Here is a 40,760-nt window from a genome sequence, read left to right as displayed (position 1 = left end):
TACAACCAAAACCGATTTCAGAAAAAACTAAACGACCGTTCCCCGGTAGAATACCGGGAAACGGCCGCAGCTTAAATCTTGTCTTTTTTTGTACTGTCTACTTGACAGGGTTATGACCAGTTTCCCGTGGCTTCACATGATTTCTGCATTTCCCTTATACAGTTCCACTCACCATTTGCCCCTTGTACCATACCGCCTGCCGGGCAGATTTACGGGCAACAGCTTCCGCCGAGCAGCTTGCCTGAACCAGTACAAAGCTCGCCGCATCGCCTACTTTAGGCCAGACTTGATTCCCCTCCGTATCCAGCGGTGTAACTCCACCCGTGATGAAACCAAGAGACTGGGATAACGAACGTTCATCATTGTATCCATACAATTCGGCGAAGCGCCCTGCTTTCTCCAGTTGATCTCCACTGCCAAAAGGTGACCAATGATCGGTCAGGCTGTCTGTGGCCAGCTTCACGTTGACCCCGACGCGATGCAGCATCGGAAGGGGCATAACCATTTTGCCAATGGGTACCGTTGAAGCCACGCTCATGCCAAGAGCGGCCATACGCTTCGCCATATCCTCCGCCTCCTGCGGCTCCGCTTGAGCGAACCAAAATGCATGACTCACCGTGACCTTCCCTTGAAGTCCTGCCTCTTCCGTCAGGTCAACGAGTCGCTGCAGCGTTTGCTTGCCCGGCTCATTGCGATCATGCAGATGGATATCGATCCCCGCCTGATGCTGCACAGCCAGATCTACCATGGCATGCAGCGATTTCTCGATATGCTCATCCACCGTATGAGGATCAAGACCTCCCACGATTGCAGCCCCTTCTTGCATGGCTTGATGCATGAACTCCACCGAATTGGAGCGAAGCAGCCCATGCTGTGGAAACGCCACAATCTCCGAGGAGAGCTTGCCCGAGAAAGTTTCCAGTGCCTGTCTGGTGGCCTCAAGCCGTTTTAACCCGCTGACGGGCTCAATGTTGCAATGGCTGCGTACATGAGTGGACCCATAACCCTGAATCAGATGCAGGATACTCTCCGCTTGACGTTTCGCATCCGGCAGCAGCTTGGGCAGCAGCACCTTCTCTTCTTCAATCCGTTCGAAAATGCTGGATATGCGCCTTACGGCTTGCCAAGGTCCATCGTAATACGTTTTATCCAGATGGATATGAGCTTCTTCGAACGAAGGCAGCAGCAGCTGCCCTTTAGCATTATATTGAGGCAGATCCGTCTGAAGTTCTACTCCCTCATCCTTCATCTCAGTAATGATTCCGTTCTCCACCCGAAGCTGGGCCTTCTTTGTCTGTGTTCCCGTTACCTGGCCCTCTTCCGTAACATAACCCTGCTCCAACGTTACGTTAGTCAACCAATATGCCTGATTTAACATGTCATCCCTCTTTCCACGAAGTGTGCCGTGCATGGTATCGATCATCTGTGCTCTATGGTACCATAGGGTTGAACGAGGCAAAAATATGTAAAACGTTGGTGTTCCATACGAGGATCGTTTGGATCTGACTAGCGGAAAGGTGTGCCCTCAACATGAATAAATGGCTTCATATCTTCGTAAGCGCAATCGCAATTACACTTTTCATGATGCTGTACTATACGGTAACCGGGACGTCCCTTTCAGAAGTACGTTGGGGTTCGTACACGGTGATCCTCCTACTTGTTCTCGTTATTCCACAGACGCTCGGAACGATAATCAGAGAATGCAAAAACAGGCACAACTAAGTGCCTGCACCCTATCCCCCTAAACCACCGCTCTTCAAAAATGAAACCGCTCATGCCCGCCATCCGTCACGCCTTCAATCCGCTCTAAGTCCAGCAGTCTGCGCTTCAACTCCAGGCCTCCGCGAAATCCGGTCAGCTTGCGGTTGGCACCGATGATGCGGTGACATGGTAACAGAAGGGGAATGGGATTCGCTCCGTTCGCAGCCCCAACTGCACGAACCGCCGTAGGTCTGCCGATTGCAGCTGCAATGTCGCCGTATGTGCGAACTTCACCATAAGGGACACGTCCCAGCTCCTTCCACACCTGCTGCTGGAATGCTGTGCCAATCAGATCAAGTGGAATCTCATCCGTATAACGAGTCTGCTCCCCTGCAAAGTAAGCTTGCAGCCAGTCCACCATGCCTGTCCCCTTTATGGCTTGTTCATCTTCTGCCAGCTCTGCTCCCGGGGCAATCCGGGCAATCCAGCTGCTCCAGTCCTCCAACGTTTCATTCGGCATGACAATACGGCAGATCCCTAGTTCCGTAGCGGTCAACACCCACGGACGTCCGTCCAGCTCCAAGGCAGACCATATGATCTTTTTTCGCATGTGTCCACGCTCCTCCCTATTGAGTATTTCATTTCGTTTCTTTCTATATAAAGAAGGTTCCGCTGCTAAACACGAACAGATCTCTTGGTCTTCCGCTTCATGCTGCGAATCATCTGCTTGGTCTCCGGATCCACGCGATAGGACTCCGTTATTTTCTGCAGAGCTTTATTGTAGGTGAAATCATCAAGCGTATTGTTTTTCAAATAGTGCATCGTCACTTCCGGCTGCTTCACATAGGCCATCGATATTGCCCATGCTACCGCCATTTTGACGTAGTACGCTTCATGTTTAATCTGATCCAATGAGACCAGAACCCGATCAATGTATGTCTCATCCAGATAAAAGTTCAATAGCATGACCACGCCAAAACGTATCTCGTACTCCTGATCCGACTTCAGATAAGGCTGCAGGAAATTCCACACGGATTCTGCATGTACCCTCGTATATTTCAATCCAGCGCAGAAGCTGTCACATATCGACCAGTTATCAATCTTGGGAACAAAAGCGGCGACATGCTCCAGCCATTCATCCAGATCCGCCTGGACATGACCAATAACCATGGCCTGCAGCATCACTTCTTCGAAATAGTCATCGTCAGCCGTCTTCAGGTACGCACGCCAGTCCCCTGCAGCGATCTTTTTCGCCATCTTTCGTATCGCAGGCAATCGAACACCCATCAGATTCGTAATATTGGGAATCAATGCAGCCGAGAATTTTTGGTACTCCGGTTCGGCCAGACTGAGCAGCTGTGTTCTAATCTCTGTTTCCACTCGTGCAAGTCCTCCTCATCAGTTACTTGTACAACCAGTATATCTCCGCAGCGCCTATTTGTAAGCCCGTTCCGAATGGTTGAGCAAGATTTCAATAGCGTAGTCCACGCTTCACTCATCCCATTTGCTGTTTACCTCGCTTACATTGCGTTTAAAAATACGGAGCCCCGCCTCTAGAAAGGAGTCTTGATATGAACAAGAACGGACCTCAATCGCCTAAGAATAATTCAATCGAAGAAATCACCGAGCTGCTGGTTCAATATGTACAAACCCAAGACCTCCCCGAATTTTATAAAGCGATAAAAGAGCTTCATCCCTACGATCTTACGCTCATCTACAAAAAGTTTCCCGAACAGGAAACGAAGCGGCTGCTGCTGCTGTTCAAGCCTGATGTTCTCGCCGACATGGCGGAATCGCTCAAGCTTCATGACCAGATTAAGCTGTTCGAACAGCTAGGGCCGGAACGTACGCTTGAGGTCATGCAGCAGATGGACAAGAGTGATCTGATCAAGTTCCTGCATGATTTGCCTGCCAAACGCAGGGAACACCTGTTGTCGAACATGCATCTCGACCATTCTGCCATTATCCGCTCCGTGCTGAACTATCCGCCGGAGACAGCCGGCCGGATCATGACCGACCGTTACCGCACTCTTCTGGCACATGAGACTGCGAAGGAAGCGATAAGGGAATCCCAGGGCACGCCGCCTATAGCGTCAACGAGCTATCTGTATGTAACGGATGATGAAGGCAAACTCGTTGGAGTGGTCAGTCACCGTTCCCTGCTTCAGGCGGGTGACAAGACCCGGGTAGAGGAGCTGATGACCAAGCGTGTCATCTATGCGACTGTGGACATGGACCAGGAAGAAGCTGCGCAGCTGCTGCAGCGTTATGAATTTATCGCCTTACCCGTCGTTGATGAGAACCACAGACTCTGTGGTGTCATTCAGATGGATGATGTCATTGATATCATCATGCATGAAGCCAGTGAAGACCTTGCGAAGATGGGTGGCGGCGGCAAGGATATTGATTTTGATACCAAGCCACTCGTGGCGGTCAAACGCAGGCTCCCCTGGCTCATCCTGTTACTATTCATCGGACTCATCTCAGGCAGCATTGTGGACTTCTTCGAGGATACGCTGAATCAGGTCGTTGCTCTCGCATTTTTCATGCCCATGATCGCCGGTATGACCGGAAATACGGGAACACAGTCTCTGGCTGTCGTCGTTCGTGGTCTCATTGGTCGCAAGCTCGACAAATCCACCGTACTGGCGTTGATTGGCCGGGAAATCAAGGTAGGTACCCTGATTGGACTTGTATGCGGAGTCATGATTACAGTTATCGCCTACTTCTGGCAAGGGGACTGGCTGCTCGGCACCATTATTGGCGTGTCCCTCTTCTTCACACTCGTGATCGGTACACTGACAGGTACATGTATCCCCTTATTGCTAAGTCGCTTCAAGGTTGATCCCGCCGTTGCCTCCGGGCCCTTGATCACTACGCTGAACGATATATTGTCGCTGTTTATTTACTTCGGGATCGCAACCCGGTTTCTGGATGCACTCATGTAAAACCGGCTGTGCCTGACATACGGAAAACAGACCCACTATGAAGGATAGCGGGTCTGTTTATGACTTTCCAAATGAATGAACATTTTGCATCTAATCCTAAGTGAAATCCAAGCTATAAGTTATCGATGAGATGAAATGATCTATTTTTCTATCACTCTAAGCCGATCTTTTATTTTTATTGTAGATATCGAAGGCTACGGCAAGCAGAAGCACCAGACCTTTAATTCCCTGCTGCCAGTCAATGCCCAATCCAATGAGGGACATCCCGTTATTCAGTACCCCCATAACCAAGCCGCCGATGATGGCTCCAAACACGGTTCCAATACCCCCGGAAGCTGAAGCTCCACCGATAAAGCAGGCAGCAATCGCATCCAGTTCGAAGTTGGTACCCGCTCTTGGGGTAGCCGCATTCAGACGAGCAGCGAAGATCAGACCGGATACAGCAGCGAGTACACCCATGTTTACAAATACCCAGAACGTTACCTTTTTGGTTTTGACTCCGGATAATCCTGCTGCCTTTTCATTTCCACCAAGTGCGTACACATGACGTCCCATTACAGTGCGGTTCATGACGAAGGAGTACACGACGATCAGCACAAACAGCAGGATCAGGATATTCGGAATGCCAGCGTAACTTGCAAGTACGAAGGTGAACAGGTTCGTTACCGCCGCCACAACAATCAGCTTGAGCAGGAAAAGTCCCTGTGACACCACCGCGAATCCGTATTTCCGCTGGGAGCGGCGTTCCCGCAGTTCATTTACGATATACCAGATTGTAAGTGCAATCCCTACAAGAATCGAGATGAGACCGAAACCTGAGAATTGGATATCAGGCAGGAATCCGGAGCTTATCTTTTGGAATCCCCCCGGAAAAGGAGAGATGGACTGGCCCTCCAGCACAATCATCGTCAAGCCGCGGAAGAGCAGCATGCCCGCAAGAGTTACGATAAAGGCAGGAATCCGCACATACGCGATCCAGAAGCCCTGCCAGGCTCCGATTAACGCCCCTACCAGCAAAGAAGCAATTACCGCCAGCCAGGCGGGAAGCTGCCAGTCAACCATCATAATTGCCGCCACTGCACCGACAAAGGCTGCAACAGATCCGACCGACAGATCAATATGTCCGGTAATGATGACCAGTACCATCCCGATGGCGAGCACCAGGATATAGCTGTTCTGCAGAATCAGATTCGTAATATTGATTGGCTTCAGCAAGAGCCCGCCAGTCAGCACCTCGAACAAGATCATAATGACAACCAGTGCGATAATCATGCCGTATTGGCGTATATTGTTTTTGAACAGTTTAGTTAGCATTTCCATGCTTCTCGCCTCCAGACTTCGTCATATATCTCATCAACGTTTCCTGCGTCGCTTCCTCGCGGCTGACTTCACCCGTGATGCGCCCGGCATTCATGACATAAATTCGGTCACACAGGCCCAGAACCTCCGGGAGCTCGGATGAGATGACCAGCACGCCTTTGCCCTCAGCAGCAAGCCGGTGAATAATGGTATAGATCTCGAATTTTGCGCCCACATCGATTCCGCGGGTCGGTTCATCCAGAATGAGAATATCCGGTCCGGCAAATATCCATTTGCTCAGCACCACTTTCTGCTGGTTACCCCCGCTCAGATTGCCGGTTTTCTGAAGGATGCTTGGGGCTTTGATATTCATGCTTTTCTTCATCTCTTCGGCAACCAGCACTTCTTCACGTTCATTCACAACGGCGTTTTTGGTCAGCTTGCCCAGGCCGGTCAGTGAAATATTGCGTTTGATATCATCCATAAGAATGAGCCCGTATTCCTTCCGATCCTCTGTCACGTAGGCAAAACCGTTCTGAATTGCTTCCGTTACACTGTTGTTCTGAATCGGTTGGCCATCCTTGATGAGCTGACCCGATATGTTGCGACCATAGGATTTGCCAAATATGCTCATGGCCAGTTCCGTGCGTCCCGCACCCATCAGACCGGCTATGCCGACGATTTCACCACGCCGAATGTTCATGTTGACCCGGTCCAGCACTTTGCGATCAGCATGATGCTCGTGGTAAACCGTCCAATCCTTCACTTCCAAAATGACGTTACCAATATCGGCATGACGCTCCGGATAGCGGCTTGTCAGATCACGGCCAACCATTCCACTGATAATCCGGTCCTCGGTGACGTTATCCTTCCTCATGTCCAGCGTCTCGATGGTCTTGCCATCCCTCAATATCGTGACGGAATCCGATACCTTGGACACCTCGTTCAGCTTATGGGAAATCAGGATACACGCAATTCCCTGCTTCTTGAACTCCAGCATTAATTGGAGCAGGTTCTCACTATCGTCCTCATTCAGCGCTGCCGTCGGTTCATCCAGGATGAGCAGACGAACCTTTTTGGAGAGTGCTTTTGCAATTTCAACCAGCTGCTGCTTCCCTACACCGATGTTGGATACAAGGGTGTTCGGATTTTCGCTCAAACCCACTTTGGAGAGCAATTCACGTGTGCCGACCAATGTTTCTTTCCAGTCAATGATGCCTTTGCTGGCACGCTCGTTGCCCAGGTAAATGTTCTCGGCAATGGACAGGTAAGGGATCAGTGCAAGCTCCTGATGGATAATGACGATTCCCAGATCCTCGCTCTGCTTGATGCTTTTGAACTCACATGTTTTCCCCTGGAACAAAATATCCCCTTCGTACGTTCCATGTGGATATACACCGCTAAGCACTTTCATCAGTGTGGATTTACCTGCGCCGTTCTCACCGCACAGGGAATGGATTTCACCTTCCCGGATCTTGAGATTGACGTTTTCCAGTGCTTTGACACCAGGAAAGGTTTTGGTGATGCCCTTCATTTCCAATATGATTCCGGTCATGGGACTTGCTCCTTTCCATTATTATTTCAGTCCGATTTCCTCTTTGGTGTAATAATTGGAGCCGACAATGTCCTTCTCCACATTGGTCCGGTCCACGGAGATCGGGTCCAGCAAATAGGCCGGGATTATTTTAATACCGTTGTTATATGATTTTTCGTCATTCACTTCTGCTTGTTTTCCTTGTAAAATGCTATTGGCCATCTCTACCGTCTGCTCCGCGAGCTTGCGTGTATCCTTGAATACCGTCTGTGTCTGCTCTCCGGCAACAATGGATTTGATGGAAGCCAGCTCCGCGTCCTGTCCAGTAATAACAGGCAGAGGCTTACTTTCTGATCCGTATCCAACGCCTTTCAGTGACGAGATGATGCCTATGCTGATTCCATCGTACGGGGACAACACGGCATCCAGGTTATCTCCGGAGTAATAGGCACTTAGCAAGTTATCCATCCTCGACTGGGCAAGTGCTCCATCCCAGCGTAAGGTCGCAATCTGTGCCATTGTGGTTTGGTTGCTCCGTACCACAAGCTTGCCGGAATCGATATAGGGTTTCAGTACAGACATTGCACCGTCGAAGAAGAAATACGCATTGTTGTCATCGGGTGAGCCGCCAAACAGCTCGATGTTGAATGGTCCTTTGCCTTCCTTGAGGCCAAGCTTCTGCTCAATGTAGGAAGCCTGCAGTACCCCAACCTTGAAGTTGTCGAACGTCGCATAATACGTGAGATAAGGCGTGTTCCGGATCAGGCGGTCGTATGATATGACTTGGATGCCCTCATCGTGGGCCTTCTTGATTACATCCGTCAGTGTATTGCCGTCCACGGATGCAATGACCATCACATCCACTCCCTTGGTGATCATGTTCTCAATCTGTGAAATCTGATTTTCGACCACGTCCTCAGCGTACTGCAGATCTGTCTTATATCCTTGTTCCTGAAATAGTCGGACCATGTTCTCTCCGTCACCGACCCAGCGCTCGGACGATTTCGTTGGCATGGAGATGCCAACATATCCTTTTTCCTTGCTGCCTGTTCCGCTCTCAGCCAGATTGCAGGCCGATAACATCAAGGTCATCACCAGAAGCCAGATCATCACTGCTCCTTTTTTCATATCAAGTTCCCCTTTCCTCGAATCATGCGGATCTGATTGTGTTTCACAAGATAACGCTTACAATCCAGAAATGAACTTCAATTGCCTTCTGTTTCTGCCTGATCCCATCGTAGCATTGTCAGGTTTAAACAGTCTTTGCAGCTTTTGAACCTTTTTTATAAAAATTTAACTTTTGTATTCTCAGAAGGAGTACCTCATCCCTATCATTGAATACAGTTCCAAATCCATCCCCAGGCACGAAAAAAAGAGCTGATCCGCTTCGCAGAAGCAGATCAACTCTGTTGTCTTCGCCATATCTTATGATGCTACACTCGGTCTGCGGAGGCACTCTGCCCTGTGCCCCCATCCTTCCGGTACTGTGCGGGTGAAATGCCCATCACTTTCTTGAACGCCGTGCTGAAATAGTGCTGGGTATCGTAACCGACCCGTTCTGCAATGCTGTGGATAGGCAGTGACGTTGAATCCAGCAGCTGTACTGCTTTGCGGATGCGGGCATGGGTAACCAGGGTTACGAATGTATCGTTTAACTCTTTCTTGAGCACCCGGCTGAGATATACCGAGGAGACTTGCAGACGCGAAGCGAGCGATTCCAGTGTCAGTTCCCGATCCGCGTACCCTTCATGAATGATCTGCCGAGCTCTGCGCACCAGCGGAGACAAGCGGGCTTCCCCATAGATAAGCTCACGGCATAACTGGTAAGCACTCGGGACGTCCTCCAATGCACCTGTATTCTGCTCCACATGAGCATGAACAGCAATGTTGAGACAGGCACTGATTTGCTGTTCAATCGTGCAATCCAGTTCTTCCGGAGCTGCCTGCCAGAGACAGAAGCCAATTAATCCATTCGGGTCCCGGAACAGGACATGGGGAAGATCTCCCAGCAGTTCACCGATAATATTCTCCACGGCAAACAGAAACAATTGACGATCATTCTCCCGCATAAGGGACTGCCGTGCTTCCGCAGCAGGCCAGCGGACGACCCCGATCTGCACAGGCGGATCCGATGGCAGGCGCAAGAACGTAAGCTGCTCTGTCAGATCTTTTCCTTCCGCCCGTCCTTCCAGCCACTCCAGACAAAAACGCTGACGGAGCAGCGGAATATTGCGCTCGATCTGGTCGGCAGCCTGCTTGACGTAGGCCGTACGTCTATGTTCTTCATCCATGCGCTGTTTCAGTCGCATAAGCGCAGCGTGCAGCCGCTCTGCATCTACTGGCTTAAGAATGTAATCCTCCACGCCAAGTCGCACAGCCTCCTGGGCATAAGCAAACTCATCATGCCCGGAGATGATGAGGCAGCGGCAATCCGGACACTCATCCTGGAGGCGACGGATCAGATCAATGCCGTTCAGAAATGGCATGTTCATATCGACTAGAAGGATATCAATACCGAACTGGACAGCCAGCTCCAGCGCTTCCTCTCCGTCCTCCGCTTCACAGGCAACCTCCATGCCAAGCGCCTCCCAGTCAATGGCATCCCGAATGCCTTCGCGAATAATCGGTTCATCATCTGCAATCAGCACTTGGTAACGCCGGGCCGACTGCAATGTCTGGGCTGCAGCCACCGATGCTGCCGTATTCTCCATCTCTGCTTCTGTCCAAGCTGCTTGGATCATTGCTTCCTTCATTGACTATCCCGCCTTCCCTCAGTATCGAATTGCCACGCTTGTGGAAGTTCTTTCATCAACGGCTGAGTGATGGTTACACAAGTCCCTTCACCTTCCCGACTATTCAAACTAATCCCATAATCTTCTCCAAAAGAAAGCCGAAGGCGTGCCTGTACATTCAGCATGCCATAGCTTTTGCCGCCCTGACCAGCTTCCTGTGTTTCCATGCTTTCCAAGGGTGTACCAAGCAGCTGCGCCATCTCGTGCAGCCGCTCGCTGGACATCCCGGCGCCATCATCCTGTACCGTCAGAACCAGCTTATGATCTTGTACTTTGGACTCAATTCGAATCTTACCCGGACCTCGTCTGCCCTTAATCCCGTGATAGATGGCATTTTCCACAATAGGCTGCAGCACCAGCTTAAGCACAAACAGCTCCTTCAGCTCCTCCGGAATCACCAGCTCACATTGAAGTCGATTCCGGTACCGGGTCTGCTGAATTTGCAGATAACTGGATATATGTTCAACCTCGGATTGCAAGGGAATGAAATCATTGCCTTTGCTGAGCCCGATACGAAATAGTCTGGACAGGGCGCCCACCATCTCGGATACATCGTCCACACCTTTCCTTTGTGCCATCCAATGGATCGTATCCAGGGTGTTATATAAAAAATGAGGTTTGATATGCTCCTGCAGGCTTCGCATTTCAGCATCCCGTTTTTGCCGCTCCCGTAATTCGTTAAGGGACATGAGCTGCCGGATCTGTGCCAGCATTCGGTTAAAACTTCTACCCAGCATGCCGATTTCATCAGCCCGATCGCTCCAGCGGCCGGATCTGAGATTTCCCGTTTCCGCCCTGCGCATATAAGACATTAACCGGAAAATAGGCTGAGCGATGGAACTGGAGAACCGAAGGGAAGCACTCAGACCAAAGAGACAGACCACGAACACAAAACTGACAACGTAAAACTGGATCTGGCGCACTTCCGCTATCGATTCCCTCGCCGGAAATACGCCTACAGTTCTCCATCCTGTAAACGAAGAAGACTGGTACATGAATAACAACTCCTTCCCATCCGCTTCAGCGTTGAATATTCCGCTATCCCCGGAAGGGAACCACGCGGATGGAATCTGCTCAACAAGGGGGTTGTCGGGCATATAGACACTTCGCCCTTCTGCATCGGTCACCATCACATATCCGGATTTCCCCAGCGTCACATCTCTGGCGGCCTGAGATACGGTACGCAGTTTCAGGTCAATCATAATGACACCGAGCACACGTCCTGATGTTTCATCCGTGATGGAACGTGCAACAGACACAATTTCACTATCCTTATACCGAACATGTGTCGTGATGTTGCGCTGTCTCGGTTGACCCAGCACAGTAAAAATGCCGGCATTCCGGGACGCACCTTGGTACCACTGCTCCTGGACCAGGCTCTGATTGGTTTTCGGGTACATCTCGTTGCTAATGTAATCTCCATTTCCATTCACAAGGACAATTCCTGCAATCTCCGGATACAATGTCGTGAATCCCTGCAAAAACTGCTTGATCCCATACAGTTGATCCTGATCTGTGGACTGGTTCGAATCGCCACCGGATACCGCTGCTCCAGTATGACCGTCAAACTCCGTTTTCCCTTCCATGAACGCACGGATATCCGGGTCAAACGCGATCAGATAGGTCATGTTTTGCAAATTCTCCATCTTGCTGTCGAGTGCTTCATTGACTTTGCCGATCAGCTGCATCGTGTGTCCCTCGACCTGCCTTTCAACAATCCGTTCCACAGTCCAGTTCACCAGCAGTCCGAGTCCCATTGAAGGAACGATGGCAAAAAGCAAAAAGAGCAGCATCAGCTGATAACGCAGCGGCATATTACGCAAACGCAGCCTCTGCAATCCGCTCTTCATCCGAAAACGAATTTTCTTCCAGCCGAGGGGCATTCGAGAACGATGTTCTGTTTTATTTGGCATAGTAATCATCTACATTCGATCGTGTCACGACAGAGATTCCAGTATCCACCCTAACCGGCAGCGGTGCATTTTCATCGGAAGAAGACGGTGCAGGTACGGTCAGTTGGTGGTGCAAATGAAACAGGTATTGAAGGGACCAGTAACCCATGTTCCAGGTCCCCTGTGCGATCGTTGCAGAGATTGTGCCGCTCTTGATCATGTCAAGTGTTGCTTTATTGGTATCAAAGGATATGATCTGCAGCGGATAACCTGCATCCCCATTCTGAACCGCTTCACCAACGCCAGCTGCTCCTGTCGCTTCGGTTACAAAAATACCGCCGAGATCCGGATATGTTTTCATCATTCTAAGAGCTTCATCTCTTGATTTCATTGCATCTCCGTGCCCGTCCGCGACTTCAACAACCTTCATGGAAGGGTATCGATCACGGATAGTATCGCGGAAGCCTTCCGTTCGTTCCTCATGATTTTGCTGACCCGGCATGGTCAGAACGGCGACTTCTCCCTCCCGGCCCAGAAGCTCGGCCATTTTGTCCGCAGCAGTCACCCCTGCTTGATAATTGTCCGTGCCGAGAAAAGAATATGCCCTGCTGTCCGGGGCATCCGCATCAAACAAAACCACCGGAATACCTGCATCCAATGCTTTGTTAATCACAGGAATAAGCGATTGCGGGTCAATGGCGGAGATGGCGATGCCTGCCGGTTTCCGTGCAATCGCTTGCTCAATGATCGTCGTCTGTTCCTTCGGGTCATATCGGGTAGCTCCCCGATACTCCACGGTTACTCCGAGCGCATCACCCGCATCCTCGAAGCCTTTGAGCACACTTTTCCAATATTCCAAGCCGGACTGAAATGTGATCATGATGTATGTTTCACCAATATCTCCACGCAGTCCCTTGGCTTCCCAAGAGCCATTCGCTTCGCTTGCGTATTCATACCTGAGTACGTACAGTGCAAAAGCCGAGATAAGCAAAATGTAGACCAGCAATGTCTTTTTCATATTCGTTTTCACATCCTTGAGATCTGTCCACTTGTGTTTCGCTTAAATTGTAAACGCAAACACGCAAAAAAGAAACCGCTTTCCCCTCTAACCAAAGTATCTTCATACTTTCGCTCTCAGGTTGTGCTGCTGCAATAATGTACTATCGGTTCAACCATCCCCGCAGTATGATCATGAAACTACAACCCGGGGAGGCATTATGAAACGATGAATCTTACCTCTTTTTTAATTTATTGCATTGTGGTTACCTTTACGCCAGGACCCAGCAATATTGTCATTTTATCTTCAGTTCAGCACGCGGGTGCACGCAAAACCATGCATTATGTGTGGGGAGCCACCGTGGCGTTTGGGATGCTGCTTGCCGCCTCGGCTTTCCTCAATCATCTTCTGGCGGGCATCCTGCCCAGTATTCTTCATGTGATGCAGATCGTTGGCAGCCTGTATATGCTGTACCTCGCCTATCAGATCTACAAGATGGGATCTTCCGAGGAGGCACCGAAGCAGGCAACCGGATTTGTGAGCGGTTTAATCATGCAGTTTCTAAATCCGAAAGTAATTCTGTTCACGTTCACCGTAATCCCCAGCTATGTGCTGCCCTATTATGACACCTCGCTGTCAACGGTGCTGTTTGTCTGTCTCATCACATTGATTGGATTTTTGGCCTTTACCAGCTGGGTTGTTTTCGGTTCTGTGTTCAGGCAATTTTTGCATGATCATCAAAAAGCTTTTAGTATCGTGTTGGCTCTCTTTTTGGTATACTCAGCCATTATGGTATCGGGACTCATCTAGATTGGAGGTAGGCATGGAGTGGAGCTGTTCAATTATAAGAAATCGTCTGATGTCCTGGCCCTTTCGGCCAGTTTTACAGATTTTACGTATAAGAAGCACTGTCACGAGGAATATGCGGTTGGTGTGACGCTGCGCGGTATTCAGCAGTACCATCTGGACGGTCATTATCAGGCTTCCCACCAGAACGGTGTCATGCTGTTTAATCGGGAGCAGTCCCATGATGGCAGTTCTTACGACAAGGCTGGTATTGACTACGTCATGTTGTATCTGAAGCCGGAGGTGGTAGAAGACATTCTGGGGAAAAAGGAATTGCGTTTCTCCACTCCCATTGTCTATGATCCTCAGCTGGCACGAAGTATTCTCATGCTGAACCGTGCCGTTCAGAGCGGGCAGGATGAAGCCAAATGCAGTGAACTTCTCTTCAGCCTCGTACATCAGCTGTCCCGGTCGGAGATCGATACTCACATTCCCGGACCTGGTGACGGGCTTGTCCGAAAGGCCAAAGAAATGATGTTCAGCAGGTTCGATGATGTGCTGAAACTGGATGATCTCTATACCGAGTTTAATATGTCCAAGTTTCAGTTTATCCGGGAATTCAAGTCACATGCCGGCATATCACCCTACCAGTTCTTCCTGAACTGCAAGGTTGAACATGCCCGGCAGGCCATAGAGAAGCATAAGGATGTCTACTCCGCGGTAGCCGAATGCGGATTCGTCGATCTTACGCATTTGAACAGACATTTTAAGCGTGTCTTCGGTGTTACCGCCTATGAATATATGCTTCAACTGAACTGAGTCGCTAACCTTTTTGTTCAAGCAATATTTAAGGCGAAATGATAGCATAATATCCATATCGTATGGCTGGCGGCCCAACATATGAAATTCAAACATCCTGGAGGAACATGACATTTGAACCAGCAAGGAAAAAAGGCCTTCTCTATCCCGCTGCTCCTTGCAGCATTGAGCCTTACCGTATTTGCACTGATTGCCCTGTCTATCAGTGATAACCAGATCCACCGGTTTGATGATAACCTGATTGGATGGATACAAGGGATGGAAGCTCCCGGAATGACCAACTGGATGCAGGTCTTCACCTGGATTGGCAGCGGATTGCCTGTGATCATCATAATGATCATCTCCATGGTGGTCTTATATCTTTTCCTGGGACACCGACGGGAACTTCTGTTTTTGGCAGCAGTCATCGCAGGCTCCACGTTGCTGAACACCCTGTTGAAACTGGCGTTTCAGCGTGCCAGGCCCACTATTCACCGCATCATCGAAGCGAGCGGTTACAGCTTCCCAAGTGGACACTCCATGGCAGCGTTCAGCCTATATAGTGGACTTGCCTTTCTGATCTGGAAGCATATCCCGACAGCAGCAGGCCGGGTTATCATGATCATCGTGAGTGCAGCCTTTATTCTGACCATTGGCATGAGCCGAATTTATCTGGGGGTTCATTATCCCAGTGATGTCATCGGAGGTTACTTTCTGAGCGGCAGCTGGCTGGCCATTTGCATTTGGTTTTATCAGCGTTATGCAGAGCGGCTCTCCCTGCTTCATTCCAAACCTCTGACATAGAACATCAAAATTAGAACATAGGTAAGACCCGCTATCCTCAAAGCTGAGGTCAGAGCGGGTTTTCCCGTTTTTATTCCTGAATACCATCCTGGACGAGCGTCAGCTCCACGTGGGCCCGAATATCCATCGAGCCATAATCCTTATAGAACGTTTCATTGTCCCAGTGGTGCGTACAACTTCTCACATACTCTCCAAACCCGAACGGGTCCACATTCTCTCTCTGGCACTTGCGGATCAGTTGATTGATTTTGGCTTCCATATGCCTTTTCATTTCTGATTCCAGTTCCTTCATCTCCTTGCCGGATAACAGAAAATCATTCCGTGAAGCCTTAATCACAGATGCACTGATGTGAATCTTTGAATCCAGCGCTGCTGCTGGGGTGTCTGAACGCATCCGATGCTTCACGGAGGAAGATAAAATTTTGATTAGGGCATCATTGTCTGTTGTATTAGCCGTTTGCCTCTGTGCCCCCTCAACCTCATTGATCTGTGCAAGAAACTTGCCATTCTTGGCATCCTCCGTAAGCAGCTTCAAACCAAGCCCCTCTTCATCACTCAGCTGAAGTACAGCTTTTTCCCCTTTGAAAACCACGAGACCATCAAGCATAATTTTATCCTGATCGTTCAAGCGAAGCCGAGGGAGATAAATATCCTGTCCTTTGCTGAAATATTGGAACAACGTCTGATGCAGACTGAAGTGAGGCAGATTGGCAAAATTGCCGTTTTGCTCGATTAACTTCATCAGATACAGCGGATCATGAGCGGGAATGGATGCCTTAATGATATCCAGCGCCCTTCCTTCCGCTACGGCAAACTGCATACGTCTGGACACCCGGGTATTATGGGATAACACGCGCAGAATATCGCCTATCCCGTGTTTCGCATAGTCCTCCCCCAGCACCATCATTCTTAATTGGCCATACTCAATAGGTTCTTTCGCCTGCATATTCATTCTTGGCATGACATCGAAGCTGTTGGTTGAGTCGATCTCCAGCAGTTCGACATCACTCTTGTCCTTCTCGGTATACTCACCGATGAGCACGCTGTTGTGAATTTGTTTATCTTGCAAATCGTAAGCGGAAGTTAGGACGAGGCTGATCTCATTCACAATGCTCGTATCCTGGCAGGAGCTGAGCAGCAGCATCCCCATTACCCACATTACGGCAAGGAACCATTGGGATAGACGTTTCATACGCTCACTCCTCATCCAGTTGATTCGTTTGGTGAACCCTTCCCGGCTTGTAGCGGATGAAGGAGAGCGGCCTTAAATAGCTCGGCCTCTTATCCGTCTGTTGATAGGAAGCACGAATCAGACTGTCTTTCAGATCCCTGAACCGCATTGGATAGAAAGGAGCCATATAAGGTGACCCCAGAGACTTTAATCGCGACAGATGGACGAGGAGGAAGCACAGTCCGATCGCAATCCCGAATGCGCCCCAGATGGCAGCCAGTATAATGATCGGAAATCGCAGAAAACGAATGGCATTGGACATTTTATAGATCGGTGTCACAAACGAAGCCAGTGCAGACAAGGACACGATGATGATCAGTACGTTGCTCGTAAGTGCGGCCTCCACGGCAGCCTGTCCAAGAATGATCCCGCCAACAATACCCAGTGTTTGTCCGATCCGGTTCGGCAGTCTGGCTCCTGCTTCACGCAAGAATTCAATTGTCGTCTCCAGAAATATGGCTTCCACAAAAGGGGGAAACGGTACATTTTGTCTGGATGAGATCAACTTGCCAAGCAGCTCCTTGGGTATGACTTCATAGTGAAAGGTCATTAATGCCACATAGAGGGCTGAGGCAAACAGCGAGAAAATGACGCCAAAAATGCGAATCAACCGAAAAAAAGATCCAAGCGCCCACGGCAGATAATAATCTTCCGGCGAGACAAAAAAATCAAACAACGTGGATGGCCCTGTAATAAAACTTGGCGAGCCTTCACTGATGACCGCTACTTGCCCGGTGATCAGGGCATAGATGACTCTGTCCCTCCGTTCGGTCGTCGTAAACAAGGGGAACGGCGTAAGTGAGTTATCTGCGATCAGTTGATCCAACTGTGACGTATCCAAGACAGCATCAAAGTCGATTCCCTTCAATCTGTCCTCCATCCTGCTGACGTTCTCGGGATCAGCAATACCATCCATATACAGAATGGCCACTTGGGATTGGGACAAGGAGCCCAGTGTCATTTCCTTGATGATCAGATTAGGTGTTCGCAGCTGTGTACGGATCAGATGCAGGTTAACCGGCATTGCCTCGACGAATCCAACCTTGGGTCCGATCACGCTAAATTCATTTTCCGTGTCGTTATCACTTCGTATCCCTTCCTTGCCTGGCATGGGAACCACAATGCACTCATGGGTCTGTCCGCACTGCCGGATAAGCAGGCTGCCTTGAAGAAGGGATTGGACCATTTCCTCGTCTTGATTAGTAAGGTTCGTTTCCTCTATGGGAATATGCAAGAGCACATCATGCAAATTCACTTCTTCGCTTGAAGGGATGCGTTCCTGCAGGGAGTGGATGGCTACTTCAAGGAGATGACTGTCCACGAGTGTTTTATAGTAGCAAACTTCAAGGGCCAGTCCGGAGACGGTCATCGTACTTACGATAAAATCATCAGAGCGACGGCATGGATCGAGCGGGTCATGAGATGTACTGGACATCTGTTGGTTGTCACTGGCAGGTGAACTCATGCTTCCTCTCCTTTGGGCTGGTCGGGCATATCCTGATGTCCGGTAGATCCCCCCAGATTCTTGCGGAACAGCGAGATGATAAACAGAAGCGGGACATATAACATAATCAATATTTCCCCCGTTCTGGTGTATATCTCGTTGACCATATCAATATCCACGGTGTCTTTAACTACAAACAAAAGAATGGCAAAAAGGACGATGGCGAGTTTCAGTCCGAGACTGGGCTTGATCGATCTCTCCAGCTTCAAACAATGACATGCTGCCCAAAGCCCCAACGTGATGATGGATAGAATTTTTAGCAGCCAAAAGGATAACACCAGATACTCCATCCGCTGGATCAATGGCATTTCAATAATGCTGATCAGGCTCAGGGTAGGCCATAAATGTTCCTTCATCTGTCCATGATTGAAGTACATAAAGGAATAGATAAAGAAAACCAGATACACTATGGTTGCAGTAACCAAGGCGAGATAAGCCCATTTGATCGAGCGACCTGGCGTCTTGATGTATGGATATACGACCAGCAAAATGCCGCAGCCGATAAATTCATGAAGCATATCCCTTGTGGACAACCATATGGATGTGACATCATGATCCAGCACAGGAAGAAGGTTTCGTGGATGAAGATAGGAAGAGACCAGGAATATCTGCGGGAAGACAAATACTAGGATGAAGAGGGTGCCCCAAAGGCACATCCCGGTGACCGACTGTATGCCGCCCGACACACAGTAATAGACAAGCAGCAGAACCACGATGCCCAGCAGCCAGTTATTTTGTGTGGGAAGAATCCACAGCTGGATGATATGAATATAGGAGCTATAGGCTACAAAAGCACCCAGCAGAAAATATAAAATAAAGATCCAATTCAGAACTGAACCCGCGATTCGGCCCCAATACCGTCGATTGATGTGAACGAGAGAGGAATGGCCGGGGGATTGGCGTGACAGCAGGACAAACATCATTTTAAGGATGATAGAGATCATGACAGCGGCGGCCAAAATGCTGATCCATCCATCTTTCTCCGCGCCGCGCAGCATTTTATATTGAAAATTCATTAAACCTACGCCAACCAAGCTTACATAGAGCACAAAATACAGATGAATGGGTGACATGCTGTAGCGATTCCCGGAAGTGTTCACAGAGATCTCCCCTTTTCTGAACGATCATATGAATCTGCTGAAAAATTCACATCTAGCGTTGTACCTTCACTTATGCTCAGTCTCTGAGTTAAGTATGTAAATTATTCGAGATTTTATTCAAAAGCAAATACCCGCCTATTCCCATAGAGGGAACAAGCGGGTACGACATCTCTTTTTTTATCAGCAATCGATTATAGTTCTTCGCCATTGGATTCAATGACTTTTTTGTACCAGTGGAAGCTCTTCTTCGGCGTTCTGCTCAGATCACCATTTCCATCATTATCCTTGTTGACATGAATGAAGCCGTAACGCTTCTTCATCTCTCCGGTTGATGCGCTGACGAGGTCAATACATCCCCACATTGTGTAGGCAATGAGCTCCACTCCATCCGCGACTGCTTCTTTCATTTGCTCAATGTGACCTCTCAAATAATCAATGCGATAGTCATCCTGAATGGTGCCATCTGCTTCTACCACATCGACTGCACCCAGACCATTCTCAACGACCATCAATGGCACCTGATAGCGATCATAGAGATGATTCAGCGTGTATCGCAATCCTTTCGGGTCAATCTGCCAGCCCCAGTCGGAAGCTTCCAGGTACGGATTTTTGATCCCGCCCAGCAGGTTGCCCCCGGCTCTCTCCAAGGACTCGTCCGCACTTTCAACCAAGGACATATAATAGCTGAAGGAGTAGAAGTCCACGCAGCCCTCACGCAGGGTTTGCTCATCTTCAGGCTGCATTTCGATCTGAATGCCCTGCTCTGCGAAGAAACGTTTGGCGAAACCAGGGTATGCTCCTCTCACTTGCACGTCCCCACAGATCATATTGGAGAGCTGATCCTTCTTCTGCGCAAGCAAAATGTCGTCCGGATTACACGTGTTCGGATAAGTTGTCATGAACGCAACCATGCAGCCGATTTGGAAATCGGGGTTAATCTCATGTCCAAGCTTGACGGCCTTCGCACTCGCCACGAACTGATGATGCAGGGCCTGGAATCGGGTTTGCGGATCGTCGATGCCGTCCGTCAATGTTTCTTTTCCTTCAAACAGAATTCCTGCCGCCATATATGCGCCCATCGGCATGGTCAGACAGTTGATCTCATTGAATGTCAGCCAATACTTCACCTGATCCTTATAACGGTTGAACAGAGTTTTACAATAACGGAGGTAACAATCGATCACTTCGCGCGAAGCCCATCCGTTGTATTTTTGCGTCAGACCAAATGGGGTCTCATAGTGAGAAATGGTTACCAACGGTTCGATGTTATATTTCTTCAATTCGGCAAAAACTTGATCATAGAACTGCAATCCCTCTTCGTTGGGCTCCAGATCGTAACCGTTCGGATAGATCCGGGACCAGTTGATGGACATGCGGAACATTTTGAAGCCCATCTCTGCCATCAAGGCAATATCTTCTTTGTAATGTCCGTAAAAGTCTACAGCCTCATGGCTCGGGTAATACGTGCCCTCTTCAAGTACTGGCGTAATCCGCCGCGGAGTCGTATGGGTTCCGCCTGTCATCATATCGGATGTGCTCGGGCCTTTGCCGCCCTGATTCCATCCGCCTTCGAATTGATTGGCAGCTGTTGCGCCGCCCCAGTAAAATCCATCTTTCATCTTCATGACAAGTCCTCCTATGAATGAGCTGCTTAACACTGTAATACCAGTGTAGCATCCATACCCTGACACCTATTGTCATGGTATAATCATAGCATGGAAAATAACCGATTATTTCGAATGCTGCTGCTGTTACTCGAGAAGAAAAAAGCCACCGCGCCCGAACTCGCCCGCTTGTTTGAAATCTCGGTACGCACGGTTTACCGTGACATCGACCGGCTGAGCGCAGCGGGAATTCCCTTCTACACCACCACTGGCAAGCACGGTGGCATCCATCTGATGGACAATTATGTGATGGACAAGTCCCTGCTGTCTGAAGAAGATCAGAACGAAATTTTGCTTGGCCTGTACAGTATCAGTGCCATTCCACACCTGAACAGTGTTCATATGCTCAAACGGCTGACTGCCTTGTTTGATCACAAACTGGATTGGATTGAATTCGATTTCTCCCCGTGGGGCAATATCCCTGTGCAGGAAAGAGATATGTTCAACTTAGTGAAGCAGGCCATACTGACCAAGCAGGGGATGACATTCAACTATATCGACTCTGATGGAGAAGCAAGTGTGGAGACCATTGCACCCGTCAAACTCATTTTTAAAAATAGTACATGGTATATCGAAGGACAGGACGAAAGCCTGCCGTATTCTACCGAGAAAAAGACATTCAAGATGAAACGGATCTCCGAGCTCCGTTTGCTTCCAAGGCTGCAAGAGCATGGATCAGCTTCGTCCACAGCCGATGTGGAAAAGACACCTGTGAACGCACCCTTATCCCTGGATCTCTTATTTTCAAGTTCCATTGCTTATCGGGCGCTTGATTTCTTCGAACCTTCCCGGATGAAAAAACAGTCGGATGGTAGCCTTCGTGTGACGTTGGAAATTCATGAAGGTGAGCGGCTGTATTCGTTTCTAATGTCATTTGGTGCTGAACTGACCGTTCTCGAACCCCCACATGTCAGACATGAACTGCTCCGCCGATATCAACAGGCTGTCAAACACCTGCAAGCATTCAATCCTGACGGCTTCCAGCCCGATGAATGATATAATGGAATCGCCAAGAACTTGAATTCATCAATTCATTGTAAATCGCCCATTTTGTAGAGGAGGTTTATCCATGCAAGACATCAGACGCAACAATGTGGAACGTTTCAAAGGCTTCGGTACGTTATATGACCAGAATCGCCCGGCTGCACCCACCGAAGTCGTGGAAATTCTGAACACCTATCTCGGCACCAAACCAAGATTGGTTGCAGATGTGGGCTGCGGCACCGGGTTATCCTCATGGATCTGGCTGAATGAAGCTGAACGCATTATTGGTGTAGAACCCAGCGATGACATGAGAGCCGTGGCGGAGGCCAAATGGGAGGCTGCGGGCAAACCGGATCATCTGCGATTTGTATCAGGCTTATCTCATGAACTGGGATTGCCAGACGGCAGTGTGGATATTGTGACCTGCTCCCAATCGTTCCACTGGATGGAGCCTGAATCCACACTTCGTGAATTCGCACGTGTACTGCGACCAGGAGGCATATTTGCCGCTTATGATTGTGACTGGCCTCCTATCCTCGATTGGCAGCTGGAGCAGGCATATCAGCAGTTGATCTCGGAAGCCGATCTGCAAGCCTCCAGTCTGGAAGCACAGGAAAACCAGGCTCATAAATGGAGTAAGGACGGCCATCTGCAGCAAATAAGCCAATCAGGCCTGTTCCGCTATGCCCGTGAGATCGTATTCCATCACCATGAGACGTTTGATGCGGATCGTTACGTCAATCTGGCCCTCAGTCAGGGCGGCTTGCAGACAGCGCTGAAGCTTGGAGCAGACGAACTATTAACGGCCGCGGATGAATTCAGAGCGCTCGCAACCCGGATATTTGACGGACAAACGAGAACGGTCTTGTTTTCTTACCGCATGCGTCTGGGTATCATCTGACTGATCATTTCAACATTCCAATCGTATAGATCCATCCCGGAAGAAAGGCAGTGAATCGCTTTGAGTCATTCGAACATCTTGCTGCAAGATCGGACGTATATTCAACAATGCTTGGATAACTATTCCAATACCCCTCATCAAGACATCCTGATGACCCTTCCAGCCAAAACAGAGGATCAGGATTACGGCGTGCCTATGGATATGCAGGATGGTACAGTAGATGACGAAGGCTGGGTTCGTTGGAGAATGCTCGCTTCTATGGTGACGGAGGATCAGATAAGCGAGCTGGAGCAGTCCTGTGGATTGCCCGTTCCCGTCCCGCCGCTCTATCGTGCATATCTGAGCACAAGATACGTCATGAATGTCTATCTGCGTTACGATGATTTTGTCATAGGTCTACCTGATTTACCCTCCGATCGTCCATTACGTCGCTTACAAGAGTTATGGGTAGCCTGGAAACCATTAATCGCCGAAGGGTACATTCCACTCGCTACATACGAAGATGACGCCGGACCGGTATGCTGGGACATTCGCAAACCGGGTGGTGACCATGATTATGCTGTCGTTTGGTTCGATCATGAACTGCTGGTGCACGATGAATGGCCTAGTCGCGAACAGCTTGAAGGCTGGGCTGTATCTCTATTCCCATCATTCCGGGATATGCTCAGCCCACTTGCGTCCAGCCACGATTCATAACTTACAGCTATTCAAAAAAGACGGTTCCTCCTCTGCGGAGAGAACCGTCTTAGGCATATGGATCACGATGAGAACAGATGGCTTAACTGCTCTTCCTGTACATTCAATGCCAGTACCAGCTTGGATGGATCCTGCTTGGAATAGATGACGTTAATGATGTGACCCTGCTGAACCTGAGAGAGGGCGGAAGGCAAAATATCCTTTTGCGTTGTCACTTGAAACGTCTCCCCATTCGGCGGGGTCACACTGAGCGTAAGCTGAAGCTTGATCTTGCCTGTTCCCGAATTCCCCAGCGGGGTGACGTCGAGAATTTTGGCCATTGCTTTCTCCCCCGTACGGGCAATATCCATCATATCTGGAGAAACGCCCTCCTGGATCATCTTTTCGTTAAGCAGTTCCTGCAGGTCCGCTTGCGATAGCTGTCCTTTCAGATCAATCCCCACCTTACGCTCATCCTTCTCGGAAACGACCAGCGGAACAAAACTTCCTGGCTGAAACTGTGCCAGCGCTGTAAGGGGGACGACCGTCTTCAATTCAGTGTCATATTTCTCCCGTCCTTTGCGCGATACAGTCAAGCTGAGACGCACTTCTGGCTGTTCATTAATATACGTGCCAGTCTGCTGAACACTTCGAATGACGCCCACAGCAGGAAGTCCTGACTTCACCCGACCCACGCCGAAGATGTTACTTAGAATGGTCGGAATGAAAATTAGTCCAAAGCCTGCAAAGATCGCCGGTTTATACCACCAGGCCTGCATGATGATAAAGGGATCATTCCAGAGCTGCTGTGCCAGAAATGGCGAAAACCCCACCCCGAATACGGTCAACACACCAATCATTCTCAATATACCTGTCATATCCCCCACTCCTTCATCTCTATAATTCGTTGTTATATGAATAAATGTAACCTTTTCTCTTTCCATACTGCTTAATCCTTGGGGTGAACACTTAACCTGTCAACAATCCCATATAAATCAGTTCCGACGGATTCGCAGGATTCTGACCTAATCCAACCCGGTCTCCCACCCGGGGAATCTGCATCTTGGATACTAGCGTTTCCAGCGTTCGCTGATACTGTCTTCCACTCGTCTCCGTTACATCCAATACGAGTACCACAATGGGATCGAAGTTGATCAGCTTTCCTGTATCGGTAATCGTGAGGACCGTAGCCGTGGCTGTTAAGGGAAGTGAACCCGTCGCTGCCAGTTGTGCCTGTTTCGCCGAATCCAGACTCTGATTGATTGCTTCCCGGTGCTGCTTGGGTACAAAGCCTTTCATCATCAGGCCGGTAAGTCCTTTGTTCATCACTCGATCTGCTTTTGCAATGGCGTCTTCCTGTTTGTTCTTTTTGCTAAACCATCCCATCCGAAACACCTCATTTGTTTGTTTTTTGTTATATATTCATTATAAACAGGAGGGCTTCGCCTTGAATATACTTCTGACTGCATACAAAATAAACGCCAAATCCGTAAATTCAATCGCGATATGATGGCTGATTTTTATGTTTATATCATTTAATTCGCAAAAAAAGAGCCGAGTATCGGCCCTTTAATTGGTCTGGGAATCTTTTGTTTTGTAGAAAATGGACCACCGCTGGACAAAAAACGTGATCAAAGCATGCGTTTTAAGCCGATGTACTCCCTTATTTTTTGCGCAGCAGATAAACCAGCTTCTTATAATACATCGCTGCCTCTTTATACCTGCGCTGATCCTCGGATACCACCGCGAGTCCCTCATATAACGGCTCCAGTCTCATGGCATGCTGTGTCGATTCGAAATAGGGAAGGCATGCGAGAGCCTGTTCCATAAACGCTTCACGATTCCCATGTGCCAGGGCCAGATGACTCTGATAAAACGTTCCACTCATCTGTTGATCCTCTGTTATTGCACATTTCAGCAGTTGATCCACACTTTGCGCAAGCATGCCCCAATGTTTACGGCCAAGTGCCACCTCACAGCGATACACACAGATGAGCGGCTTCATCGCCTGCTGTGTTTCTTCCGGTTCCTGCATGAGCAGCGTCTCAAATCGCTCAATCTCCGTCTGAGCCTTGTCTAACTCACCCGTCATGGTCAGCATGACAATCCGATTGTTTGCAATTGCAGTAACGAGATCTCCCTGATTCCCGGCATATACCAGGTTGGCTTCCGCCATCGTAAGAGCCGAGAGGGCTTCCTGTACAAGCCCCATGGCGAAGCAATAACCGCTATATGCTACATATAAACCCGACAAACGGTGGAATAGACGCTGATCATACACATGCCGCATCGTCTGCTCAAAGACCTGTTTGGCCTCTTCATATTGTTTGACCTGAATATAGGCTTCCATTTTGATATTTTGTACGGACAGCCAAAATTCACTACCAGGGAGAGCCAGCTCACTGAGCCTTGTTGCATGAGTCAACACATCGACGTATGCAAGCTTGGAACGATAATACTGCACCTTGTAATACAAGAGGGCTTTTGCCAGCGGACGGGGCAGATCCACATCATCCGGACGACCGTATTTCTCCAAATAAAAATTCAAATAGGAAGTATGGATGTATTCATGAGCGGCTGCGTCGTTCAACTGCTGGTAATACACTGCTTTCATAAGAGCGGTCGTCAGTTCAACCGTCAGTGCATCATCCCGATCTTCCAGCGCATGCACGGTGTCTTCCGGTATGGCCGAAGCCGGCATGGACAGCTGTGCAAAAATAGCCTCTGCCCGTTCCATCGTCTCCTCGCTCTGATCCGCTGCGTGCAATAGGTAAGACGGCTTGACTGCCAGGCGTGAAGCAATGGCTTCAGCCAAGTCCTCGGGGAGCGGATAACGATCCGCCAGTATGTTCGCAAAATGAGCCTGTGTCACCAGACCCTCAACCAGATCCTTGCGGGAAATTTGCTTTCTTTTACTCAGAAATTCAATCCGTTCCTTCAGCATGGGCGTGTGTTCCTTTCGATTCATTGCTGTAAATGCTATGAACTATCATCGCAAAATCAGGGAATCAATGCCACCCTTTTAACGAATTCAAATGAAACGGTTTCCGTTTCGGTGACAATTGTTTTACAATAAGGAGGTATGCAATGGAGAATATAGACTAACTATTAACACATGAGTTGATAATGAAAGGATGCCAATGAATGATTATTAAACCAAGAACGCGTGGTTTTATTTGTACGACTTCCCATCCTGTAGGTTGTGCCGCACAGGTGCAAGAACAGATTGAATACGTGAAATCCCAGCCGGCGCTGAAGGGGCCACGTAATGTGCTCGTTATCGGTGCTTCTACCGGATACGGACTCGCATCACGTATTGTCTCTGCATTTGGTGCAGGAGCGAATACCATTGGTATTTACCGCCCAAGCAGCTCAACGGACAAGCGCACCGCTTCGGCTGGATGGTACAATTCGGCTGCATTTGAGAAGGCCGCGGAAGAAGCAGGCCTGAAATCGTACAGCATCACTGGGGATGCATTTGCTAATGAAACGAGAGAAAGAACAGTTGAGCTGATTCGCAGCGAATTCGGCCAAGTTGACCTTGTGGTCTACAGTGTAGCATCCGCACGGCGCACCGATCCGAACACAGGCGAAGTTTCCAACTCCGTCCTGAAACCGATTGGACAATCGTACACGAACAAAACGGTTAATTTCCATACGGGCGAAATTACTTCCGTTACCCTGGAGCCAGCAACCGAAGAAGAGATTCGCCAAACGGTAACGGTAATGGGCGGCGAAGACTGGGAACTGTGGATGGATGCACTGCAGCAAGGCGGCGTGCTGGCTGACGACGCAACGACGATTGCTTTCTCCTATATCGGTCCTGAACTGACACAGGCCATCTATCGTGAAGGCTCCATTGGTCAGGCGAAGGATCATCTGGAGGCGACAGCACACAAGCTGAATGATCGCATGAGTGCGACGGGTGGACGTGCATATGTGACTGTAGCGAAAGCTCTTGTCACCCAGTCCAGTTCCGCGATTCCTGTTGTACCGTTGTACATCTCTGCCCTATACAAGGTCATGAAGGAAAAAGGACTACACGAAGGCTGTATCGAGCAATTGCAGCGTCTGTTCGCTGATCGCCTGTATGCCGGAGGGGACGTTCCAACAGACGAACAAGGACGCATTCGTATTGACGATTGGGAGATGAGAGAAGATGTGCAGGATGAAGTCGCGAAGCTCTGGAATGAGCTGACTACCGACAACATCTACGATCTGTCGGATCTCGAAGGGTACCGTCGCGAGTTCTTCCAGCTGTTCGGTTTTGAAACCGATGGCGTGGACTACGAAGCTGACGTGGATCCCAATGTGGAAGTACCGCATCTGCGCTAATCGCTTTTCAGAGATAACGCAGCGCGGGTACGTACATCAAACGAAGTGATATAACATCAAAGGAGAGCCTTGGGACTCTCCTTTTGTTATGTTCAGATGTATAGAGTGAATGATTTATCTTTTTCCAAAAGCCTCATATACCCTTCATGCATCAGAGGATCAGAGGGACTTCAATCCTTTTTTTAGAGCTGCAGGTACCGTCTTTTCCACCTTGATGGACTGGGCTCCATGCATGGTTGCGAAGAAGGCAAGTCCATCCCGAAAATCAGACATCCATTCTTCCACGGGAGGAGCATTCTCCTCCATGGATAACAAACGGACCGTGAGTGTTCCCGTTTTACGATCCAGTCTGGGATCCATCCGTCCGATCAGCCGATCCCCGTGAAGAATGGGCATGGCGTAATAACCATACGTCCGTTTCGCTTCAGGCGTGTAAATCTCCCACTTATAATGATAATCAAACAAATCCACAATCCGTTCCCTTCTCCAGAGCAGGTTATCCAATGGGGGTAAGAAACGGACCGGACCTGATGCCTCATAATGTGTCTCGTCCTGCTGCATTCTCAGCAGCAGCTCTTCATCCTCTGTCCGGATGTAGTAGGGTGTCACGACACCCTCAATCTCCAGTTGGATCATTCGTCCATCGGCCACACGTGCAGCCATTTGCGCACGCCGCTCAGCTGCGGACCATTTAAGCCATCCGAGTCTGGCATCACGGGTATCCACCACCCGATAGGCATGAATGTATTTATCCAGAAGTGCCTGCTGCTGCATATGCGTCTCCTGTTCGACACTAAGGCCAGGCCTCTGTTGAACCAAATTCGGTTCAGTGATCTGGAAGTATCGTTCATTGCCCTGCCTTGCAACGACCCGGATGGCCGCAGTATCCAGCAGCAGGTTCAGCGCGAGACTTGTATCCTTAGTCTTTGGTGCATCCGGACGATCCCAATAACCACTGACTCGTTCAACCGCACGAAATGCTTTGGAGGGCAGCGGTCCTTCCTCAGCAAGACGCTGCAGGACATGCTGTACAGTTATCTCCAGACGCTGCAGGGATGGATTAAGCCGTTCTCTTAATCTCGCACGCACAGGTTCGAAATACGCGTAGTCCTCCATCGGGATGACACATGCGGCATTGGCAAAATACTCGAATACCTTGTGCTCACGAAGCAATGTATGTAAATGGGCAGGATCGTACCCCGGATCGCGGGCTCCCAGAACCAAATGCTGATTGCCAGTCACTGCTGCAACCGGATCGATCTGCACGCAGCCTAGCGTACGAATCAGACGCATAACCTGATCCGGTCCGGACGTTCCCGGTTCTGCTGGCCAGCGTTCCAGCAGCAATTGTGTATGCAGCAAAAAGCGCCGAACAGCTGCCTTTGTCGTGCGCAGGGTTGTCGTCATGATGGATCATTCGTCCTTTCTCACAGGATTCATGGTTTCCTTTTACAATTTTACAGTTTGTCCTATTTTTCCATTTTATCAGTCTTTAACGAAGCAATCCAACCAAAGCATTAAGTAAAACATTCATTAAGCGCCCTTGCCGCACGTCCCGTGGACAAAATAAAAAGAAGCACCACCATCCTGGATGATCCGCTTCTTGTGTTTGACCTTTTGCAGTTTTTCTTGTTTGGTTGGCATGAGTCGAACATGTTGGGATAATGCACCATAATTTTCGTTTACTCTTCGGCTCTGTTCGGGACAGTATTGTCCTGAGCGCTCTGCTCTGCGTAATGCTTTTTGTGTTTGGGTACGTGCCATAATGGATATCCACTCTCCTTTGGTTGAATACACTCAATATATCATGTGCAGGCCTGCAAGTGAAGGTGAACCCTGCCTAATGTCTTCGTAAAAAGGCCCCATCGGGGCCTGATAAATGCATTTCTATTCTAGGCTTTAGCGTGTAGTTCGTTTTCGTCTCGATTGCCACGTTTCTACCGGTTCCTGATCATCTTCTTCAATGAGCTCCATGGCTTCTTCCACTCTTCTCGACTTGAACAGGACAATCAGATCCATCAGATCTTCCCGGTCCAGCAGCTTCACACCGTTGACCGCAGCCAGGGTTCGGCAGGCTTCCGTGTACCTCGCTGAAGTCAGGACGATTGAGCGGTCTGCCTCATAATAACGCATCGAGGTGTAAATCTCCTGCACGGCACTCAAACCAACCGGATGATTCGCTCCATATCGTTTGGCCTGAATCACATTCCGTCTGCCCAGCCGGTCCGTAAACACAAGATCCGCTCCGAAGTCACGGCTGCTGGTCGTCTTGTGAACTTCTTCGTATCCGAGCTGTTGAAACAAATGAAAGAGATATAACTCAAACTCCGAACCATCTTCCATTTTATCGATGTCCTTGATTGAAATCTTGCGAGGGTTGGCTTCACTGCGTATACGCTGTCCCCGCCGGATGATTCGCCGAATTACCCAAGCCAGCAGCAGCAATACAGCGATCAATCCAATGACCCAAGGGGTTAAGTTGTCATTCCAATTCATGTCTGTTCTCCTTGTACATTCCTCTGTCAGAATCGTGCCTATGTTAGAATTAACCATGATTACCGACTTAATATAACAAACTTCTACCTCGTTCGAAAGAAGATGAATTCCCTGTAACCGTTACACTTCAGCAAACATAGATAATGGGATACATGGGGGATAAAAGGTTACAGTCTCTCAGGTTGAATTCGAACTGGCTTAAATGGTAGAATTCAACAATCGGTTCTATTTTGAACCGAAGAAAGGTGGTTTATAACTTGCTTACATTAAACAAACGCAATACCAAAACATGGGCAGCCCTGCTACTCAGCGGCGTGCTCCTCTTCAGTATGAATACAACGGGTTATGCGGCAGTACAGAGTGAGCCGCTTCCGAAACCTGCTTGGACTTCGCCTTCACTGATGCAAACCCAAGTCAACACGGAAAAAGACGTCCTGGTCAAGGAGATCAACGCTGTCCCTGCCAAAAACCTGGTATACGTACATTCCTCCCAGCCTGTGACCAAGACAAGCAGTGCCACAACGCTGGCCTGGCAGCTGGATACACTTCAGGCCCTGGATGCAACAACTGGTAAAGTGAAATGGAATTATATTTTTCATGAGAAAAGCGGGCCGTATACGACCTACTCCGATTCAATATACACCAGTTACGGCACAGCCTATGTATATATGGAATATTCGGATGGAACCAAGAAAGTATACTCATTTAACACATCCGGCAAAACGAATTGGGTCAGAACGGTAAATGCTCCTTCCGATCTGTATCTGCTTGATGACGAAACCTTGCTAGTCGCTTCCAGTCAGGGTGCACAGTCCAACGGTTCGGTTCGAACAGCAATCTCGCTCTATGACAAGAAGGGCAAGCTGATTACCGAGAAGACGATTAATGGTGCTGTGCTTCAGGCAGGCAGTGACCGCATTGTGGTAGATGCAAGCAAACGAATCAAAGTCGGCAGTTACTGGCAGCCTGCAGCGAATCCCAAAGTGGAGATCTATGATCGTTCGCTCACCCGCCTGTCCTTCTATCAATTCCCAAGCAATGCAAACACGCAGGGAGACGGCGGTGGTGAGTCACTTGCCATACTGAACGATGGCTCCGTCATCATGCGTGCCAACTTCGAGAACACGGGCAACAAACTCATGGGCTTCGGAGCAGATGGCAAGCTCGCTTGGGGACGCAGCATTCCAGGTAATGCCTTCATTCAGACCGCAGGCGACGGATATACCCTGTTTACAGGTTCCAAGCTGGAGCTGTACAACATGAAAGGCAAAGTAACCGAGCGCACGTTCAAGGATCAACAGCCTGTATTGATGCAAGTGAAGCGAACTCAAGATGGGCAGTATCAGCTTGATTTTGCCAAAACCGGTTATATCGTGGACCCCAAAACCCTGGAAGACGTGCATGTGTACACAGCAAGCGCTTCGGTTCCTTCTATTATAAGTCCTTCAACGTATGTTAATGGTGTCCTCTACACCATTCAGGAGGATGCATTGTCCAAACATGTGCTTAAGTCCATGTCCGCAAAATAATTCATCAGCCTTGATTTAAAAAAAGCCGGGTCGACTCCAAAAGGAGCCTGCCCGGCTTTTGTAATATGATCTTCCCTTGTCTTACTTCCAGTTTGCTTCAATAAATTCATCCCGTCCGGATTGGGCACGGTCTTCCTTGTAATGCTTCTCATTTTTCTTATGGTAATCCTGATGATAGTCCTCGGCCGGGTAGAACACAACCGCATCCCGAATTTCTGTCACAATGGGCTGGTTAAATCGTCCACTTGCGGCCAGATCCTGCTTGGACTGCTCAGCCAGTTCGCGCTGTCGCTCATTGTGTACAAAGATCGCTGTACGATACTGGGTTCCGCGATCCTGGAACTGACCTCCGTCATCGGTAGGATCAATCTGCGGCCAGTAAAGCTCCAGGAGCCGTTCATAGGGAAACAGCTCCGGATCAAATGTGATTTCAACCACCTCAACGTGTCCGGTTTCCCCTGTTTTGACCTGCTCATATGTGGGATGTTCAACGTGACCGCCTGTATACCCGGATACAATTCCGTGAATGCCTGGCTGTTCTTCAAATGGTGTAACCATACACCAGAAACATCCTCCGGCAAATGTCGCTTTTTCCATGGTCTCTCTCTCCTTCGTGCACTCATCTATTATTAGGAAACCTTGCCTGTCACCCAAACCAAGGTTTCGTTATGAACCGCTGCCTATATATCTTAAAACAAAAAGAGGTTGATGGAAAGCCATCCCTATGGCTTCTCATCAACCTCTTCATTATAAACGGGAAACATCATTTATTTCCCATGGATTCGTAGTGCAATAACGTCGTTACCCGCGACTACGACCCATTGAACGGAAGATCAAGCTTACGATTGCTACAAGTACGATGGCACCAATTAATGCCGGTACGATGTAGAATCCGCCCATTTCAGGACCCATCTCTCCGAAGATCACGCCGCCTAACCATCCACCGATGAAACCAGCGATAATGTTACCAATAACACCACCTGGGATGTCACGACCAACGATCAGACCTGCCAACCATCCAATAATACCACCGATAATTAATGACCATAACCAACCCATACTACTCACCTCAATTAAAAGTTTTTGTTGTTGTCTGTCTACTATTAACCGCTACAGAAGCATTTAAACAACTGAATTAAAAATTGTTGTATATTACCTTTTATTCATATGCTTCATATCCGCACGACAAGCCCGTCTCAGCAAGGAAACAACTCATTTTTGCTTTCCGTTCAACCTTTATTAGCTTCAACGGCTTAATTGTACCTCCCGAAGGTCATTGTATGTAGGAGCAGACAACCGTAGTATATCCAATTGAGATGTATAATATTTGATGGTGTATGGTATTAATAAAAACCGGCTCGTCCCTTTCCTGGCTGAGTCAGCCAGTTATGCTTATGGCTCTTGTCCAGCTCTCCCCGCATGGACTGAATAACTTGTACAATGTCTGTCTGGCCATTCTGATGCCATTCGAGTGCAGCACTGACATATAACTCACCGAGCTGTGCAAGGGAGAATGTATCCGTGAGCCGAGCCGCTTCCTGCGTTCCTTCTTCGCCGGCAAAGACCGAAAATCCCCGCTGCTGCAAGTATTGCAGTCGCAGTGCTTCGTCTGGCAGCGGAATTTCATAAGCCCGATCAAACCGTCCGGCACGGTTCATGAGACCTGGATCTATTTTCTCCGGATAATTCGTTGTACCGATCAGAAAAATACCCTCTTTGGATGTAGCTCCATCCAGTGTATTTAGGAAGAAGGAGCGCACTTCGTCCGGCATCGAATCAATATCTTCAATGATCAGCACCATAGGAGCCAGGCGTTTGGCTGCCTCGAATACTTCCCGAACGGACTCACTGTTGGTATACTCGGTAATTTGCCAGTATGCAGCTGGACCCGGGATGCTGCCCGCAATGGATTTGACCAAGGTTGTTTTCCCGTTGCCCGGGTGACCATACAGCAGAATCCCCCGTTTGTAGGGAATATCATATTCCCGGTAAAAGGAGCGATCCGCTTCGAAGAACTGATCCAGCGAGCGGAAAATATCCTGCTTAATTTGGGGCGAAAGAACCACATCGTCTCTTCCCACCGAGCGGGTGATGGATTCGACATGGCGTTCGCTGCCATTGCGGGCATCGGTATACACCGTAACCTTTTTCATATTTTGCTGACGCTCCCGTTCACGCACACTGCCCAGAAACTGCTTGAGTTCTTCCTCACCTACCGCGAATACAAAGTCCTCATTGTAGATGCCATTATCCCGGAAAAAGGGAATACGGACGAGTGCAACCCCCCATTTGGGATATGCAAACACGTTGTTCCGAATGGAATAATGCACCCCATATGTAGGCACATCACCATCATCTTCATAATGAAGGGTACGGAGCTCCAGATCCTCGAAAATACGGGCAACCAGCTCCACTTCGTTACTGTCGCTCAGCAAATCCTCCTTCAGCAGCTCCCAGTATTCGTTGTTCGGATCATCACTGGCAAACAGTTCATAACGAACCCCGTACTTGCTGCTTAACGCTTCAATAATGCCCCGGATCAGGCGTGCATATGTCGCATAGCCCTGGATTCGGATCTGGTCGTCCTGCGTGTGGTCGTAAGCATAGATAGCTTGGGTGTGATTTACTTTTTCATTGGGTATAATCATTATTTTGCTCCTTTCACAGCTGCAAGCGGTTTGCATTTGGCTACAACCTGAGCCAGGCCTGCACCGGTAACACTATCAATAATTTCATCAACATTTTTATATGCCTGTGGCGATTCATCTATAATCGATTCGAGTGATCGCTGATTCACCACAATTTCATCTTCTGTACCCACGCCGAGTGCGGATGCAAAATCTTCTACCGTAACCAGACGCTTGGTAGCAGTACGTGAACGAATGCGCCCTGCACCGTGGCAGATCGAATAATAGTTATCTTCGCCCTGAGGCTGACCTACCATGATATACGAGGCTGTCCCCATCGATCCTGGAATAAGCGCAGGATGACCTGTAGCCATATAAGGTTTCGGATTATCCGGGTGCCCGGCAGGCAGGGCACGCGTTGCCCCTTTGCGATGGACAAATACGCTGCCTTCTTTGGCATGAGATTCCTCCCAGGCATAGTTGTGCATCAGGTCATACAATGTACGGAATTCACATTTGGGTCCGAACACTTCCCGGAACGCCTCCCGAATAGCGAAAGCGATCAGATGCCGGTTAACCACAGCATAATTCAACGCGGAATACATCATGTTGACGTAATGACGGCCTTCGGCGTGTTCCAACGGAGCAAAAACCAGTCTCGGATCCGATGTACCAAGCCCGTTTCGCTGCATCATTTTGGCAATGGCAGACGAGCTGGTCTGGCTCACATGTCCGCCCCATGCACGGGAACCTGAATGAATCATGACGACGATTTGACCATCAACCAATCCCCAGGCTTCCGCGATCTCACGATTTTCCTCTGCAATTTCAATAGACTGGATTTCGGCAAAATGATTGCCCCCGCCCAAGGTGCCCAGCTGACGGTGTGCACGATGCCAGGTCATATCCGGAACAAGATTGAGCACGTCCTCATCGTAGGCAAATTTGCTGCTTTCCACATGGGTGATGGATGTCGACTTCTTCGGCGTGTAACTGTCCGGAATATATTTTTTGGGCAAGCCATGCAAGCCTTTGCGAACAATGTGTTCAAGTCGGATATCCGAGAAATGCCCTCGCTGACTAGCCTCCATTGGCAATACCTTTTCAATGGCCTTGACCAGCTTGCGGCGCAATTTTACATCTTTCAGATCATCCCTATGCAGATTCGTCATATGCACCCGCATCCCGCAGCCGATATCACTGCCAACAATGGATGGAGACACGTAACCCGTCTTTGCGTCCCATACGGCCGTCGTGCCGATGCAGGTTCCCACACCTACGTGAACATCCGGGGTATAACTCATATAGGAAATGCCAGGAATTTGCAAATTGTTGTTCGCCATTTCAAACACTTTATAGTCCAGTGAGGAAAACAATTGCTGTGCGGCATATACCGTCAAGTCTCCTGCTGGCAATTTCACTTCATGCCGATATCCGCCAGGGAATTCGTTTTGACTCGTAAATAAATTAGGTTCTGTATTCATAAATGCTTATTTTTCCTTCCTGTTTATCATATTGTGGTTGTTTTTCAAAATAAGGAATGTTTGTATCGCATGGTTCATTTCCGCTTCAGTCGATACAACAAAAAAAAGAAGCCATGGACGCATCCGCCCATGACTTCTTCATGACATAACAGAGAACAGGACGGCATGAAGATGCCATACCTCTGTTCTCCATCGCTATATAAGCCGAGAATGACATATCGATACCTGCATTAAGAACAGTGAAAAGATATGCCGATCCTCCTATGTCGCCCGTAAGAGGCCAAAGAGACGATGAGCTGGATATGCAGTTGTAACTATGCGACTTGTTGTATGTGTCAATCGAACATCATAACCAACCATCATGTCTTTCGGCCTCCCTTCGTAAATGATAAGTCTTATATTAATAGGACTCGTTTCGATATGTCAACCCTTTTCTTGGAAAATAAACCGTTTGACATGAATATGCATATACTAAAAAATCAGGGGTCTGTTTGAATACAGCCCCTGATTTTTACGACGACATATGCTGTTTGTGTTAAGCTTATACGCTTAGTTTCCTGCTTGTTTTTCCAACTCTTCAATCGGATTTTCATCCTCTTTGGCTGGTACCTTGGAAGACAGGAACCAACCGCATACCGCAATGGTAATCAATACGATATAGAATCCGAATTTCCAAATTTTATTTTCCGGGAAATGTTCATCCAGAACACCAAGTGAAGGATGTGCCAGCGTAATGACTGCGAGCTTAACCCCTACCCAACCTACGATAACGAAGGCTGCCACTTCAAGTCCCGGACGGGAATGAAGCAATTTAACGAAGAAGGAAGCTGCAAAACGCATAATGACGAGACCAATAAATCCGCCCAGGAAGATGACGATAAACTGTCCACCATCCAACCCGCCAATTGGAGGTAATCCACTTGGTGGCAGCGCCACAGCCAGTGCTACGGCTGCAAGAATGGAGTCGACTGCAAAAGCAATATCCGCTACCTCGACCTTGAAAACAGTCATCCAGAAACCGGATTGTTTCTTGGGTTTCTTCGGTGCATCATCGGCTGCTTCGTCTGTCTTGTTTCGGCTGCCCATAACTTTCTTGGCAATGTGGTTAATCGAGATGTAAAGAAGATACAGTGCCCCGATCGCCTGAACCTGCCACACATCGACGAGGAACGAGATCAGGAACAAGGAACCTAACCTGAAGATAAAGGCTCCGAGCAAACCGTAGAATAGCGCCTTTTTGCGCTTCTCATCCGGTAAATGCTTAACCATAATCGCAAGCACCAAAGCATTATCTGCTGCCAGCAATCCTTCCAGGACTACCAGGACGATTAGTACCCATCCATACTCCAATAATAATGACAAATCCAAATTTGACTCCTCCTTAGTATCCTTATGATGTACAAAAAAAGGACCTTTACCATCGCTGGTAAAGATCCTTTTATATCCATAAAAAGAGACCTTTACCCAGCGTGAAAACTTGGTAAAGGTCTCGCTAACAACAAATTGCTGCCAATAAAGCCGGGGATGTGATCCCGAATTGACGACTTTACTGTGAAAGCTACTCCCCTTTAACATCAGGAATATGCAGTTGTAGTTGGTGCATTTCTTACAGTTCAAATAACCTGTTCTCATCATATTCACAACACTACACAAAGTCAAGCTTTATTTAACAGTACCTTGACCCTGCTCCATTTTGCGAAAAACGAAAAAATCATAAACGAAATTGCCCAGAGGGATAAACGATATGAAAAATAACGCGATCGGACGGCGTAAACGCCACTTTTGCGTCGTATACAGACTAACCATAAACAACATATACATCAAAAACAGAAAACCGTACAGATTGCCAAACCAGGTGACCGATTGAGGCAAAATCCCTGCATTTTTCAAGGGGAATGCAACAAACAGCAATAATACATATGAAAGTCCCTGCAGCCACAGCAGTAATCGGAAGCGGCCCAGTGTTGAATGTAACATCATGTTCCTCCTGTTTCTATCCACGTAACGAGTAATTTGCAGCCTGTTCATTATATCACAAGTACCTATTTCTTCGGTACTGCCGAGGCGCCAAACGCTTCATAAAAGCATAAGATGTGACAAAGATTCGATACGCGCATGGGACAAGGAGGAGCCGCCCAATGAAAATAGCAATGGTCGCACCGGAGAAACTACCTGTGCCTGGAAACGGTTCAGTTGAAATAAGCATTCTGGGTATCGCTCGCGAACTTGCAATGCGTCATGAAGTGACCATTATTAGCCGCGAAATGCCTGGTCTTCCAGCCAAAGAGCAGCTTGAAGGCATTACGATCCGCCGTGTTCCATCCAGCAGTCCTGATCGATATATTCAGGCGGTCATTCGGCTCTTAAAGGAGAATTCGTTTGATCTGATCCAGGTGGATAACAGGCCGCGCTGCTTGGCCCGAATCAAACGAAGCCTGCCTGACACCCCTGTAGTCCTGTTCCTTCACTCCCTGACCTTCGCTCAGCCTGGACCAGCAAGATTAGCGTTGTTACAACAAGCCGACTGCATCGCCGTCAACAGTTTGTCGCTCAGAGACAGATTAGGGCGCAGGTTCCCTTCGGTGAAACATCTGATGAATGTTATTCCTCTGGGTGCCGATCTCACTCGCTTCGTTCCAGCACTAAGCGATGGAACAAACTTCACGCTGTCAGAGCGTTCACAACCCTTTTCCGTGCTGTATGTCGGCAGACTGATTCCAGGCAAAGGTGTGGACATTCTGATTCGCGCAGTAGCACTTGTGCAGCAGAAGGTTGATGTACAGCTGATTATTGCAGGCAAGGGACCACAGGTCTATGTGCGCAAGCTGCGTCTGCTAGCCCGAAAACTCGGGATACGATCCTCTTTTCTCGGACAGATTGCCCATGAACAAATACACCACTTGTACCGGGCCGCTGATTGCCTGGTCTGCCCGTCTCAAATGCACGAAGCCTTCGGGTTAGTTAACGTTGAAGCCATGGCTTCCGGTCTGCCTGTGATCGCTTCAGACAATGGTGGCATTCGAGAAATTATTGAGTCTGGCAGCAGCGGTTATCTGGTTTCTCCATATGACAAACCTCAGCCATTTGCGGCTTGCCTTCAGAAGCTTGCCCGGGATCCGAAGCTAGCCGAAACTCTTGGCAAGGCTGGGCGGGCAATTGCCGTGAACCAGTTTGGCTGGTCCCGAACGGCCATGCATCTCGAAGCAGCTTATACAAGACTAATCCGCCAATGAGCATAATTTGAACAGAAATCATAACAAAGCTGCCCCAATTGCTGCGAGGGACTGGTTAGGCTTTTTCCCGTGACTGCCAGCTTGTGATCCATGACTCCATTTGGGGGATGGGGACATGTACCATTTCAATCAGCTCAACAATAATCATATCTTTCATGGCAAACCGGACCTTCGCACAGGTCTGCTGGTGAAAAACATCATAAAATCCAGAGCCTGCCCAGCACCCGTGAGGAACAACGACTGGGTCGTTTACGATATATCCCACGGTACCTATAGGTGGAATTACCACCTTGATCGCCTGATGATCTGTACGATTATTGGGATCCTTAACCAAAAATACGGTATCATCTACATTTAATGCCTGGATACCATAATAATGCTCCATTCGATCCATGGCTGCAAATAAGTTGCTGCTCATAACATGTTCTTCTCCTTTTCCTTCATTCCACGTTTCAAAGTTAAAATAACCAATCATCAAACTATTCATCTCCCTCATAGTGCTTCAACCATTGAGTCAGTTGTTTGCGAATCTCTGTTCGAAATTCTCGGGGCTCAAGAACCTCCGCTTGAGGGCCAAATTGATATAACCACATCAGGAACTCACGACTGCTGTTTAGCGTGACTTCGAATAACAATCCGCCATCGGGCAGATCCGTCATGCGTGGACGAACAAACATTTCTTCTTCTTTTATGTAGGGTGCCATTCTTTCCGTAAATCTCACCTTGAAATGAATATGTTCGTCCCCTCGATCAACAGACCACGTATTTTTCATATACTGCGCTATGTTGAAATCCGCTTTGTCAAAGTGGGTACCTGTCTGATTCACGTCCATAAATCGACTCATGCGAAACAATCGCACCTTTTGCACCAGATGGCAGTACCCGACGAGATAAAAGCGCTGATCGCGTGGAATTAGATAATAGGGATCGATGTCACGGACCGTAATATCATTGTTGGTCAGTGTTCGGTACCGGGTACGTATGGTTTCCTGATTAAGAATAGCTTCAATAATCGGGATAAGCAGATTGGGGTCTTTTCCTTCCTCCCGGTATGCAGGCGTGCCCATGCGTATGATACCTGCAATGTTCTCCACGATATCACTGTTTCTTGATTTTAGCTTGGTATGGACCGACATCACTTTGTCAAAAGCCGCATCGAATTCAGCCGGCAATTGGGAAGTATCCAGAACAGACGGAAGCATGGAGAAGACCATAGCCTCCTGCTCCGTGAAATCGAGTGGATACAAGGCGAAATTCCCAATAAACCGATAACCCTTGCCGTAGCCTTCGTTCATGATAGGGGCAACCCTGTCCAAAATCCGGAGATCGCGATAGATCGTGCGTACAGTTGTATCACATTTCGCAGCCAACTCCTTGGCTGAGATTCCGGGATAGGCTTGTATAGCCTGAAGTATACGCAGCAGACGAATTAATTTCTCTGTCATG

At 48.7% G+C, this 40,760-nt stretch carries 38 protein-coding genes; 11 read left to right on the top strand and 27 right to left on the bottom strand.

Translation table 11 applies throughout. The features are described 5' to 3' along the window. Positions 1 to 154 precede the first annotated feature (154 nt). Entirely contained in the window at positions 155 to 1,378 is a 1,224-nt protein-coding gene (locus GUA98_RS24580) for an amidohydrolase family protein (RefSeq protein ID WP_153979661.1), read from the bottom strand. A 152-nt stretch (positions 1,379 to 1,530) separates the two neighbouring features. Here GUA98_RS24580 and GUA98_RS24575 point away from each other — a divergent pair, with 152 nt between their 5' ends. Then, positions 1,531 to 1,722 (top strand): hypothetical protein, encoded by a 192-nt coding sequence (locus GUA98_RS24575; RefSeq protein WP_153979662.1) that lies wholly within the window; start codon positions 1,531 to 1,533, stop codon positions 1,720 to 1,722. Between the two features lie 34 nt (positions 1,723 to 1,756). Here the strand turns inward: GUA98_RS24575 and GUA98_RS24570 are convergent, their stop codons facing one another. After that, positions 1,757 to 2,311, bottom strand: coding sequence for a methylated-DNA--[protein]-cysteine S-methyltransferase (locus tag GUA98_RS24570; RefSeq protein WP_193724681.1), 555 nt, complete (start codon positions 2,309 to 2,311; stop codon positions 1,757 to 1,759). A gap of 65 nt (positions 2,312 to 2,376) precedes the next feature. Further along, positions 2,377 to 3,081: a DNA alkylation repair protein gene (locus tag GUA98_RS24565; protein WP_193724680.1), complete on the bottom strand. Its 705-nt coding sequence runs from the start codon at positions 3,079 to 3,081 to the stop codon at positions 2,377 to 2,379. A 191-nt stretch (positions 3,082 to 3,272) separates the two neighbouring features. Here GUA98_RS24565 and mgtE point away from each other — a divergent pair, with 191 nt between their 5' ends. Beyond that, the gene (mgtE, locus tag GUA98_RS24560) at positions 3,273 to 4,649 is read left to right on the top strand and encodes a magnesium transporter (RefSeq protein ID WP_193724679.1); all 1,377 of its coding nucleotides are present in this window, start codon (positions 3,273 to 3,275) and stop codon (positions 4,647 to 4,649) included. 156 nt (positions 4,650 to 4,805) lie between these two features. Here the strand turns inward: mgtE and mmsB are convergent, their stop codons facing one another. From mmsB to GUA98_RS24530, 6 genes are all read right to left on the bottom strand, one after another. Then, positions 4,806 to 5,969 (bottom strand): multiple monosaccharide ABC transporter permease, encoded by a 1,164-nt coding sequence (gene mmsB / locus GUA98_RS24555; RefSeq protein ID WP_095359718.1) that lies wholly within the window; start codon positions 5,967 to 5,969, stop codon positions 4,806 to 4,808. Continuing rightward, entirely contained in the window at positions 5,953 to 7,503 is a 1,551-nt protein-coding gene (mmsA, locus tag GUA98_RS24550) for a multiple monosaccharide ABC transporter ATP-binding protein (protein WP_095359719.1), read from the bottom strand. The genes mmsB and mmsA overlap by 17 nt, the downstream gene beginning before the upstream one ends. 21 nt (positions 7,504 to 7,524) lie before the next feature. Further along, positions 7,525 to 8,610, bottom strand: a complete 1,086-nt coding sequence (gene chvE / locus GUA98_RS24545; protein ID WP_095289592.1) for a multiple monosaccharide ABC transporter substrate-binding protein — start codon at positions 8,608 to 8,610, stop codon at positions 7,525 to 7,527. A gap of 305 nt (positions 8,611 to 8,915) precedes the next feature. Beyond that, the gene (locus tag GUA98_RS24540) at positions 8,916 to 10,193 is read right to left on the bottom strand and encodes a response regulator (RefSeq protein ID WP_227780086.1); all 1,278 of its coding nucleotides are present in this window, start codon (positions 10,191 to 10,193) and stop codon (positions 8,916 to 8,918) included. 38 nt (positions 10,194 to 10,231) lie between these two features. Then, positions 10,232 to 12,088 (bottom strand): sensor histidine kinase, encoded by a 1,857-nt coding sequence (locus tag GUA98_RS24535; RefSeq protein WP_153980814.1) that lies wholly within the window; start codon positions 12,086 to 12,088, stop codon positions 10,232 to 10,234. Between the two features lie 88 nt (positions 12,089 to 12,176). Further along, a complete protein-coding gene (locus tag GUA98_RS24530; RefSeq protein ID WP_153979667.1) occupies positions 12,177 to 13,184 on the bottom strand; it encodes a substrate-binding domain-containing protein in 1,008 nt (335 codons plus the stop codon). Between the two features lie 207 nt (positions 13,185 to 13,391). On the opposite strand from GUA98_RS24530, the gene GUA98_RS24525 reads away from it, so the two are divergent. From GUA98_RS24525 to GUA98_RS24515, 3 genes are all read left to right on the top strand, one after another. Continuing rightward, positions 13,392 to 13,973, top strand: coding sequence for a LysE family translocator (locus tag GUA98_RS24525; protein ID WP_193724678.1), 582 nt, complete (start codon positions 13,392 to 13,394; stop codon positions 13,971 to 13,973). 18 nt (positions 13,974 to 13,991) lie between these two features. Continuing rightward, entirely contained in the window at positions 13,992 to 14,768 is a 777-nt protein-coding gene (locus GUA98_RS24520) for an AraC family ligand binding domain-containing protein (protein WP_153979669.1), read from the top strand. A 114-nt stretch (positions 14,769 to 14,882) separates the two neighbouring features. Continuing rightward, complete coding sequence (locus GUA98_RS24515) at positions 14,883 to 15,551, top strand: phosphatase PAP2 family protein (RefSeq protein WP_153979670.1); 669 nt, start codon at positions 14,883 to 14,885, stop codon at positions 15,549 to 15,551. A 70-nt stretch (positions 15,552 to 15,621) separates the two neighbouring features. Here the strand turns inward: GUA98_RS24515 and GUA98_RS24510 are convergent, their stop codons facing one another. The 4 genes from GUA98_RS24510 to GUA98_RS24495 form a co-directional block, all read right to left on the bottom strand. Next, positions 15,622 to 16,743, bottom strand: a complete 1,122-nt coding sequence (locus GUA98_RS24510; protein ID WP_162009973.1) for a Ger(x)C family spore germination protein — start codon at positions 16,741 to 16,743, stop codon at positions 15,622 to 15,624. A 4-nt stretch (positions 16,744 to 16,747) separates the two neighbouring features. After that, on the bottom strand, positions 16,748 to 18,247 hold the full coding sequence (locus GUA98_RS24505; protein ID WP_227780068.1) for a spore germination protein: 1,500 nt from the start codon (positions 18,245 to 18,247) through the stop codon (positions 16,748 to 16,750). Beyond that, positions 18,244 to 19,386, bottom strand: coding sequence for a GerAB/ArcD/ProY family transporter (locus GUA98_RS24500; RefSeq protein ID WP_193724677.1), 1,143 nt, complete (start codon positions 19,384 to 19,386; stop codon positions 18,244 to 18,246). The genes GUA98_RS24505 and GUA98_RS24500 overlap by 4 nt, the downstream gene beginning before the upstream one ends. Positions 19,387 to 19,577: 191 nt before the next feature. Continuing rightward, positions 19,578 to 21,011 (bottom strand): glycoside hydrolase family 1 protein, encoded by a 1,434-nt coding sequence (locus GUA98_RS24495; protein ID WP_193724676.1) that lies wholly within the window; start codon positions 21,009 to 21,011, stop codon positions 19,578 to 19,580. 90 nt (positions 21,012 to 21,101) lie between these two features. Here GUA98_RS24495 and GUA98_RS24490 point away from each other — a divergent pair, with 90 nt between their 5' ends. From GUA98_RS24490 to GUA98_RS24480, 3 genes are all read left to right on the top strand, one after another. After that, positions 21,102 to 22,046: a helix-turn-helix transcriptional regulator gene (locus GUA98_RS24490; RefSeq protein WP_227780067.1), complete on the top strand. Its 945-nt coding sequence runs from the start codon at positions 21,102 to 21,104 to the stop codon at positions 22,044 to 22,046. A gap of 73 nt (positions 22,047 to 22,119) precedes the next feature. Further along, complete coding sequence (locus tag GUA98_RS24485; RefSeq protein WP_193724675.1) at positions 22,120 to 22,935, top strand: class I SAM-dependent methyltransferase; 816 nt, start codon at positions 22,120 to 22,122, stop codon at positions 22,933 to 22,935. A gap of 78 nt (positions 22,936 to 23,013) precedes the next feature. Then, complete coding sequence (locus tag GUA98_RS24480) at positions 23,014 to 23,631, top strand: SMI1/KNR4 family protein (protein WP_227780065.1); 618 nt, start codon at positions 23,014 to 23,016, stop codon at positions 23,629 to 23,631. A 62-nt stretch (positions 23,632 to 23,693) separates the two neighbouring features. On the opposite strand, the gene GUA98_RS24475 is transcribed toward GUA98_RS24480, so the two are convergent. From GUA98_RS24475 to GUA98_RS24465, 3 genes are all read right to left on the bottom strand, one after another. Continuing rightward, positions 23,694 to 24,488: a hypothetical protein gene (locus GUA98_RS24475; protein WP_153979676.1), complete on the bottom strand. Its 795-nt coding sequence runs from the start codon at positions 24,486 to 24,488 to the stop codon at positions 23,694 to 23,696. Positions 24,489 to 24,579: 91 nt separating this feature from the next. Then, entirely contained in the window at positions 24,580 to 24,996 is a 417-nt protein-coding gene (locus GUA98_RS24470; protein WP_095289580.1) for a hypothetical protein, read from the bottom strand. A 277-nt stretch (positions 24,997 to 25,273) separates the two neighbouring features. Continuing rightward, on the bottom strand, positions 25,274 to 26,554 hold the full coding sequence (locus tag GUA98_RS24465) for an XRE family transcriptional regulator (RefSeq protein ID WP_193724690.1): 1,281 nt from the start codon (positions 26,552 to 26,554) through the stop codon (positions 25,274 to 25,276). Positions 26,555 to 26,754: 200 nt separating this feature from the next. Here GUA98_RS24465 and fabV point away from each other — a divergent pair, with 200 nt between their 5' ends. Next, the gene (fabV, locus tag GUA98_RS24460) at positions 26,755 to 27,945 is read left to right on the top strand and encodes an enoyl-ACP reductase FabV (protein ID WP_193724673.1); all 1,191 of its coding nucleotides are present in this window, start codon (positions 26,755 to 26,757) and stop codon (positions 27,943 to 27,945) included. A 159-nt stretch (positions 27,946 to 28,104) separates the two neighbouring features. On the opposite strand, the gene GUA98_RS24455 is transcribed toward fabV, so the two are convergent. The 3 genes from GUA98_RS24455 to GUA98_RS24445 all read right to left on the bottom strand — a co-directional run bounded on the left by GUA98_RS24455 (position 28,105) and on the right by GUA98_RS24445 (position 30,441). Further along, positions 28,105 to 29,352, bottom strand: a complete 1,248-nt coding sequence (locus GUA98_RS24455; RefSeq protein ID WP_153979678.1) for a winged helix-turn-helix domain-containing protein — start codon at positions 29,350 to 29,352, stop codon at positions 28,105 to 28,107. Between the two features lie 126 nt (positions 29,353 to 29,478). Next, positions 29,479 to 29,709, bottom strand: coding sequence for a hypothetical protein (locus tag GUA98_RS24450; protein WP_127538689.1), 231 nt, complete (start codon positions 29,707 to 29,709; stop codon positions 29,479 to 29,481). 135 nt (positions 29,710 to 29,844) lie between these two features. Beyond that, complete coding sequence (locus tag GUA98_RS24445) at positions 29,845 to 30,441, bottom strand: restriction endonuclease (protein WP_153979679.1); 597 nt, start codon at positions 30,439 to 30,441, stop codon at positions 29,845 to 29,847. A 257-nt stretch (positions 30,442 to 30,698) separates the two neighbouring features. On the opposite strand from GUA98_RS24445, the gene GUA98_RS24440 reads away from it, so the two are divergent. Then, positions 30,699 to 31,970, top strand: coding sequence for a hypothetical protein (locus tag GUA98_RS24440; protein ID WP_193724672.1), 1,272 nt, complete (start codon positions 30,699 to 30,701; stop codon positions 31,968 to 31,970). Positions 31,971 to 32,051: 81 nt separating this feature from the next. Here the strand turns inward: GUA98_RS24440 and msrA are convergent, their stop codons facing one another. The 6 genes from msrA to GUA98_RS24410 form a co-directional block, all read right to left on the bottom strand. Then, positions 32,052 to 32,567 (bottom strand): peptide-methionine (S)-S-oxide reductase MsrA, encoded by a 516-nt coding sequence (msrA, locus tag GUA98_RS24435; protein WP_153979681.1) that lies wholly within the window; start codon positions 32,565 to 32,567, stop codon positions 32,052 to 32,054. Between the two features lie 204 nt (positions 32,568 to 32,771). Then, a complete protein-coding gene (locus GUA98_RS24430) occupies positions 32,772 to 33,029 on the bottom strand; it encodes a GlsB/YeaQ/YmgE family stress response membrane protein (RefSeq protein ID WP_095289572.1) in 258 nt (85 codons plus the stop codon). A gap of 284 nt (positions 33,030 to 33,313) precedes the next feature. Continuing rightward, positions 33,314 to 34,618: an AAA family ATPase gene (locus GUA98_RS24425; RefSeq protein ID WP_153979682.1), complete on the bottom strand. Its 1,305-nt coding sequence runs from the start codon at positions 34,616 to 34,618 to the stop codon at positions 33,314 to 33,316. After that, positions 34,618 to 36,081, bottom strand: coding sequence for an RtcB family protein (locus GUA98_RS24420; protein WP_227780061.1), 1,464 nt, complete (start codon positions 36,079 to 36,081; stop codon positions 34,618 to 34,620). The genes GUA98_RS24425 and GUA98_RS24420 overlap by 1 nt, the downstream gene beginning before the upstream one ends. Before the next feature lie 549 nt (positions 36,082 to 36,630). After that, positions 36,631 to 37,449, bottom strand: a complete 819-nt coding sequence (locus GUA98_RS24415; RefSeq protein ID WP_193724671.1) for a TerC family protein — start codon at positions 37,447 to 37,449, stop codon at positions 36,631 to 36,633. A gap of 294 nt (positions 37,450 to 37,743) precedes the next feature. Beyond that, the gene (locus GUA98_RS24410; RefSeq protein ID WP_193724670.1) at positions 37,744 to 38,058 is read right to left on the bottom strand and encodes a DUF3817 domain-containing protein; all 315 of its coding nucleotides are present in this window, start codon (positions 38,056 to 38,058) and stop codon (positions 37,744 to 37,746) included. A gap of 161 nt (positions 38,059 to 38,219) precedes the next feature. Between GUA98_RS24410 and GUA98_RS24405 the strand changes: the two genes are divergently transcribed. Then, complete coding sequence (locus GUA98_RS24405; RefSeq protein ID WP_193724669.1) at positions 38,220 to 39,314, top strand: glycosyltransferase family 4 protein; 1,095 nt, start codon at positions 38,220 to 38,222, stop codon at positions 39,312 to 39,314. Positions 39,315 to 39,369: 55 nt separating this feature from the next. On the opposite strand, the gene GUA98_RS24400 is transcribed toward GUA98_RS24405, so the two are convergent. Both GUA98_RS24400 and GUA98_RS24395 read right to left on the bottom strand, forming a co-directional pair. After that, positions 39,370 to 39,732 carry a DNA-binding protein gene (locus GUA98_RS24400; protein WP_193724668.1) on the bottom strand — a complete coding sequence of 121 codons (363 nt, stop codon included), beginning with the start codon at positions 39,730 to 39,732 and terminating at the stop codon, positions 39,370 to 39,372. 61 nt (positions 39,733 to 39,793) lie between these two features. Beyond that, positions 39,794 to 40,759: a helix-turn-helix transcriptional regulator gene (locus tag GUA98_RS24395; protein WP_153979686.1), complete on the bottom strand. Its 966-nt coding sequence runs from the start codon at positions 40,757 to 40,759 to the stop codon at positions 39,794 to 39,796. Between the last annotated feature and the right edge of the window lies 1 nt (position 40,760).

Source organism: Paenibacillus sp. P13VS (genome assembly GCF_015143645.1).
In the GTDB taxonomy this organism is placed as follows: domain Bacteria; phylum Bacillota; class Bacilli; order Paenibacillales; family Paenibacillaceae; genus Paenibacillus; species Paenibacillus xylanilyticus_A.
This window is presented reverse-complemented; position numbering and strand designations above follow the sequence as displayed.

Excerpts from the sequence above, each read along its gene's own strand:
- GUA98_RS24580 (WP_153979661.1), bottom strand. The coding sequence starts at position 1,378 with ATGTTAAATCAGGCATATTGGTTGACTAACGTAACGTTGGAGCAGGGT.
- GUA98_RS24575 (WP_153979662.1), top strand. The coding sequence starts at position 1,531 with ATGAATAAATGGCTTCATATCTTCGTAAGCGCAATCGCAATTACACTT.
- GUA98_RS24570 (WP_193724681.1), bottom strand. The coding sequence starts at position 2,311 with ATGCGAAAAAAGATCATATGGTCTGCCTTGGAGCTGGACGGACGTCCG.
- mgtE (WP_193724679.1), top strand. The coding sequence starts at position 3,273 with ATGAACAAGAACGGACCTCAATCGCCTAAGAATAATTCAATCGAAGAA.
- mmsB (WP_095359718.1), bottom strand. The coding sequence starts at position 5,969 with ATGGAAATGCTAACTAAACTGTTCAAAAACAATATACGCCAATACGGC.
- mmsA (WP_095359719.1), bottom strand. The coding sequence starts at position 7,503 with ATGACCGGAATCATATTGGAAATGAAGGGCATCACCAAAACCTTTCCT.
- chvE (WP_095289592.1), bottom strand. The coding sequence starts at position 8,610 with ATGAAAAAAGGAGCAGTGATGATCTGGCTTCTGGTGATGACCTTGATG.
- GUA98_RS24540 (WP_227780086.1), bottom strand. The coding sequence starts at position 10,193 with ATGGAGAATACGGCAGCATCGGTGGCTGCAGCCCAGACATTGCAGTCG.
- GUA98_RS24535 (WP_153980814.1), bottom strand. The coding sequence starts at position 12,088 with ATGCCGCTGCGTTATCAGCTGATGCTGCTCTTTTTGCTTTTTGCCATC.
- GUA98_RS24530 (WP_153979667.1), bottom strand. The coding sequence starts at position 13,184 with ATGAAAAAGACATTGCTGGTCTACATTTTGCTTATCTCGGCTTTTGCA.
- GUA98_RS24525 (WP_193724678.1), top strand. The coding sequence starts at position 13,392 with ATGAATCTTACCTCTTTTTTAATTTATTGCATTGTGGTTACCTTTACG.
- GUA98_RS24510 (WP_162009973.1), bottom strand. The coding sequence starts at position 16,743 with ATGAAACGTCTATCCCAATGGTTCCTTGCCGTAATGTGGGTAATGGGG.
- GUA98_RS24505 (WP_227780068.1), bottom strand. The coding sequence starts at position 18,247 with ATGAGTTCACCTGCCAGTGACAACCAACAGATGTCCAGTACATCTCAT.
- GUA98_RS24495 (WP_193724676.1), bottom strand. The coding sequence starts at position 21,011 with ATGAAGATGAAAGATGGATTTTACTGGGGCGGCGCAACAGCTGCCAAT.
- GUA98_RS24490 (WP_227780067.1), top strand. The coding sequence starts at position 21,102 with ATGGAAAATAACCGATTATTTCGAATGCTGCTGCTGTTACTCGAGAAG.
- GUA98_RS24485 (WP_193724675.1), top strand. The coding sequence starts at position 22,120 with ATGCAAGACATCAGACGCAACAATGTGGAACGTTTCAAAGGCTTCGGT.
- GUA98_RS24475 (WP_153979676.1), bottom strand. The coding sequence starts at position 24,488 with ATGACAGGTATATTGAGAATGATTGGTGTGTTGACCGTATTCGGGGTG.
- GUA98_RS24470 (WP_095289580.1), bottom strand. The coding sequence starts at position 24,996 with ATGGGATGGTTTAGCAAAAAGAACAAACAGGAAGACGCCATTGCAAAA.
- GUA98_RS24465 (WP_193724690.1), bottom strand. The coding sequence starts at position 26,554 with ATGCTGAAGGAACGGATTGAATTTCTGAGTAAAAGAAAGCAAATTTCC.
- fabV (WP_193724673.1), top strand. The coding sequence starts at position 26,755 with ATGATTATTAAACCAAGAACGCGTGGTTTTATTTGTACGACTTCCCAT.
- GUA98_RS24455 (WP_153979678.1), bottom strand. The coding sequence starts at position 29,352 with ATGACGACAACCCTGCGCACGACAAAGGCAGCTGTTCGGCGCTTTTTG.
- GUA98_RS24450 (WP_127538689.1), bottom strand. The coding sequence starts at position 29,709 with ATGGCACGTACCCAAACACAAAAAGCATTACGCAGAGCAGAGCGCTCA.
- GUA98_RS24445 (WP_153979679.1), bottom strand. The coding sequence starts at position 30,441 with ATGAATTGGAATGACAACTTAACCCCTTGGGTCATTGGATTGATCGCT.
- msrA (WP_153979681.1), bottom strand. The coding sequence starts at position 32,567 with ATGGAAAAAGCGACATTTGCCGGAGGATGTTTCTGGTGTATGGTTACA.
- GUA98_RS24430 (WP_095289572.1), bottom strand. The coding sequence starts at position 33,029 with ATGGGTTGGTTATGGTCATTAATTATCGGTGGTATTATTGGATGGTTG.
- GUA98_RS24425 (WP_153979682.1), bottom strand. The coding sequence starts at position 34,618 with ATGATTATACCCAATGAAAAAGTAAATCACACCCAAGCTATCTATGCT.
- GUA98_RS24420 (WP_227780061.1), bottom strand. The coding sequence starts at position 36,081 with ATGAATACAGAACCTAATTTATTTACGAGTCAAAACGAATTCCCTGGC.
- GUA98_RS24410 (WP_193724670.1), bottom strand. The coding sequence starts at position 38,058 with ATGTTACATTCAACACTGGGCCGCTTCCGATTACTGCTGTGGCTGCAG.
- GUA98_RS24405 (WP_193724669.1), top strand. The coding sequence starts at position 38,220 with ATGAAAATAGCAATGGTCGCACCGGAGAAACTACCTGTGCCTGGAAAC.
- GUA98_RS24400 (WP_193724668.1), bottom strand. The coding sequence starts at position 39,732 with ATGAGCAGCAACTTATTTGCAGCCATGGATCGAATGGAGCATTATTAT.
- GUA98_RS24395 (WP_153979686.1), bottom strand. The coding sequence starts at position 40,759 with ATGACAGAGAAATTAATTCGTCTGCTGCGTATACTTCAGGCTATACAA.